Annotated in this window: 43 protein-coding genes, 1 rRNA gene and 3 pseudogenes (1 of these 47 only partly in view); 24 read left to right on the forward strand and 23 right to left on the reverse strand. The window is 48.4% G+C overall.

The genetic code is table 11. From position 1 onward, the window contains the following. Positions 1-42: 42 nt before the first annotated feature. The 3 genes from BACSA_RS13095 to BACSA_RS13105 form a co-directional block, all read right to left on the reverse strand. Positions 43-2,481, reverse strand: coding sequence for a glycoside hydrolase family 2 protein (locus BACSA_RS13095; RefSeq protein ID WP_013618514.1), 2,439 nt, complete (start codon positions 2,479-2,481; stop codon positions 43-45). Positions 2,482-2,692: 211 nt separating this feature from the next. After that, complete coding sequence (locus BACSA_RS13100; RefSeq protein WP_013618515.1) at positions 2,693-6,571, reverse strand: response regulator; 3,879 nt, start codon at positions 6,569-6,571, stop codon at positions 2,693-2,695. Between the two features lie 151 nt (positions 6,572-6,722). Continuing rightward, the gene (locus BACSA_RS13105; RefSeq protein ID WP_013618516.1) at positions 6,723-7,931 is read right to left on the reverse strand and encodes a mechanosensitive ion channel family protein; all 1,209 of its coding nucleotides are present in this window, start codon (positions 7,929-7,931) and stop codon (positions 6,723-6,725) included. Between the two features lie 321 nt (positions 7,932-8,252). Between BACSA_RS13105 and BACSA_RS13110 the strand changes: the two genes are divergently transcribed. From BACSA_RS13110 to BACSA_RS13130, 5 genes are all read left to right on the forward strand, one after another. Beyond that, on the forward strand, positions 8,253-8,783 hold the full coding sequence (locus tag BACSA_RS13110; RefSeq protein WP_013618517.1) for a TlpA family protein disulfide reductase: 531 nt from the start codon (positions 8,253-8,255) through the stop codon (positions 8,781-8,783). 150 nt (positions 8,784-8,933) lie between these two features. Continuing rightward, complete coding sequence (locus tag BACSA_RS13115) at positions 8,934-9,821, forward strand: electron transfer flavoprotein subunit beta/FixA family protein (RefSeq protein ID WP_013618518.1); 888 nt, start codon at positions 8,934-8,936, stop codon at positions 9,819-9,821. Positions 9,822-9,825: 4 nt separating this feature from the next. Next, a complete protein-coding gene (locus tag BACSA_RS13120) occupies positions 9,826-10,845 on the forward strand; it encodes an electron transfer flavoprotein subunit alpha/FixB family protein (RefSeq protein WP_013618519.1) in 1,020 nt (339 codons plus the stop codon). Between the two features lie 14 nt (positions 10,846-10,859). Next, positions 10,860-11,684 (forward strand): energy transducer TonB, encoded by an 825-nt coding sequence (locus BACSA_RS18950; protein WP_013618520.1) that lies wholly within the window; start codon positions 10,860-10,862, stop codon positions 11,682-11,684. A 22-nt stretch (positions 11,685-11,706) separates the two neighbouring features. After that, a complete protein-coding gene (locus tag BACSA_RS13130) occupies positions 11,707-13,416 on the forward strand; it encodes an acyl-CoA dehydrogenase family protein (RefSeq protein ID WP_013618521.1) in 1,710 nt (569 codons plus the stop codon). 203 nt (positions 13,417-13,619) lie between these two features. Here the strand turns inward: BACSA_RS13130 and BACSA_RS13135 are convergent, their stop codons facing one another. From BACSA_RS13135 to BACSA_RS13150, 4 genes and pseudogenes are all read right to left on the reverse strand, one after another. After that, the gene (locus BACSA_RS13135) at positions 13,620-14,645 is read right to left on the reverse strand and encodes a lysylphosphatidylglycerol synthase transmembrane domain-containing protein (protein ID WP_013618522.1); all 1,026 of its coding nucleotides are present in this window, start codon (positions 14,643-14,645) and stop codon (positions 13,620-13,622) included. After that, a complete protein-coding gene (locus tag BACSA_RS13140) occupies positions 14,642-15,787 on the reverse strand; it encodes a glycosyltransferase (protein WP_013618523.1) in 1,146 nt (381 codons plus the stop codon). Before BACSA_RS13140 ends, BACSA_RS13135 begins: the two co-directional genes overlap by 4 nt. Before the next feature lie 95 nt (positions 15,788-15,882). Then, the gene (locus tag BACSA_RS13145) at positions 15,883-16,245 is read right to left on the reverse strand and encodes a hypothetical protein (protein WP_013618524.1); all 363 of its coding nucleotides are present in this window, start codon (positions 16,243-16,245) and stop codon (positions 15,883-15,885) included. A gap of 3 nt (positions 16,246-16,248) precedes the next feature. Then, a pseudogene (locus BACSA_RS13150) lies at positions 16,249-16,794 on the reverse strand (RNA polymerase sigma factor). 144 nt (positions 16,795-16,938) lie between these two features. Between BACSA_RS13150 and BACSA_RS13155 the strand changes: the two are divergent. Further along, a complete protein-coding gene (locus BACSA_RS13155; RefSeq protein WP_013618525.1) occupies positions 16,939-17,304 on the forward strand; it encodes a DUF6249 domain-containing protein in 366 nt (121 codons plus the stop codon). Positions 17,305-17,372: 68 nt separating this feature from the next. Here BACSA_RS13155 and BACSA_RS13160 read toward each other — a convergent pair whose 3' ends face one another. Beyond that, positions 17,373-18,779, reverse strand: a complete 1,407-nt coding sequence (locus BACSA_RS13160; RefSeq protein WP_013618526.1) for a glycoside hydrolase family 28 protein — start codon at positions 18,777-18,779, stop codon at positions 17,373-17,375. A gap of 249 nt (positions 18,780-19,028) precedes the next feature. Continuing rightward, positions 19,029-19,454, reverse strand: coding sequence for a large-conductance mechanosensitive channel protein MscL (mscL, locus tag BACSA_RS13165; RefSeq protein ID WP_013618527.1), 426 nt, complete (start codon positions 19,452-19,454; stop codon positions 19,029-19,031). Between the two features lie 242 nt (positions 19,455-19,696). Between mscL and BACSA_RS18955 the strand changes: the two genes are divergently transcribed. The 6 genes and pseudogenes from BACSA_RS18955 to BACSA_RS13190 all read left to right on the forward strand — a co-directional run bounded on the left by BACSA_RS18955 (position 19,697) and on the right by BACSA_RS13190 (position 28,251). Further along, positions 19,697-21,052: a TonB family protein gene (locus BACSA_RS18955; protein ID WP_144005225.1), complete on the forward strand. Its 1,356-nt coding sequence runs from the start codon at positions 19,697-19,699 to the stop codon at positions 21,050-21,052. A gap of 168 nt (positions 21,053-21,220) precedes the next feature. Then, entirely contained in the window at positions 21,221-22,816 is a 1,596-nt protein-coding gene (locus tag BACSA_RS13175; protein WP_013618529.1) for a pectate lyase, read from the forward strand. A 13-nt stretch (positions 22,817-22,829) separates the two neighbouring features. After that, positions 22,830-24,287 (forward strand): pectate lyase, encoded by a 1,458-nt coding sequence (locus BACSA_RS13180; protein ID WP_013618530.1) that lies wholly within the window; start codon positions 22,830-22,832, stop codon positions 24,285-24,287. Positions 24,288-24,354: 67 nt separating this feature from the next. Then, a pseudogene (gene pelA / locus BACSA_RS20645) lies at positions 24,355-25,347 on the forward strand (pectate lyase); the annotation flags it as partial. A gap of 9 nt (positions 25,348-25,356) precedes the next feature. Continuing rightward, positions 25,357-26,508, forward strand: a complete 1,152-nt coding sequence (locus tag BACSA_RS20650; RefSeq protein ID WP_041584412.1) for a dienelactone hydrolase family protein — start codon at positions 25,357-25,359, stop codon at positions 26,506-26,508. An 18-nt stretch (positions 26,509-26,526) separates the two neighbouring features. Next, positions 26,527-28,251 (forward strand): pectinesterase family protein, encoded by a 1,725-nt coding sequence (locus BACSA_RS13190; protein WP_013618532.1) that lies wholly within the window; start codon positions 26,527-26,529, stop codon positions 28,249-28,251. A 332-nt stretch (positions 28,252-28,583) separates the two neighbouring features. Here the strand turns inward: BACSA_RS13190 and BACSA_RS13195 are convergent, their stop codons facing one another. The 7 genes and pseudogenes from BACSA_RS13195 to BACSA_RS13220 all read right to left on the reverse strand — a co-directional run bounded on the left by BACSA_RS13195 (position 28,584) and on the right by BACSA_RS13220 (position 36,062). After that, a complete protein-coding gene (locus BACSA_RS13195; RefSeq protein ID WP_013618533.1) occupies positions 28,584-30,149 on the reverse strand; it encodes an ATP-binding protein in 1,566 nt (521 codons plus the stop codon). 116 nt (positions 30,150-30,265) lie between these two features. After that, complete coding sequence (locus tag BACSA_RS13200; RefSeq protein ID WP_013618534.1) at positions 30,266-31,852, reverse strand: ATP-binding protein; 1,587 nt, start codon at positions 31,850-31,852, stop codon at positions 30,266-30,268. Between the two features lie 77 nt (positions 31,853-31,929). Then, on the reverse strand, positions 31,930-32,088 hold the full coding sequence (locus BACSA_RS20255; protein WP_169311457.1) for a hypothetical protein: 159 nt from the start codon (positions 32,086-32,088) through the stop codon (positions 31,930-31,932). Between the two features lie 35 nt (positions 32,089-32,123). After that, positions 32,124-32,972: pseudogene (locus BACSA_RS13205) on the reverse strand (cysteine peptidase family C39 domain-containing protein); the annotation flags it as partial. Positions 32,973-32,985: 13 nt separating this feature from the next. Continuing rightward, entirely contained in the window at positions 32,986-33,747 is a 762-nt protein-coding gene (locus tag BACSA_RS13210; RefSeq protein WP_013618537.1) for an outer membrane beta-barrel family protein, read from the reverse strand. 319 nt (positions 33,748-34,066) lie between these two features. After that, a complete protein-coding gene (locus BACSA_RS18960; protein ID WP_013618539.1) occupies positions 34,067-34,636 on the reverse strand; it encodes a hypothetical protein in 570 nt (189 codons plus the stop codon). A 19-nt stretch (positions 34,637-34,655) separates the two neighbouring features. Next, positions 34,656-36,062 carry a glycoside hydrolase family 140 protein gene (locus BACSA_RS13220; RefSeq protein WP_013618540.1) on the reverse strand — a complete coding sequence of 469 codons (1,407 nt, stop codon included), beginning with the start codon at positions 36,060-36,062 and terminating at the stop codon, positions 34,656-34,658. Positions 36,063-36,358: 296 nt separating this feature from the next. Here BACSA_RS13220 and BACSA_RS13225 point away from each other — a divergent pair, with 296 nt between their 5' ends. The 8 genes from BACSA_RS13225 to glf all read left to right on the forward strand — a co-directional run bounded on the left by BACSA_RS13225 (position 36,359) and on the right by glf (position 46,237). Then, entirely contained in the window at positions 36,359-37,819 is a 1,461-nt protein-coding gene (locus BACSA_RS13225) for a rhamnulokinase (protein WP_013618541.1), read from the forward strand. A gap of 121 nt (positions 37,820-37,940) precedes the next feature. Next, positions 37,941-39,200, forward strand: a complete 1,260-nt coding sequence (locus BACSA_RS13230; RefSeq protein ID WP_174490731.1) for an L-rhamnose isomerase — start codon at positions 37,941-37,943, stop codon at positions 39,198-39,200. Positions 39,201-39,411: 211 nt separating this feature from the next. Beyond that, positions 39,412-40,446 (forward strand): L-rhamnose/proton symporter RhaT, encoded by a 1,035-nt coding sequence (gene rhaT / locus BACSA_RS13235; protein WP_013618543.1) that lies wholly within the window; start codon positions 39,412-39,414, stop codon positions 40,444-40,446. A 216-nt stretch (positions 40,447-40,662) separates the two neighbouring features. Continuing rightward, positions 40,663-41,472, forward strand: a complete 810-nt coding sequence (gene rhaD / locus BACSA_RS13240; RefSeq protein WP_013618544.1) for a rhamnulose-1-phosphate aldolase — start codon at positions 40,663-40,665, stop codon at positions 41,470-41,472. A gap of 97 nt (positions 41,473-41,569) precedes the next feature. Beyond that, on the forward strand, positions 41,570-42,724 hold the full coding sequence (gene fucO, locus BACSA_RS13245; RefSeq protein ID WP_013618545.1) for a lactaldehyde reductase: 1,155 nt from the start codon (positions 41,570-41,572) through the stop codon (positions 42,722-42,724). Positions 42,725-42,808: 84 nt separating this feature from the next. Further along, entirely contained in the window at positions 42,809-43,720 is a 912-nt protein-coding gene (locus BACSA_RS13250; RefSeq protein ID WP_013618546.1) for an AraC family transcriptional regulator, read from the forward strand. Positions 43,721-43,758: 38 nt separating this feature from the next. After that, positions 43,759-45,051 carry a tRNA lysidine(34) synthetase TilS gene (gene tilS, locus BACSA_RS13255; protein WP_013618547.1) on the forward strand — a complete coding sequence of 431 codons (1,293 nt, stop codon included), beginning with the start codon at positions 43,759-43,761 and terminating at the stop codon, positions 45,049-45,051. A 52-nt stretch (positions 45,052-45,103) separates the two neighbouring features. Beyond that, on the forward strand, positions 45,104-46,237 hold the full coding sequence (gene glf, locus BACSA_RS13260; RefSeq protein ID WP_013618548.1) for a UDP-galactopyranose mutase: 1,134 nt from the start codon (positions 45,104-45,106) through the stop codon (positions 46,235-46,237). Positions 46,238-46,454: 217 nt separating this feature from the next. Here glf and BACSA_RS13265 read toward each other — a convergent pair whose 3' ends face one another. From BACSA_RS13265 to BACSA_RS13290, 6 genes are all read right to left on the reverse strand, one after another. Then, positions 46,455-47,186, reverse strand: a complete 732-nt coding sequence (locus BACSA_RS13265) for a LytR/AlgR family response regulator transcription factor (protein ID WP_013618549.1) — start codon at positions 47,184-47,186, stop codon at positions 46,455-46,457. 12 nt (positions 47,187-47,198) lie between these two features. Further along, positions 47,199-48,257: a sensor histidine kinase gene (locus tag BACSA_RS13270; protein WP_013618550.1), complete on the reverse strand. Its 1,059-nt coding sequence runs from the start codon at positions 48,255-48,257 to the stop codon at positions 47,199-47,201. A 167-nt stretch (positions 48,258-48,424) separates the two neighbouring features. Continuing rightward, the gene (locus BACSA_RS13275; RefSeq protein WP_013618551.1) at positions 48,425-49,645 is read right to left on the reverse strand and encodes an ABC transporter permease; all 1,221 of its coding nucleotides are present in this window, start codon (positions 49,643-49,645) and stop codon (positions 48,425-48,427) included. Between the two features lie 129 nt (positions 49,646-49,774). Further along, positions 49,775-50,527: an ABC transporter ATP-binding protein gene (locus tag BACSA_RS13280; RefSeq protein ID WP_013618552.1), complete on the reverse strand. Its 753-nt coding sequence runs from the start codon at positions 50,525-50,527 to the stop codon at positions 49,775-49,777. A 16-nt stretch (positions 50,528-50,543) separates the two neighbouring features. Next, positions 50,544-51,770: an efflux RND transporter periplasmic adaptor subunit gene (locus BACSA_RS13285; RefSeq protein WP_013618553.1), complete on the reverse strand. Its 1,227-nt coding sequence runs from the start codon at positions 51,768-51,770 to the stop codon at positions 50,544-50,546. 12 nt (positions 51,771-51,782) lie between these two features. Further along, a complete protein-coding gene (locus BACSA_RS13290) occupies positions 51,783-53,135 on the reverse strand; it encodes a TolC family protein (RefSeq protein WP_013618554.1) in 1,353 nt (450 codons plus the stop codon). A 303-nt stretch (positions 53,136-53,438) separates the two neighbouring features. On the opposite strand from BACSA_RS13290, the gene BACSA_RS13295 reads away from it, so the two are divergent. Genes BACSA_RS13295 through cydB form a run of 3 tightly spaced genes read left to right on the forward strand, consistent with a single transcriptional unit; the run spans position 53,439 to position 56,384 of the window. Then, positions 53,439-53,672: a DUF4492 domain-containing protein gene (locus tag BACSA_RS13295; RefSeq protein WP_041584034.1), complete on the forward strand. Its 234-nt coding sequence runs from the start codon at positions 53,439-53,441 to the stop codon at positions 53,670-53,672. 14 nt (positions 53,673-53,686) lie between these two features. Next, entirely contained in the window at positions 53,687-55,195 is a 1,509-nt protein-coding gene (locus tag BACSA_RS13300) for a cytochrome ubiquinol oxidase subunit I (RefSeq protein ID WP_013618556.1), read from the forward strand. Between the two features lie 37 nt (positions 55,196-55,232). Further along, positions 55,233-56,384, forward strand: a complete 1,152-nt coding sequence (cydB, locus tag BACSA_RS13305; protein WP_013618557.1) for a cytochrome d ubiquinol oxidase subunit II — start codon at positions 55,233-55,235, stop codon at positions 56,382-56,384. Between the two features lie 49 nt (positions 56,385-56,433). Here cydB and BACSA_RS20260 read toward each other — a convergent pair whose 3' ends face one another. Continuing rightward, positions 56,434-56,637 (reverse strand): hypothetical protein, encoded by a 204-nt coding sequence (locus tag BACSA_RS20260; protein WP_169311458.1) that lies wholly within the window; start codon positions 56,635-56,637, stop codon positions 56,434-56,436. Between the two features lie 811 nt (positions 56,638-57,448). Here BACSA_RS20260 and BACSA_RS13315 point away from each other — a divergent pair. Next, positions 57,449-57,671, forward strand: a 16S ribosomal RNA gene (locus BACSA_RS13315) (it continues 1,309 nt past the right edge of the window).

The raw sequence follows: 57,671 nt of genomic DNA on the forward strand, positions 1-57,671 counted from the left end.
GCGATAAATTGTCTGATAAAATAAAAATTACAAATACCAACATTACTTACATTTGGTTTCAAGAAGCAGTTTGATGCTTTTCATGCCGGGTACCGATGCCTTTATTTTTACCTTCCCCCCATTTCGGGTAGCTCGGAGAATCAGCAATGCACCACCCCGATAAAGCGAAGTCACCGCCGCCTCCAAATTACGGTTCGTGAAATGGTCGCCATTATCAAGCGCCAACACGTTGGCTTCTCCTTCTACATCTATCGTCAGATCACCTTCATAATTTTCAACCGGCCGTCCCTTGTTGTCTACAGCCGTAAACCGGATAAACTGTAAATCCATACCGTCGGCACACCAACTGCCGTTATCTTCTACCTCGGCTTTCAGGCGTACGGCTTTGCCCGGGGATTGCAGCTCGTGGCGTGCTACTTCCTTGCCGTTATTCTTAGCTACCGCAACTACATTGCCCGGCTGCCAGCTGACACCTTCCCACAAAAACTTGTTCTGGGCTTTATCATCCTGCCGGTTGTTCCGCTTTACTCCAAGGCTTTTCCCATTCTGGAACAATTCCACTTCATCACAATTGGAGGATACTTCCAACGTAATGCTGTCTCCCTTCTCGGGCCTCCAATAGAAATGGCTCATCTCGGCACGGCCCGACAGGATGTCGTTCCAGATTATGCTTTTCTGCTTGCTTTCAAGTACTCCGATATGCACCTGCGGCTCGTCTACAAAACAAGAGCGGACAAGCCATGCCCGGGGATAAGGTTTCAGCGTATGGTCAAAGAAAGAATAGTTCCATCCTTTCTTAGGCCAACCGTCACTTTCTCCCCAATACTCTATCGCTCCCCAGTAGCAAAGCCCTATGGTAGAAGCTCTGTCCATACGCAGATAAGGAGTAATCAGGTCGTTGACGCTCGCTTCGCTCTGGAAGATGATCAGATTGGGGTCGTACGCCTTATAGCGACGGTAATCGGCGTATTCATAATTGTAAGAGGCTATTTGCGTAATGCATGAAAGCTCGGGAGGAATGATGTTGGAAGGCTCACGGAATCCCGAGTCGGCACGGCGTATGCCATTGGCACGGGCAGGATACATGGCTGCGGTCGAGGGACGGGTCTTGTCGTAACGCTTCAAGTAGGTATCGAGAATGCGGAACGTCGTCACTCCCCAGTCGCCGGTCATATACCCCGATGCATTTTCACGATGCTGCATTTCGTTGCCGAGACTCCACAGAATGATACAAGGATGATTGCGGTCACGCTTCACCCATTCGGTAAGCAACTGCGGCCATACATACATAAACGATTCACGTCCACCCCAGCAATTGCCGTCGTTGCTCCATTTATCCACCAGTTCATCAACGACCAGAAAACCCATTTCATCGCACAGGTCATAAAAAACATCCGGATAAGGATTATGAGAACAACGCACGGCATTGAAACCAAATGCCTTCAGCTGCCTGAGCTGCCTTTCAATGGCGGTGCGATAAGTGGCCACTCCCACTCCCCCAAAATCGGTATGGTTGGCTATACCCTGCAAGAACACTTTCTTTCCGTTAAGCCGGAAACCGAAATCAGGGCTGTATTCTATTGTACGAAAGCCAAAGCGTTCACTTATCCTGTCAGTAGGCTTCCCATCAACATACATGACCACTTCACAAGTATAAAGATTCGACTTCTGATCACCTGATTCGGGAGAAACCACCTTCCACAAGCGAGGGGATGTAACCGTCATCGGGTCCAGATCCACTTCATAAAGATGCAGACGGGATTTAGCCGGTGCGGAGGTCATCTTTGATGAAGTGACCTTTTTCCCGCCGGCATCAAATATGTTAGCCTGAAATTCAACCTTTCCTTTCTGAAGAAGAGCACCTGGAAGCTCCGCCTGAACACGTACAATCCAATTGTCGTCCCTTGCTTTTTCTGCTACTACATATACCCCGTGCCGGGACATCGACATCGTGTCTTTCACTATTATACGCACATCGCGGTTAATGCCTCCGCCCGTATACCAGCGGGAACCTTCGGGAACGCCGGTATTCGTATAGACAGCCAGCAAGTTATCTTCTCCATATTTCATTTTTTGAGTCACGTCACAATCGAAACCGCAATAACCGTATTCAGTAGAACCTATTTTCTCACCGTTCAGATACACATCCCCGTAATACATCATGCCTTCGAAATCAACCACCACCTGCCTGCCGCGCCAAGCCTCATCGGGACGGAATGTCTTCCGGAACCATGCGCCCGACATTTCCTTAAAACCACGTGCCGCACGCGCCTCTTTCTTCCAAGGCATATTCAACTGATAATCGTAAGGAAGGTCGAGTAAACGCCACGACTTGTCATCCGTTTCAGGCTTTTCACCGCCTGCCACTTCACCCAAATGGAACCTCCAGTCAAAATTCAGAAGAATAGAATCTCTTTCTGCCGCAACTGCCTTAAAGCCTGCGAGCAACAGGAACAAGAATACAAAAGAACATTTTTTCATTGCCGAATCAGTTATTTGTTAAAGATATTGTTAATTGCCTGCAAAAATAACGAACCGGCTTATTTCCATTTTTACGGAAATGTCCGTATAGTTACAAAATTGTACAGCCCGCCGATTATCGTACAGTTACATATACATTTTGAATCAAAAGACATATAAATTATTCGCATTCCAAACTTCTAAAGCATTCCTTCCTTGCGCCCGATGACCATCATTCAGCTTGGTTGCCCTGCTGCTTATAGTGCAACGGAGAGACGCCGTAATAAGACTTAAAGACCGTAGTCAGATATTGAGGTGTTCCGAATCCGACCCTATAACTCACTTCAGCAACCGTAATATGATCGTCACGCAACAACAAGGCGGCTTGTTCTATACGTATTTTCCGGATATACTCCTTAGGCGAACAGCCTGCAAGGGCATTTACCCTCTGGTAAAACTTTGTACGCCCATACCCCATGGCTTTCGCCAGACGATCGACATTCAAATCAGTTTCGCTCAAATGCTCCTTTATATACGCATCAAGCTTAAGCATAAACTCACGGTCACGCTCTTCGATGATAAGTTCCGGCATTTTTACTTTCTGCTCCACTTCCACCTGCGAATAGCTCACCTTCAACTGTTCGTGCCTTTGCAAGATGCTGACGCACTGAACAACCAATTCGCGTGTAGAAAAAGGTTTCGCCATATACACGTCCGCTCCCGATGATATGCCCTTAATACGCCCTTCCATGCCATCAACGGCGGTCAGCATAATCACCGGCAAATACTTATAAGCACTGTGGCGTATGTGCCTCAGCAAGCCAATACCATCAAGATTAGGCATCACACAATCTGTTACTACCAAATCGGGCAACTGGTCATGAAGCATAGCGACCGCTTCTTTTCCGTCATTCGCTGTACGGACATGGAAATAATCACTTAATTCAGCCGCAAGAAAATCCTGAGTATCACGGTCATCTTCTACAACCAGCACAGTATAGCCGTTAAGGAATGTGCCATTTACGGCAACCGGATGTTTGGAAAGGACATCACCATCAGCGGTTTTGCCATCAATAAGCGGCGACTGATACATGAACTCTTCAGGTTTATATACCGATTTATCTAAAGGAAGAGTCAGCACAAATGTCGCGCCCGAAGGCTGGTTTTCAGTATCATGGAATGTCAGGGTTCCATGATGTGTCTGTACAAGTTCAGCGGTAAGGTTTAGCCCGATGCCCATCGAATCACCATTCATCATGGAATGATTGAAACGCTTGAACAAATCAGCACGCTTCTCCTGCGGCACACCAATGCCATTATCCGCCACTTCCACCACCAGATTTTGCATCTCCAGCCTGACAGCCAACGTAATCTTTCCTCCGACAGGCGTATATTTGAAAGCATTGCTTAACAGATTGTACGCGATTTTATCAACATATCCTTTATCGATATACATATCACAATGCGTCAGAGAACATATAAACTCGTAATGGATATCCCGGCTTTCCGCCTTATCGCAAAACGCCTGCCAAATAGCATACAAGAAAGGAATGGCATCCGTCTTCTCCAAACGCAATTCCAAACAATTGTTCTCCATTCGCCGGAACTCCATTAACTGGTCAATCAGACGACGCAACCTCTCTACGTTACGGCGCATGATAGCAGCAGAAGGAAGCAATGACTCAGGCATATTGCCACTATTGAGCAATTTATCTATCGAGGCATGAATCAACGTAAGCGGGGTACGGAACTCGTGAGATATGTTCGTAAAGAATTTCAGCCGGTATTCTGTTGACATTTTTTCGGCCTGTGCCTTTTCCCGGAGAGCCAGGGCACGTTGCCGGTTGTAATAAACGACACAGCAAACGGTCATGACTATTACAAACAGCAGCAACCGGAACCACCAAGCCGCATACCAAGGGGCTGCAATATGTATACTGACAATGCGCTCTGAAACCTTTCCTGAAGGAGTGGAGGCACGTACCCTAAATACATAGCTGCCCGAAGGAAGATTACGGTAAGATGCAAAATTCAGATTGTCGCTGACATACCATTGATTGTCATAACCTTCGAGCATATAACTGTAGCGGGTCGTATGACGATAAGACAGGTCTGAAAAATAAATCGAAAAAGAAGTTTCATGACTCCGCAGATTCAAGTCGGAAACCTGTTTCCATCTGCCCCCTTCTTCACCGTTTGACAAATCAGGATATATTGTGTTCCCGTTTACCTCGATATCGGTTATAACCAATCTGCCACAATCATTCTGAACGAGCATATTCTCTTCATTCACAATGACAATGCCGTCACACGTACCGAAAGCCATACGTCCGCCGCTAAGTTCAGCTGCACAATTGTTTTGATAAATGTTCCGCAAATAACGAGTTTCAAATCGCAGACAGGCGACCGGCTCGCCACCCCGCCGATAATAATACAGTCCATTTTCTGTCCCAATCCATATATTATCGCGACCGTCACATGCCAGCACCTGAATCTTGTTGTTCACAAGCTGGCTGTTTTCAATGCGATAAAAAACAGGACCATTCAGATGCGCTTCCGCCGAATTTTCCGCATAGAAAAGACCTTCGCTTGCCGTACCAATCCAAACCCGATGCTGCCGGTCCTCAACAAGGCTGTTTACACGATTACCGCCCATGGATTTGCCACCGAAGGAATATACTTTATATGCTTGTGGATTGACCACCAACGAATCCGGATTGAAAACAATGACACCTATAGTCGTAGCAACCCATATATTATTTAAATAATCTGACATCATACAACGTACACCGAACTTTCCGGTTTCTTGGAAGAAATGACGGAATGTATAGGAAACCCTTCCTTTTTCACCGACAACCGGCACAGCCAAATCGAACAGGCTATCAGAACCTCCCACCCAAATACGGTTACAATGGTCATAGATTGCCGTGACAATCCGGTCGGAACCTATTGAACGGCTGTCGGATGCATCATGACGATAACACATTCCGTTCAAGAACAAGCCATTGTTGCGCGTTCCTATCCACGTCACACTGTCCGGAGTAATTCCGGCAGTCAGGTATTCAAGTCCTTCCGGAAAATCTTTACCAAGACTAGCAAGCTGTGTACTGTCGGTTAAAGCACATATCCTGCCACCATCATTTGCCACCAGTATCCTGCCATCACAAAGTTTGGACAGAACTTTTATTTCATTCGAATTTATAAGGTCGCCAGACAATCCCATATTGACTATCCGGCACTTTGCTTCTTCACTTTCAAGCCTCGCTATGCCACTCCGATTGAATGCAAGCCATATAGCCCCGTCCTCCGACATCGTCATACTGACAATAAAATTGCTTGTCATAAATGACGGAGAGTTTTCGGACGTAAAATGTTCCGAAACTTCCGTATCAAGATTATAGATGAAAAAGCCATTGCCATTAGTCGATATCCACACTAATCCATCCGGAGTGGTTATGACATTTATTTTGTAATCCTGATGCAGCCGCATCATATCATCTGAGACTACTTTCAATGAAAAACTTTCCGTTTGTCTTCCTGCCCGAATATAATGAATTTTTCCCGTCAAAGGATTATATTTAATCTGATTGCCACAATTGTCTGAAAACTGATTCGGAGCGGTTGCCCGTGCTATCATCTTCATAGCCATTTCTGACGTACAAGGTTCAAACAGGTAAGTACCGGTGTTGAATAATACAAATTGCCAACCGCTACAACGGATAAGCAACTTACCGTTTCCGACATTCTCAATGCTTTCAATATGATTGTTTGGCAACAACTCCCCATTACCTTCTGTAGCCCGCACATAATGAAAATACCGATAACCATCATACCTGTATAGTCCGTACAATGACCCAAACCACATATAGCCTTCATCATCTTGAACGATGCAACGGATATTATTATCCGGTAATCCGTTTTCAAACGTAATCTTCTTACCAACAATATCGAACCGGGCACTGACTGGAAGTGAAAACATCGCCAATAAAGCAAATAAGGAAAGCCTGCCACAAACGCCAGCCAATAAATCTAAAAATACAGTCATGGCAAGCGAGAAGAAATACTTCACGCCCCCGTATTCTGATGTCTTATATGTTTTAGCCCCTGCCATGATTTCATTCCATTAAACTATATGCTTTTCGATTATCATGTTATCAGCATTGCAAATTTATGAAAATAAGTTTCACAATCCATAAACTTGTACAATCTTATAACAAAACGGACATTATCATAACAGGGAATGATTAGGGTTAACCCTTATATTATGCTTCTTTTTTAGTTTCCTTAAGAAACCGTGCCAAATCGTTTCCCGACGGATGCTGGTACACACGTAAGCCAAACCGGGGCAGCACGGCAATGAAATGATTGAAGACCTCGTTCTGAATGCCTTCATAGGCAAGCCACTCCGTTGTCTGCGTGAAACAATAGAACTCCAGCGGAAGCCCCTCGGGAGTGGGCTGCATCTGGCGCACCATAATCATCATATCCTGATGAATACGGGGATGCGCATGCAGGTATTCCAGCGCATATCTCCGGAACACTTCCAGGTTCACCACCGGTTCTGCCCCTTCTTCGGGCATGCCGATCCACCCTTTTTCTGCAAAAGCCTCCATTTCATCACCGGTGCAGAAGCGGATGGTGGTCATATCGATATTGAGCGAACGCTTGATGCGCCTTCCTCCCGTCTCCCACATCCCGCGCCAGTTCTGGAACGAATCGCTCACCAAGGCATACGGGGGAATGGTGGTGATGGTCTTGTCGAAGTTCTGCACCTTCACCGTGGTGAGCGACACTTCTTTCACAAACCCGTCGGCACCGTATTTCGCCATCGTGACCCAGTCGCCCGGACGCAGCATGTCGTTCGCCGAGAGCTGTACGCCAGCCACCAGCCCGAGGATGCTGTCTTTGAATATCAGCATCAGCACTGCCGCCGAAGCACCCAGTCCGGCAAGTATGGTAGCGGCATTCTGGTCGATGAGGATGCTGATTATCAGAATCAGGCCTACACAAAAAGCAAGAATGCTCACCATCTGGTAAATTCCTTTCAGCGGGCGGTAACGCAAGGTTTCATGCTCGTTCGAAATTTCATAAAGCGACTTCAAGAATGCGTTGACCAGCATCAGCGTTGTGACCACCAGGTAAATAAGGCATGCTTTCAACAGGATGGTAAGCACGTAGGGATAGCCATCGAAAGCGAAAGGCAGCAGCAGGTAAAAGATGATAGGCGGAATCATCCGGGAGAAACTGTGCAGCATGTCATCGTTGAACAGGTAATCGTCCCATTTCGCCTTCGTCTTTGCCGTCAGCTTGCGCACCGCCGGAATCAGCGCATGACGGAATAACTTCGTCACGATGTACGAAACCAGCAATATAGCCAATATCAATATCACACGTGTCGTCCAGTCCAGATTCGACTTGTCGATGCCCATTTCCATCAAGACACGGGCGATTTCTTCATCTATATGTTCCATATAAGTTTTTGAGTTTTTAAGTTCTTGCTTTACAGATATGCTTGTCACGCCGGATTTGCAATCCGGCGTAATTAAAGAATCGGATTTTTAATCCGAAACCGTTTGCCGATGCGGATTGCAAATCCGCGAATCCAATTACGCTGGATTACAAATCCAGCGTGACAAGATCCAGCGTGACAAGCAAGAAGCTGGCGTATTCGGGCGTATGCGATACGCCCCTACATGGGCTTCTGTAAGTTTTTGCTTTTAACGAGGCAAATATACGAAGCTTTTTTCATATATTTATCCACGAAAAGACGTATAACCTGTTAAGATTCGCTTATGACACACATTTATTACTGCATTTTATGGGGAATCTGCCTCATCCTGGCCGGCTGTATCCGCGACGATGCGGCATACGGCGAGGCGGGCATTGTGACGGGCGACACGCTGCCTGAATTTCAGGTAGAATTGGACAACGGCTCCATGCTTGCCACTTCCGACCTTCAAGGCAAGGTGTCAGTACTGGTATTCTTCCATACCGGATGCCCTGATTGCCAACAGGAGCTTCCGGTCATCCAGCAACTGTACGACTTGTACCGGGCCAACGATTCAGTCGCCATCTATTGCATCAGCCGTGAAGAGGCGGCGGAGGAAATCGAAGCTTATTGGCAAGCCCATGGCCTGACCCTCCCCTATTCGGCGCAAGAAAGCCGGAGCGTGTACAACCTGTTTTCGGGGCAAGGCATCCCGCGGGTGTACGTATCCGACAAGAGCCTGCAAGTCTACAGCACGTATTCGGACAACCCGATAGCCGGACTGGATGAGCTTACGGAAGACGTGGAGGCATTAAGGATGAAAAACAAAGAATGAACATCCGCATTTCCCCAAACCGGTAGGGGATAATTGGAATATTCTATTAAATTAATCGTTAATAGTGAACAGTTCATGGTGAAAAAACGAATGGTTTCATTAACTTTGCCGACAACTAATTAAATTACTAATACCAAAATAAATAATCAAATGAGTTTGAAAATTGTAGTTTTGGCAAAACAAGTACCCGACACGCGTTGCGTAGGGAAAGATGCCATGAATGCCGACGGCACCATCAACCGTGCGGCGCTTCCGGCGATATTCAACCCGGAAGACCTGAATGCCCTTGAACAGGCACTCCGACTGAAAGACACGCATCCCGGTTCTACCGTCACCATCCTGACCATGGGGCCCGGACGTGCAGCCGAAATCATCCGCGAAGGCTTATACAGAGGAGCCGACAACGGATACTTATTGACCGACCGTGCTTTTGCCGGCGCCGACACGCTTGCCACTTCGTATGCCCTTGCCACTGCTATCCGCAAGATTGGCGAGTATGACCTTATCATCGGCGGACGGCAGGCCATCGACGGCGATACGGCGCAGGTAGGCCCGCAAGTGGCAGAGAAGTTAGGATTGCCGCAGGTCACTTACGTAGAAGAAATCGAAGAGGTAAGCGGCAAGGCTATCCGTGTGAAACGCCACATCGACGGAGGCGTGGAAACCGTGGAAGCCCCGCTCCCCATCGTATTGACCGTAAACGGAAGCGCGGCGCCCTGTCGCCCGCGTAACGCCAAACTGGTGATGAAATACAAACGCGCCTTAGGCGGACAGGAAAAAGCAGCCCTGACCAAAGACGGAGCAGCCCTTCCCTATGCAGACCAGTACGAGAAACATCCTTACCTGAACATCACCGAATGGAGCGTGGCAGACGTGAACGGCGACACGAAACAATGCGGCCTGTCGGGGTCTCCCACGAAGGTGAAGAAGATTGAGAACATCATCTTCCAGGCAAAGGAAAGCAAGACCCTGACGGGAAGCGACGCGGATGTAGAAAACCTGATTGTTGAACTGTTGGCTAACCATACTATCGGATAAGACTATGAATAATGTATTTGTATATTGTGAGATGGACGGCACGCATGTTGCCGACGTCAGCCTCGAACTGTTAACGAAAGGCCGTAAACTGGCGAACGAATTAGGATGCCAACTGGAAGCCATCTGTGCGGGAAGCGGACTTGACAGTGTAGAAAAGCAAGTGCTCCCCTACGGCGCAGACCGTGTGCACGTATTCGATGCACCGGGATTGTACCCTTACACTTCCCTGCCCCATACCTCTATCTTGGTGAACCTTTTCAAAGAAGAAAAGCCTCAAATCTGCCTGATGGGCGCTACGGTCATCGGACGCGACTTGGGCCCGCGCGTATCTTCTGCCCTGACCAGCGGACTGACCGCCGACTGTACCCAGCTGGAGATAGGCGACCACGAAGACAAGAAGAATGGTGTCACCTATAAGAACCTGTTGTACCAAATCCGTCCGGCATTCGGAGGAAACATCGTTGCCACCATCGTCAACCCCGAACACCGTCCGCAGATGGCTACGGTGCGTGAGGGCGTGATGAAGAAAGAAATCCTCGACGAGAATTATCAGGGTGAAGTCATCCGCCACGATGTAGCGAAGTTCGTCCCCGAAACCGACTATGTGGTAAAGGTCATCGACCGCCACGTGGAAAAGGCGAAACACAACCTGAAAGGCTCGCCCATCGTTGTAGCCGGCGGTTACGGCATGGGAAGCAAGGAAGGCTTCGACATGCTTTTCGAGCTGGCTAAAGAACTGCACGCCGAAGTGGGCGCTAGCCGTGCAGCCGTAGACGCAGGTTTCTGCGACCACGACCGCCAGATAGGCCAGACCGGCGTAACGGTTCATCCGAAACTCTACATTGCCTGCGGCATCTCCGGACAAATCCAGCACATCGCCGGCATGCAGGACGCAGGCATCATCATCTCGGTGAACAGCGACCCGAACGCGCCAATCAACACAATTGCTGATTATGTGATTAACGGGACGGTGGAAGAGGTCATTCCGAAGATGATTAAGTATTATAAGAAAAATAGCAAATAAAATCTGAGGAGACAATGAGAAACATAGGTATATTCGGAATGCTTTTCTTCTTTGCCCTTTCCGCCTTTTCGCAAGACACCATCTATTTGGACAAACAAAAGAGATGGATTGATGATAAGGATAAAGCACATCAATACTGCATTCGGAAAGAACTTGGAAAGAACGACATCGAAGTGACCTTTTATAATATGGGAGACACCTTGCTACGCGTCCAGCATTATGCCGCTTTTACCAAAGAGCCCAAAGGGCGCATCTTGCACGGAGAATCTGTCCTGTATTATGCGAATGGCCAGCCTTCCGAAATATACCACGACCAGAACGGGAAAAGACACGGTAAATACCAGCGTTTCTATGAAGACGGACAACTGAAATACGAATGCCTGTTCATAGAAGGGAAACGAGAACGCAACGTAAAAATGTATTACCCCAATGGGGCACTTTGGCGCATCGAGCAATTCAGCAAAGGCCGTTCTATGGGCGGTCATGTTTTCGATGAATCCGGAAAAGAAGCGGACTTCTATCCTTCTGAACGGAACGGTTTTCCCGGAGGAAGTGTAGCGATGCTGAAATTCATTGCCAAGCATCTTCACTATCCCAAAGAAGCCGTACGGGAAAAAGCGCAAGGCAAGGTAATCATTGAATTAAAATTCGATGAAGAAGGGCATATCAAAAGCTATGAAATCCTTCCGCAAAGCATCGAGCATCCCTTGTTGCGTAAAGAAGCATCCCGTTTGGTCGAAGAAGATATGATGCCCCTGAAATGGGAACGTCCCGTACAATTCGGCGAGTTCCGCAACTCTGTCAAGTTTCCCATTGTATTCAGAATCAGAAAATCTTAACTCCTAAAAAGACAAAAAAACTATGCCAAACTATTATACCGAACATCCTGAATTGCGCTTCCATCTCAACAACCCGATGATGGAGCGTATCTGTCAGTTGAAAGAACGCGATTATAGAGACAAAGACCAGTATGACTACGCGCCGCAAGACTATGCCGACGCGATGGACTCATACGACAAAGTGTTGGAAATCACCGGAGAAATCACCGGAGAAGTGATTGCAGCCAATGCCGAAGGCGTAGACCTGGAAGGTCCGCACCATGCCAACGGACGTGTGGAATATGCTTCAGGAACGAAACAGAACCTTGACGCCATGGTGAAAGCCGGGCTGAACGGCATGACCATGCCACGCCGCTTCGGAGGACTGAACTTCCCGATTACCCCCTACACCATGTGCGCCGAAATCGTGGCACAAGCCGATGCGGGCTTCGGAAACATCTGGTCGTTGCAGGACTGTATCGAGACCCTCTACGAATTCGGGAACGAAGACCAGCACAGCCGTTTCATCCCGCGTATCTGCGCCGGCGAGACCATGTCGATGGACCTGACCGAACCGGATGCCGGAAGCGACCTGCAGAGCGTAATGCTGAAAGCCACTTACGATGAAGCCAACCAGTGCTGGCGCCTGAACGGCGTGAAGCGTTTCATTACGAACGGTGACGCCAACCTGCACTTGGTATTGGCACGCTCGGAAGAAGGCACACACGACGGACGCGGGCTCTCGATGTTCATCTACGACAAGAACGACGGAGGCGTGGACGTGCGCCGCATCGAAAACAAGCTCGGCATCCACGGCTCGCCCACCTGCGAACTAGTGTACAAGAACGCCAAGGCCGAACTTTGCGGCGACCGCAAGTTGGGACTTATCAAATACGTAATGGCGTTGATGAACGGTGCCCGCCTGGGTATCGCCGCCCAATCGGTAGGATTGAGTCAAGCCGCTTACGATGAAGGACTTGCCTACGCTAAAGACCGTAAGCAGTTCGGTAAGGCTATCATCGAATTCCCTGCCGTATACGATATGCTTGCCACGATGAAGGCGAAACTTGATGCCGGACGTGCCTTGCTTTACCAAACTTCACGCTATGTAGACATCTACAAAGCATTGGACGACATCGCCCGCGAGCGTAAGTTGACTCCCGAAGAACGCCAGGAGCAAAAACGTTACGCCAAACTGGCAGATAGCTTCACCCCGCTGGCAAAAGGTATGAACTCGGAATACGCCAACCAGAACGCTTACGACTGCATCCAGATACACGGAGGTTCGGGCTTTATGATGGAATATGCCTGCCAGCGCATCTACCGCGACGCACGTATCACCAGCATCTACGAAGGAACGACCCAGCTCCAGACCGTAGCCGCTATCCGTTACGTGACCAACGGTTCGTATGCCGCTACCTTGCACGAGTACGAAGCCATCCCTTGCGCACCCGAATACCAAGGCTATATGGACCGTCTGAAAGCAATGACCGGAAAACTGGAAGCTTGTACCACCAAGGTGAAAGAAGCGCAAAACCAAGAGCTGCTCGACTTCACCTCACGCCGCCTGTATGAAATGGCAGCCCTCTGCGTGATGAGCCACCTGCTCTTGCAAGACGCGAACAAGGCTCCCGAACTTTTCGCCAAATCACTCGACGTATATGTAAATTATGCCGAAGCCGAAGTGGAAAAGCACTATAGCTTTATCCAGAACTTCCAGGCAGAAGAATTGGAAAACTACCGGAAAGCCTAAAAGCAGATGTATAAAGTTAAATGATATTTATTAGAAACACAGATTTTCGCGGATGAACGCAGATTATTTTAGTTACAATTTTTCGATTGGCGAGATACGGTTTAAAGCAAAATAGTAAATCGTAAATTCTCTAATAGCCAATAAAATAATCTGCGGGAATCCGCGTTAATCTGCATTTCTAAACAGGCTCATTCTTTACGTATTTACCGCTTCTTTCCAAATACCGAATTTACCCAATTGGGCAAAATGCATACGCCGATAATCAAATAAGAATAATAAGTTATGAGCCGCCAAACGAAAGCGGCTATCACCGCCGTTCCTGCAAAAGGGAAAAAATCTCCATAATATACGTTGAACATATATTCGCCGAAACCGCTTCCGCCCGGTGTGGGAGTGACTACCAGCACCATCCAAATAACAAGCTGGCGGGCAAAAGCAAGAAAATGGTCACCCCCTGAAGAGAAAGCGAACAACAAGGCATTCACCACCCAATAGCGGGAACACCACGCCCATGCCGTCACACCGAAGCACTTCAACCAAAAGCCGAACGAACGGCAACTCAATTCACGCGAGCTTGTTATCAAATCCTCGCCCAACTTCACCACTCCCGGTTTCCAGCGGCGCAAGAATGGAAGTGAAAACAAGGCAAGCAGCAGGCGGCTTATCCATTGCGCCTTATGAAACAATGCCACATAAAGTATCAAGGTCCAGACACATACCACCGCCAACACCGCCATAAACACAATCTGCACGCCTGTATCGAACGCCGCATTCCCCATGAAAAGGATATCCATGGGAAACAACAACAACACAACAACGCATGCCAACGAGAGGAAAAATTCATCCAGAAACAAGTTGGCTATCATCACCGCCGTACCTTCACCTCCAGCCAGCCCTTCTTTATGCAAATAAACCGCTATCAGGCTGCTCCCGCCCACTGCCGATGGGGTGGCGGCAGAAGTAAACTCACAAAGCATATTCACCCGGAAGACCTGTTTCCATGAAAGCTTTTTCCCGACCAATATCTTAAAGCGTTGGGTCAATGCCAGATTCTGGCAAACCATGCACAATGCCGCCAATACAATACCTGCCCACATTTGCGCATCGGGCTTAATCGCGACAAAAATCCCAGGGTCGAATTCTTTCCAGAACATTCCGGCAATGACCAACAGCCCCAAGACGATAGGAACAGCTACATAATAAGGATTGAAAAGCGTTTCTTTTTTCATACACGATAGCGCTTGATAATACTTGAATACCGGTCGCTCACCTCGCCCGCAATGTCTTCCCATGAGCGTGCCAGCGTCTCCGAGGCTTGTACACTTACTTTCCCCAGCAAGAGCCTGTCTTGCAATACCTGCGTAATCCTTGCCGCGAAAGCTTCCTGATTGTTTTCCGACAAGAAACCGTTCACTCCATCTCTGACCACGGCAGAAGCCGTAGAGCCTGCTATCAGCACAGAAGGGGTATGAAGCGCCGCCGCTTCACGAACCACCAACGGAGCATTATCATACAAAGAAGGGAACAAGAACAAATCTGCCGCCAGATAATACTTACGCAACTCGTCCCGCTCGGTAATGCAGCCTTGAAACCGGACTTTGCCAGATAAGCCCAGCTTCTCCGACAATTCCTTCAGACTGGAAGCCGCATAACCTGTCCCGATGAAAAACATCTGAAACGGCAAATCCTTCAGCCGGGCAACGGCATGAAGCAGGAATTCCAGATTCTTTTCCCAAATATGCTGCCCCACGTACAGAAATACCGGAGTATCATCGGCGGCGCCTAATTCTTTCCGGAACATCACACGCTCCGCCTCCGAATAGGTACCGGCAAAATCATTGCCGTTGTCCACCACTTCTACTTTCCCCCGATAGCCATACTCGCGTAAAGTGTCTTCTACCGACGCCTGCGGAATCCATACCTCATCCGCATGTTCATAAAAGTTCACAATACGCTTAATTATCAATTCCACAATCAGCTTATTCGGTATCACCCGCTCAAAATCAGCACGATACTTGGAATGGAAAGTAGTCACCAACGGAATATGCTTGGCATGTGCCAAATGCATGGCAAGGCTTCCGGAAGTGAACGGGCAATGCGCATGCAGCAAGACGAAAGGCAAGCCATGGATTTGCTTGGCAAAAGGCAAGTCTATATAAGGGAATCCCATCCGATAAGGCTTGCGCTGAGGTACAGGGATAGAAGCATACCGATAAACGGGATAAGGTGTACAATCGGTATACGACTTCGCCGAAGGAGTGACTACGCACACATCCTCACCCCTCTGATGAAGCCAATATGCATAATTTTGTGTAGTAACAGATACTCCGTCCATAACAGGAGGGAAGCAATCATTAAACAGGCCAATCATACTTGGTTTATCTGTTTTGAATCAACTCATATTAAAAACTGATGCAAAGTTACAATAGTAATCCGGTATTCAAAAACAGATAGCACCCAAAGATATCATTTTTTCATCCGAATAAACCAGATTTTCTTATCTAGCCACCAGTAAAGTACGACAAGACATGCCAGCGAGACGGATGTGGGCAGGAAAAACCGGAATGTCTCGCCCGAAGGAAAAATCTGGCACAAGGTCTGAAACGCCTCGGTAAAGAAAGCGCCATACTCCTTTATTATATAAAAGAGAACGCCCAAGGCAAGGGCACAACATGCCGCCAACACCCACCGCAGGCGATGTTCCTCCTTGCGCTCGCGCCGGAAGGCTTCTTCGCGCACCTGTCGCATCATGCGGTACGTAAAATTACTGGGCAAGCGATAGGCTGGCTGGTCCTTTATCGCTTTCTTAAGTCCTTTATCCGTGGTCATGACTTACTCCTCCTTACTCATTAATATATATAGTTTCTTGCGTATGCGATGCAATTTCACTTTGATATTGCTCACGCTTTGATTCAAGATATGCGCTATTTCCTCGATGCTTTTCTCCTCCTCATAAAAGAGCGTGATAATGGCACGTTCCTCCGGAGCCAGCTTTTCCAATGCCGCCTGAAGCCGTGCGATGCGTTCTTCCGACTCATCGTCCAACGCTTCGTCTATCTCCGTTTCCGAAACCCGTTCCCATTGCTTGTCGTCTATCACCAGCACTTCTTCCTTTTTCTTGCGCAAGGCGGAAAGTGCCGTATTATAAGCGATACGGTAAATTCACGTAGAAAACGTGCTGTCGTTCGAGAACGAGCTTAAATGCTGGAACGCTTTCATAAACGTGTCCTGAGTCAACTCCTCGGCATATTCGGGAGATGATACCATGCGGACAATCAAAGCGAAGACCTGTTGTCCGTAGGCATCGAGGAAATACGAAAATTCTTCGGTCTTCCCCGCTACTATCTGCGCGATTATATGTGACTCGTTCGGTTTCATTCCGTTTCTTTAGACGCAAAAACCGGAAAGAGGTTACAAAATATACGCAAAAATTTTTTCTTGCCGATTCATGTAACCTTTCGGCACTTCCTTGCGTCTAAAGGTGCAAAGGAACGAAATTAATCACTTAAAAACAACAAGAATATGGAAGACATTTTAGTACCTATCGGCGTGCTTGCCATTATTTTCGGCTGCATCTACAAATTATTCGAACTGTTCGTAGGACGCAAAGAACGAATCATGCTGATTGAAAAACTTCAGCCCGAACAATTAAGCCACGGGGTAGCAGGACACCTGAAATTCTCCACGTATTTCACTACCCTGCGCACGGGTTGCCTCATGCTCGGCATCGGTCTCGGACTGGTGGCAGGCTATTGCATCGACCCTCAAACCAGCTATGAGAGTTCTTCGATTATCTATGCCGCCAGCGTCCTGATAGGCGGAGGGCTGGGACTTATCGCCGCTGTCCTCACAGAACTGAAACTGAACAAGAAGAAAGAAGAAGAATGAAAAATGAGGAATGAAGAATGAAGAATCGCCTCGCCTGCATGGGATTCTTCATTCTTCATTCTTTATTCTTAATTTTCAAAGAGCTTCCCGTTGATGTACAGGTTCTTCATCGTAATGTCGCTCACATTCTCGATACGGTTCCCGTTCTCCTTTACATTATTAAAGTGACAATCCTCCAGCGATACGTTGGATACATGCTTGTCATCGTCCAGCCCGATAGCCACGATGCCGTAACGGCTCTTCTCGCAGGTCACGTTCTTCAGGTGAACATTGCGCACCGTCGGGTCAAATCCCCGGTTGCATTGCTCGCGCTCCTCGTATTTCAGGTTGATGCGCAACACCGCCTCGTTGCATTGCCCTACCTTGATATTCCGCACAAATACATTCTCTATCACACCACCCCGGCAGGTGCTGGTCTTGATACGGATGACACGGTCCAGTTGCGGGCTGTCCATCACACAATCTTCTACATACAGGTTGCGGTATCCGCCCGATATCTCGCTTCCGATAACCACGCCTCCATGCCCGTTCTTCATCTCGCAATTCCGCACAACGATGTTCTCGCTCGGGATGTTCCATTTCCGCCCGTCTTCGTTCCGTCCCGATTTAATCGCAATGCAATCGTCTCCCGTATCGAAACGGCAATTCTCTATCAGCACGTTCTTGCACGATTCGGGGTCGCATCCGTCCCCGTTCGGACCGCGGTTGAATATCTTCACGCCCCGTACAATCAGGCTCTCGCAAAACAAGGGATGAATCACCCAGAACGGAGAATTGAGCAACGTCACGTCTTCTATCAGCACGGTATTGCACGAATAGAAATTGATGAGCTGGGGACGAAGCCCGTCTTCGGGAGTCATCACCCGTTCGTAAATCGGGCGTTTCAATTCCGCATAGCCCATCAGACGCTCGCGGCTTCCCAACTTCTGGCTACGCATCCCCTCTTTCCAGCCATAGCGGGGCGCACCGCACATATACCACCAATTCTCGTTCGAGCCCTGCCCGTCAATCACGCCCTTGCCGGTCAAAGCGATATTCGTTTCGCCATACGCATAAATCAACGGATGCGCGTTGTAGCAGTCCAAGCCTTCCCAACGGGTAATGACCGCAGGGAAATACAAGTCCTGGTCGGTAGAGAACTTTAAGACAGCCCCTTCCGATACGTGCAAGTTGACGTTGCTCTTCAAGGTAATCGGACCCGTATAGAATGTCCCTTCGGGAACCAGAACCGTTCCTCCTCCTTCCTGATTGCAAGCCATAATCGCCTGGTTTATCGCTTCGTGGCACGGAGCGTCGGGCGTATCGGGCTTCGCGCCGAAATCCATAATGTTATAAACTCTGCCCGGAAAGCTGGTCTGCTTGATTTGTTGTACAATCTTATCACTCTCGGCAAATGCTTTGTCAAAGTCTACAGGCTCGGATGCCTGCAAGGAAAGGCCTGCCAAAGCCAGCAGGGAAATCAATAGTGTTTTCATAAATAAAGAATAAAATGTATTGGGTTAAGTATGTATATAAAATGAATCGTTATCTCAGCACAGAGGAAGACGTGACAGGAATTTTCCTCTGTACTCTCTGTGGTGAATCCCTGTCACGCTGGATTTGCAATCCAGCGTAATTCTACATGCGGATTTGCAATCCGCATCGTCAGCTAATGGTTCTGGATTACAAATCCGGTTCTTTTATTACGCCGGATTGCAAATCCGGCGTGACGAACAATAAACTAATCATAAATTCTTTTCTTTCAACAAGTCCCGGATTTCGGTCAACAATTGGATATCAGCCGGCGGAGCAGGCGGAGTCTTTGCCTCGGCTTCTTTCTTCCGGGTCAATGCATTGATGCCTTTCACCAGAAAGAATACCGCCAGGGCGATAATCAGGAAATCGAAGACCACCTGGATGAAATTCCCATAATTGAGCGCCACTTCCGGAGAAACCACCTTGTCTCCCTCCGTCACCGCATGCTTTATCACCCATTTCAGGTCGGAAAAGTTCACGCCTCCTACCAACACACCCACGGCAGGCATAATCAAGTCGCCCACCAGCGAGGATACAATCTTTCCGAATGCGCCCCCGATAATGATGCCGACCGCCATATCGACCACATTGCCCCGCATGGCAAATTTCTTAAACTCATTCAATGTCTTTTTCATTGTTTACCCGATTTATATTTCTTCAATTTGAACACAGAGACACGGAGGCGCAGAGAAAAATAAGTTCGATCTTTCATTTTTAACCCTCTATTTATAGAACTCTGTGTCTCCGTACCTCTGTGTTTATAAAAGCGTTTACGCACACAAAGGTAGCAAAATCATACAGAAAGGCAAGAAATAAAGGAAGAAACTTTGAAATGCAAGAGAATACTCGTAGCTTTGCAGCGCTATTTCCCAAAATTATGAACCAGACCCGAATACGACATACCTTCTTATATATGTGGCTCGTATGCCTTTTCCTCCTCACGCCCTTTGCGGCACAAGGAGCAAACACCGAGACCACTTTCCGCATTACCGTTCTCAAGACCAACGGAGAGCCTCAACCCGGAATGATTCTCAAAATATCGAGCCGAAGCCAGGAATACACCGGCGATGCACAAGGCGTCATCACGTTCCGATACGAAATAGAAGATTCGTACACCCGCACGGCATACCTGTATTTCCCCGCCGACCGGGAAAAATCGGTGGCATCCTTTACCCTGGAAGCCGGAAACGCCACGAAAACATTCTACTTGGACAGCCCTCAGGACATTGTCGCATACAAGCAAAGCCAGCAATTGTTCCCGATAGAAGGCTATGTCACAACGGCTTCGGGAGAGCCGATAACGGGTGCCGTGGTCAGCATCCAAGGGACCGGAAGGCAAGTCCTCACCGATGAAATCGGGCTTTTCCAGATTGACGCGGACTACAATCACCCGATACGGGTACGCGCCGACGGAATGGAAAACCAGTCCGTTTCCATCCAAGCCTTCCTTCAAAGCCCCAACGAGCCTTACACCATCGTAATGCAACGCAAAAACACCGGGCGCGTCTATGCCTCGGCAGAACAGATGCCCGAATATCCGGGCGGCATGAAAGCCTTCCAGCAATACCTGAAACGCAACCTGAAATACCCTCCCCAAGCCAAGCGGGACAGCATCGAAGGGGTAGTGGTTATCCAATTCATCGTGGAAAGAAACGGGCGTATCGCCTCGCCCGCCATCGTGCGGGGCCTGGAAGCAAGCATGGACACGGCAGCGCTGAACGCTATCCGGGAAATGCCCCGGTGGATTCCGGCGAAAGACCATGGCATCACCGTGCGGTGCAAATACTCCGTCCCCGTCCAGTTCAAAATAGAACGCCCGAAACCCGTTCAGCCCAAGCCGCTCTTGGCAAGCAAGGACAGTATCCTGCATAAAGACAGCCTCTTGGCAGATTCACTTTTAACGGATTCCGTTGCAAGGGATTCCCTACGCATGAAAAAGCTGACGCCCGACTCGTTGCGGACCGATTCGCTCCGGTTGCGCCCGGACTCTTTGCGTCTTTTGTCCGATTCCATCCGGATGCCGGACGATTCTTTGCGCCTAAAGAAAGACAGCCTCTTGGCACCTGCCGACTCGCTTATCGCGCCCAAAGATTCCCTGGCACAAACTCCGGACACACATGCCGAGCCTCAGAAACCCAAGAAACGGAACATCTTCGTGCGCTTCTTCCGCTGGCTGTTCGGAATCAAGGACAAGCCGGAACAAACCCCTGCCGAAAAGCCCGCCGGGAACTGACGAAAACGCATACGCCTGCATCGGGCGATGCAGCCGTATGTGTTTCCGCACGCAAGCGGACGCGCACGAGGCCTTACCCCGATAATGCCCAAAAAGTAGAAAAGAAAAAACAAAAATTCCTCTTCTTGTTAACCAAAAAGGCGTATATTTGATTCAAAAATATATACCATGAAAATAGCAAGAACATTTGGGATGGCTATCGCCATCAGCTTTTTCCTTTTTACGGCTTGCTCGGATACAGCGCCGAAAGCAGAACCAGACCCACCGGGACAAGAAGAACCGGAGCCAGAACCGGAACCTGATCCGGAGCCGGACGAAGAAGAATTGCCCGACTATCCCGCTCCCGACCGGAGCGTAACCCCCGCCTTTCCTTATGCTTTCGGAGCCGGACGATTTACCTCCGGAGGAGCGGAAGGCAAGGTATATACCGTCACTTCCCTTGCCGATGACGGCTCTACGGGCACCTTGCGTTGGGCATTGAACCAATCGGGCAAGCGTACCATCGTCTTTGCCACGGGCGGACTTATCGAATTAAGCAAAGAGCTTAAAATCAATCATGGAGATGTAACCATTGCCGGACAAACCGCACCGGGAGGAGGCATCTGCCTGAAAGGGCATCCGGTTGTAGTAAATGCAGATAATGTCATCATACGGTTTATCCGTTTCCGCATGGGATCGGACAACCTAACGGAAGCCGAAGCCGACGGAGGTGATGCCGTGTGGGGCAGAGGATGGAAAAACATCGTGATAGACCATTGCTCGATGAGCTGGAGCACCGACGAGTGTGCCTCTTTCTATAACAACGAGAATTTCACCCTGCAATGGTGCATCATCAGCGAAAGCCTTACGCTCTCCGAGCATAGCAAAGGAAGGCATGGGTACGGAGGCATCTGGGGAGGAGAACCTGCCTCGTTCCACCATAACCTGCTGGCACACCATAGCAGCCGTACGCCCCGCCTTTCGGGAAGCCGCACCACAGGCAATCCCGATAAGGAGCAAGTCGACCTGCGGAATAACGTATTCTATAATTGGGGACCGACCAACGGAGGCTATGCGGGCGAAGGAGGCTCGTACAATTTCATCAACAACTATTACAAGCCGGGACCTTCCACCTGTACGAAGAAAGGCATTGTCAACCGCATCTTCCAGCCTAACGGGGATGACGGAAACCAGCAAAACCCGAAAGGCGTATGGGGAATTTTCTACGTAAACGGGAACTATTTCGATGATACCTGCCCCAACTTGCCCGAAAACTACAAAAAACTGATAGCGGAAGTCAATACAGATAACTGGTCGGGCATACATCCCAATGAAAACAATTGCCCCTTGCCCGAAGGAGGCATCGAAGCCATCCGGTCGGGAGAAGCCTTCCTCATCACTCCCGATGCGGACGAATATACCCAACCGGCACAAGATGCTTACGATTGGGTATTGGCTCATGCGGGAGCATCGCTCGTCCGGGATGAGGTAGACGCGCGTATTGTCGATAACGTGCGCCAAGGGAATTATACCGCCGAGGGAAGCAACGGAAGTTCGAATGGATTGATAGACCGTGCCGAAGACGTAGGCGGATGGCCCGATTACGCACCGGGCACAGCTCCGGCAGACACGGACGGAGACGGCATGCCCGATGCATGGGAAGAAGAACAACACTTGAACCCGAACGATGCTTCGGACGGAGCCAAATACAACCTCAGCCCCTATTATACCAACTTGGAGGTTTACCTGAATAGCTTAGTAGAAGATTTATATCCTAACCCTTAATACCTTATTATATATGAACCTGAAAAGAGAACTCGGAACAGCCGCCTGCCTGATTGCGCTCTCGTTATGCGCCTTACCGGTATCAGCATCCACCGACCGCGTACCGGCATTCCCCGGAGCCGACGGTGCGGGGAAATATACTACCGGCGGAAGAGGCGGGAAAGTATATACCGTCAATTCCTTGAAAGACGACGGGTCGGAAGGCACGTTGCGCTGGGCAATCCGCAAGAAAGGGCCGCGCACCATCGTATTTGCCGTAAGCGGCATCATCGAACTGCAATCCCCGCTCTATATCAATAACGGAGACCTGACCATTGCCGGACAGACCGCTCCGGGCGACGGCATCTGCCTGAAAAACTATACGCTGGGAATCAAGGCAGACAACGTCATCATCCGCTTCATCCGTTCACGCATGGGAGCGGACATCAAGCAAAAAGGGAACGATGCCATGAACGGATTCAATAACCACCGGGACATCATCATCGACCATTGCTCGATGAGCTGGAGCACGGATGAATGTGCCACGTTCTACGATAACCGGAACTTCACGATGCAATGGTGCATCGCCAGCGAAAGCCTGCTCAACTCCATCCACGAAAAAGGCAAGCACGGCTATGGAGGCATCTGGGGAGGACAGCCCGCCTCGTTCCACCACAATCTGCTGGCACATCACTCCAACCGCACGCCCCGCCTGTGCGGAAGCCGCTATACAGGCAAGCCCGAAGAAGAGCGGGTGGAATTGTTCAACAATGTCATCTACAATTACGGAAGCGCCGGAGCATACGCGGGCGAAGGAGGTTCGTATAATTTCCTGAACAATTACTATAAGCCCGGTCCGTACACCGCTACGGTCGCTTCGTATAAAAGGCTGTTTACCGCCTATTCCGATGACGGGAAGAACAACAATCCCCAAGGCACGCACGGCGTGTTCTACCTGAGCGGGAACTACATGGATGGCTCATGCGCCAAGCTGAGCGAAAAGCAACGGAAAGACATGCAGAAGGTAAACAAGGACAATGCCGCAGGGCTGATATTGAAAGACAAGGCTGCGGACAAAGCTGCCTACCTGTCTGAAAAACCTTTCGACATTGCCGAACATACAACCCTCCAAGAGGCGGGCGAAGCCTATGAAGCCGTATTGCAATACGCCGGAGCGTCTTTCAAGCGGGATGCATACGACCAACGCATCGCGGACGAGACCCGAAAAGGGACTTATACGTACGAAGGAAGCCACGGAAGCACAAACGGAATGATAGACCAGCCTGCGGACGTAGGCGGATGGCAAACCTATCAATCGGCTCCCGCCCCACTGGATAGCGATGCCGACGGAATGCCCGATGCCTGGGAGAAAGAACACGGACTGAACCCGAACGATGCATCGGACGCATCCGCATACGGTTTAGATACCGGTTATACCAACCTAGAAATGTACCTGAACGGGCTGGTAAACCATTTGTACCCCAAACTATAAACGACCCTATACCATGAAAAAGAACAGACTCGCCCTGCTTGTTTTGGGATTGGGCATGACAGGCTTTATGAACGCACAAACAATCCCCTCCCTCGAAGGAGTAGCGGACGGCATCCATCACTGGAACCTGGAACATCCCGAACGCACGTACGCACGCTATGCTCCGGAACAATACAAGGAAATAGCGGATAACTTCATCGCATACCAGAACGAAGACGGAGGATGGCCCAAGAACATCGATTGGCTTGCCATACTTCCCACCGATTCGGTCTATCAGGCATTAAAAGAACGGTATAAGCGCAGTACGCTCGATAACCGGAACACGTATTCGCAAATCAACTACCTGGCACAAGTCTATACAAAGACAAAAGACTCCCGCTATAAGGCATCCGTACTTAAAGGGCTGGATTACCTGCTGAAAATCCAAAAGAAGAACGGCGGATGGCGAGGCTGGGACGTAGACGCCATCACCTATAATGATGAAGTGACCACCGGTGTACTGGAACTTTTCCTGCACATCAATGAAGGCGACATCAACTATACATGGCTGGACGATGCCATGAAGAAAAGAATCTACCAGGCGTTGCAAAAGGGCATCGACATCATCCTGCGCACCCAATACGTGCAAAACGGAACAAAAACCGTATGGGGACAACAGCATGATAACGAGACTTTACTCCCCGTGCAGGCCCGCACATTCGAACTTCCCTCCTTGGTATCTACTGAAAGCTGCAGCGTATTAAAGTTCTTAATGGAGATTCCGCATCCTTCCGCACAGGTGATAGAAGCGGTAAAAGCGGGAGTGGCATGGCTGGAGAAATCTGCCATTCAAGGCATCCGGATTGAAAAGGTTGAAATCAAACCCGACCAAATCATCAATGCGGAATATCCCTACGACCTGAAAGTGGTGAAAGACAAGAAAGCCCCGCGCATCTGGGCACGCTTCTACGAGCTGGATACCAACAAGCCCTTTATGGCAAGACGGGACGGGACCAAAGTCTACCAGTTATCCGATGTAGACCCCGAACGCCGTACAGGCTACGACTGGTACACATACGCGCCCGAAGCTATCTTGAAACACTATCCGCAATGGCTGGCTATCGTAGAAGCGGAGCAGGCTTATGCCGGATACGAGGTACTGAACAACATGCCGGCTTTCTATCAACAATTGAAGCAAAGCCTGACCTATCCGCTGGCATGGGGAAATGCACCCGAAAAGGATTTCAACCGCTGGCGCGCCCAAGCACGCGAGAAATTATTGGAATGCATGCAGCCCGCTCCGCCTCAGGCGGATTTCGACATGAAGGTCATCGAAAGCGAACAGCGGGAAGGCTATACCGCACAGAAGATTGTGTTCAATGTATCCGGATATTCCCGTGTGCCGGCATACCTCCTTGTGCCGGAAGGCAAAGGCCCTTTCCCAGCCGTACTTCTCTTGCATGACCACGGCGCACACTTCACCATCGGAAAAGAAAAGATGGTGCGCCCGTTCAATGTATCAGAGACCGTCATGCAAGATGCAGACGACTGGGCTGTACGGTGTTATGACGGACAATATGTCGGCGATTTCCTTGCCCGGAACGGCTATGTCGTATTAGCCGTGGATGCCTTGTTCTGGGGCGAACGGGGCAGAAAAGAATATGCCGACTACGATGCCCAGCAGGCGTTGTCCGCCAACCTTCTGCAAATGGGCATGTCCTTCGGAAGCCTCATCGCATGGGACGATATACGCAGTGCCGAATTCCTCAGTTCGCTTCCCAATGTGGACAAAGAGAAAGTAGGCACCATGGGATTCTCGATGGGAGCGCACCGTGCATGGATGACGATGGCGGCTACAGATGCGGTAAAAGCCGGAGCCGCCGTATGCTGGATGAACACCACCGATAGCCTGATGACCCTGACCAATAACCAGAACAAAGGAGGTTCGGCATACAGCATGATTATTCCGGACATACGGAGATACATGGACTATCCCCATGTGGCAAGCATCGCCTGCCCGAAACCGATGTTGTTTACGAACGGTACCAAAGACAAGCTTTTCCCGATAGAAGGGGTCAAATCGGCATACGAAACCATGCGCCAAGTATGGGAAAGCCAAGATGCCGGCGAACATTTCCAAACGAAGATATACGACCTGCCCCACTTCTGCAGCAAGGAAATCCAGCAGGCGATATTGGATTTTTTCAACAAAGAATTTCACGTCGGAAATATAAACAAGTAAAAATAGAAAGAGAGACTCATGAAAAAGATTCATTTGTTTTGTGTAATGCTGGCAGTTCTGTTCCTGTCGGCATTCAAGTCCGATCGGGTTATCACCATATTCATGATCGGCGACTCTACCATGGCAAATAAGACGCTGGATGCCGGCAATCTCGAAAGAGGCTGGGGACATGTATTGGGAGGCTATTTCACCGAAGATGTCCGGGTAGACAATCATGCCTTGAACGGCAGAAGTTCGAAAAGCTTTATTGACGAAGGACATTGGGATGAAGTGGTCAGCAAAATCAAGCCGGGCGACTACGTATTCATCCAGTTCGGGCACAATGACGAAAAGCCCAAACCCGACCGGCACACCGACCCGGGCACGACGTTCGATGAAAATCTCCGCAAGTTCGTACGCGAGACACGCGAAAAGGGAGGAATCCCCGTCTTGTTCAATTCCGTAGTACGCCGCAATTTCGGGGAAAATCCCAATGCCATAGCCGCTGATGACTTCCGTCCCGAGAAAGCAGATGCGGTGGAAGAAGGCGATACGTTGATTGACACACACGGGAAATACCTCGATTCTCCCCGCAACGTAGCAAAAGAAATGGATGTGGCATTCATCGACCTGAACAAAGCGACCAAAGAACTGGTAGAATCAATGGGCGTGGAAGGTTCGAAGAAACTCTTCATGTGGGTTCCTGCCGGAGTATCGCCCGCATGCCCCAAAGGCCGTCAGGACAATACACACTTTAATATTTACGGAGCACGTCAGGTTGCCAAACTTGCCGTGCAAGCCATCGAAAAACAAATCCCCGAACTGGGCAAATACGTGCGTTATTACGACTTCGTAGTGGCTAAAGACGGAAGCGGGGATTTCTTTACCGTGCAAGAAGCCATCAATGCCGTTCCGGATTTCCGCAAGAACAAACGTACCACGATTTTAGTACGGAAGGGAGAATACAAGGAGCGGGTCATCATTCCGGAATGCAAAATCAACATTTCCCTGATAGGTGAAGAAGGTGCCGTAATCACCGATGACAATTATGCTTCGAAGAAAAACATCTTCGGCGATGAAATGTCTACTTCCGGTTCGTCTACGGTCTACATCTATGCCCCCGACTTCTATGCCGAGAACATCACATTTGCCAACACAGCCGGACGGGTAGGTCAAGCCGTAGCCTGCTTTGTAGACGGCGACCGTGCCTATTTCAAGAATTGCCGTTTCCTGGGCAATCAGGATACGCTCTATACATACGGAAAAGAGAGCCGCCAATATTATGAGAATTGCTACATCGAAGGCACGGTAGATTTCATCTTCGGCTGGAGCACCGCTTTATTTAAAGACTGCGAGATACGCAGCCTGGGCAATGGTTATGTAACGGCTCCCTCTACCGATCAGGGAAAACCTTATGGCTATGTATTCTGGAATTGCCGGCTGACCGCCGATGCCGAAGCGGACAAAGTATATCTTTCCCGTCCGTGGCGCCCATACGCGCAAGCTGTCTATATCCAATGCGAATTAGGCAAGCACATCGTGCCCGAAGGCTGGAACAACTGGGGCAAGGCATCGAACGAGAAAACCGCTTTCTATGCCGAATACCAAAGCACCGGCGAAGGCGCCAATCCTGCCGCACGTGCTCCCTACAGCCACCAGTTGACCGATATCAGCAAATATCAGCCCGAAAAGGTTCTGGCAGGCAATGACGGATGGAATCCCATCCAAAACGGAAATGCCCTGCTGACGAATATCAAACGATAAACCTTATTCAGCACAGAGCGCACACAAAGTACGGCTCATATTATAGTAAAACAAAACTGGTTTGCGAAAAATGGAATAGAACACAGAGACACAAAGGCACAGAGTTTTATTTATTTGAGAGAACAGAGTTCACAGATCAAAAGTCTGACTCTGTGACCTTTGCCTTCTCTATATTCTCCGTGTCTCTGCGTCTCTGTGTTCAATATAAACCTGTCACGCCCGTCACGCTGGATTTGTAATCCAGCGTAATTATACGTGCAGATTTGCAATCCGCATCATCAACTAATGGTTCCGGATTACAAATCCGGCGTAATAGAAGATATTCATTTAGCTTATTGAATGGTCCAGTCTTTCAGCGTATGCCGTTCACTGTCAAAATTAACTCCTACCTTCACAACGGGCAATCCGCACAGGGCGAAGCGTTCATCATAATGTTTCAAATCAATTTGCTGCATGGCTTCGGCTGCGCTCTTGTTAAGTTTCACTTCTATAATATATAAGGTATGGGCGGTACGCATCACCACGTCTACCCTTCCTGTTGCGGTATGTACTTCCACATCCACATAATAGCCCATCAGGCTGAAGATGATGTAGAGTACCTGCTGGTAATGTCCTTCGTAGTCGGTATTGTCGGTATAGGGAACGGTAGAGAGGAAAACCTGCAATACCTGCAAGGCTCCGTCCATATCGTTGCGCGACAAGTGCCGTGCCATTTCCCTCAGTGTCCGGTTGCTTTTCCGCGTGTCTTCGGCTATGTAAGACGGAACCAGACTGCTCATCAGTCCCAAACGTACCTCCTTATTGGGCAAATCGAGGATATAAGAACCGAATTCCGTATCCTTTCCCTTAATCGTAAGATAGCCTGCCTGATAAAGTAAAGGCATATAGTTGGTCGCACGTTCTATGGGCACGTCAAAGTCTTCCAATGCTACTTCTTCTCTTCCTATTTCAGTAGGCGGAGTATGATATTTTTTCAGCATCTCTATCAGATAAGTAGGCGTTCCGCTTCCGAACCAATAGGCATTCAGTTCTCCCTTTCCGAATGCGTTCATCAGGCTGAAAGGATTATAGATATCAGGCGAGGGCCATGTAAAGTGATAGCCGTCATAATAGCTTTTCAGCTTATCCAACAGATTTTCTTTTGTCGTATCCAGCTTGTCCGCAAACACATCCAAGTCTGCATCCATCTGCGTGCGCATTTCGTCTTCGGTTATGCCGCAAATAGCGGCGTATCCGTTATCCATACTGATGTTATCAATATTGTTCAGCTCACTGAAGATACTGAGCTGCGAGAACTTGGTGATGCCTGTCAGGAAGACATAGCGCAGATAAGGGTCGCATGCCTTGAGGGGACTGTAGAAGTTGCGCATCACGTTCCGCAGGGCAGGCAGATCCCGGTCTTCGTGCACCACGTCCAAGACCGGCGCATCGTATTCGTCTATCAATACGACCACCTGCCTGCCGTATTTGGCATACGCGTCCATAATCAGGTTCGTCAGCCGGATATTCGTATCTTGCGCTTCACGCGATGCAATCCCCAACCTGATTTCATTGTTCTGAAGCGAATTGTGCAGGTAGCGCGTGAGTGCCTCTTTGTCCATGTGCTTTCCCAAGCTCATGTCGAAATGCAGCACGGGATATTGTGTCCATTCCGTTTCCAGCCTTTCGATGGCAAGCCCTTCGAACAACTCCTTCCGCCCTTCGAAATAAGCATGAAGCGTACTTGTCAGCAACGACTTGCCGAACCGTCTGGGACGGCTCAGGAACATATATTTGCTATTGTCATTCGCCATTCGGTAGACATACGCTGTCTTGTCGATATACAGGTAGCCTTTCGTCCTTAGTTCCGAAAAGGTCTGAATCCCTACGGGATATTTCTTTAATGCGGGCTGGTTCATACGGTTCATACATTTTACATTTCCACAAAAATACGTAATTTCATTGACCTATCCTACTTTTGAAAAGAAATCCTTTTTATCAACATGGTCAGTTCAGTCTGTGTGGCAGGAAATTGTCATAAGAGTGAACCGTTTATGCCATTGTCAATCGTCCATTCCCGAATCGTATGTCGTTCACTGTCAAAATTGACTCCTACCTTTACAACGGGCAATCCGCACAGGGCGAAGCGTTCGTCATAATGTTTCAAATCGATTTGCTGCATGGCTTCGGCTGCGCTCTTGTTTAGTTTCACTTCTATAATATATAAGGTATGGGCGGTGCGCATCACCACGTCTACCCTTCCTGTAGCAGTATGCACTTCCACATCCACATAATAGCCCATCAGGCTGAAGATGATGTAGAGTACCTGCTGGTAATGTCCTTCGTAGTCGGTATTGTCAGTATAGGGAACGGTAGACAGGAATGTCTGCAAAAAATGCAAGGCTTCATCCATATTGTCATTGTGCAATTGTTCTGCCATTAAGCCCAATAAAGTTCCTACCGGTTCTGTATCGGGCACATAGTTCTGTATCAAGTTGCTCATCAGCCCTAAGCGTACTTCCCGGTTAGGGATATCAAGGGTGTAAAGCTGTGCAAAAGCCGCATAATCCTTGATGGTAAGGTAACCGCTTTGATACAGCAGTGGGGTTACATTGGTCATCCGCTCAATAGGGACATCAAAATTTTCCTGTCTTACTTTCCGGCCTCCAATTTGCTGGGGAGCAACCTGATATTTACGCAGCATCTCTATCAGATAAGTAGGCGTTCCGCTTCCGAACCAATAGGAATTCAACTCCCCTTCACCGAATGCATTCATCAGGCTGTAGGGATTATAGATGTCGGGCGAGGGCCATGTAAAGTGATAGCCGTCATAATAGCTTTTCAGCTTATCCAACAGATTTTCTTTTGTCGTATCCAGCTTGTCCGCGAACACATCCAAGTCTGCATCCATCTGCGTGCGCATCTCTTCTTCGGTTATGCCGCAGATGGCTGCATACTCTTTTGTCATGCTTATGTTTTGGATGTTGTTCAGTTCGCTGAAGATACTGAGTTGCGAGAACTTGGTGATGCCCGTCAGGAAGACATAGCGCAGGTAAGGGTCGCATGCCTTGAGGGGACTGTAGAAGTTGCGCATCACGTTCCGCAGGGCAGGCAGGTCCCGGTCTTCGTGCACCACGTCCAAGACCGGCGCATCGTATTCGTCTATCAATACAACCACCTGCCTGCCGTATTTGGCATACGCATCCATAATCAGGTTCGTCAGCCGGATATTCGTATCTTGCGCTTCACGCGCCGCAATCCCCAACCTGATTTCATTGTTCTGAAGCAAATTGTGCAAGTAGCGCGTAAGTGCATCTTTGTCCATGTGCTTTCCCAAGCTCATGTCGAAATGCAGCACGGGATATTGCGTCCATTCCGTTTCCAGCTTTTCGACGGCAAGCCCTTCGAACAACTCCTTCCGCCCTTCGAAATAAGCATGAAGCGTACTTGTCAGCAACGACTTGCCAAACCGTCTGGGACGGCTCAGGAACATATACACGGAATTAGTATGTGTCATGCGGTATACATACTCCGTCTTATCAATATACAAATAGTCTCCTTCTCTTATTTTAGAGAATGTCTGAATCCCTACGGGATATTTCTTTAATGCGGGCTGGTTCATACGACTCATACATTTTGCGTTTCCACAAAAGTAAGCATTTCCGTTGACTTTTTCTTTTCTTTCGGGAAGAAATTGGCTTATAAACAACCGAGCATATGCCGCAAGATACTTTCCCCTTCCCCATAAGGATAAGGCACGGCACATACGATGACAAGCAGCGTGCATACGATGACGAGCAGTACGATGATGTTCCAGCGTACCAATACCGGAGGAATGGTGCCGATGATGCGCCGCACCTTCTCCGAGCGAAGTTCAATACCAGCGTCTAGTTGGTAAGAAACGACTGCACCCGACTATGGTCACTCATGCGCTGCAACAGGTCGCCCATCAGTTTCGTGTCGAAGAACGGCATGGGCAGCTTCAGCAGTTTGATGAAGAAGGCGCTCACCAGCGAGATGTTGATGCGCATGGAGATATGCAGCAGCCAACGGCGGATAAAGTCGGTCGAGGTGCGCCCGATGACAATCATCAGCTCGCCCAGCAGTATCAGCCAAATTAACCGGATATCTTGGTGCTTGATGCCCAAGTCAACGATCGCTTGCGTAAGGAAAGGCAGGATGAGCTGCAGCAGGCTCCCTACGAGCAGCCCCAAGGCAATCTGCACGAAGTACCGGCGGTATTGTTTCAGGTATCCCATCAGGAAGCGGAACGAGTGTATGCCTTCCGCCTCATCTCCTTTCGGCCTGCCGAACTCCGGGGTAGGCTCCAGAAACATGGCGACTCCTTTTTCCTCCCCTTGCGAGGTGGTGCTTATCCAGTGACTCTTGAATTCTTCCTTAGTATATCTGATTTTCCCTTTGCCCGGGTCGGCGATGTAGAAGTTTTTCCCTCTCCTTATTTTATATAATACCACGAAATGGTTCTGGTTCCAGTGGAGGATGCAAGGAAGAGGGGCTTTGGCTAATTGTCCGATAGTCATGCGGCCGCAAGTTGTATTCAAGCCCAACTTACAAGCCGCTTCACTGATTCCCAATAAGGACACGCCTTCCGTAGTTGCAAAACAACGGTCGGCAAGCTGCTCCAACGTGTATTCTTTATGATAATAGCTGCATATCATCTGCAGGCAAGCTATGCCGCACTGCATGGAGTCGTGCTGAAAACGGAAAGGGAATTTCCTCATAAACATCTCCTCCTCAAAGCCTTGCCTTTTCGGCTGCACCGGAACCGCTTCCCTGGTATTTCTTCACTTTCGACGAATTGAATTTATAACTCAATGTCAGGATGACAATCCTCGATTCGTCATGGTTGGTCTGATGGATAAACGTATTGGTATTGTAGAATTTGGCTTTTAGGTGATACGTGTCAAAGATATCCCTCACCTTCAGGTTTACGTCCAGGCTTCCGTTAAAGAACGAACGGTACAGGCTTGCGTCCAACCTCCAGAAAGAAAAGAGCTCCGCATGCTCGTAGCTTCCCCTGCTTTGGTAATTGAAATCCAAACCGAAGACAAATCCGGCGGGCAGCTGGAAGGAATTGTTGAATGTGGTCAGGAAAACAGGATTATCGAATTTCTTCTCATGCCCATTGTATATGTCTGAAAACCATTGTGTGGTTAGTCCTAAAGACAATACCGGCTTCCAGATACCGAATGTCGGCGAGAGGCTCGCGAGTGCATTCATGCGGTGAATCTTGTCGAAGTTCCTGTTAGTTATATACATGATTTTTCCGTTGCCCTCATAAGGCTCGTTAATCGTCATGATGGCATCTTTTTCGTGTTCGTAAGCTAAGTTGAAATACAGCCACTTCCACGAAGCGGACAAGTCAAGGCTTTGCCTTTTCGACGGTTTCAGGAAAGGATTTCCTCCTTGATATGAGTACCGGTTGTTATAGGTAACATTACCGTCCAACTGGCCATAGTCCGGACGTGTCTGTCTTTTCCTGATTTTACTAGACACTTTTTCTTTTGATAAACTAATTCAGTAGACACTTCCTTCACTTGTGGTACTGTATAAGTAGCCACTCTCCTGAAAGCTGTGCTTTTTTAGTTGCCGGATACCCCGGACATGCAGAGCCCGGCCTTGTTGTTTGGCAAAACCGGATGCCCTTCGACAGGGCATTCGATTTTTGGTCAGGTACTCCGGCATACGCTTTCGCCCTGCCCTGTCGTCTGGCTTTGCAATGATACGTCATTATTTTCATTTTTGGACGCTTTGGGGGCATATTTTTTCTTCTTCCACATCTTTGTTTTTTATTGGATTTTTTGACTGGTTCGTTTTACTTTCCCAAAGGGTAGCTCAATTCTTTATAAGCGGTGGCGGGGATGATTTTCACTTCTTCTCCGCATAAAAGGAACAGGGCGTTGCCCACTTTTCCTATTTGTTTGCCGGTTAATGTTTCGTTATTTTGATACCGGACGGTAATGTCTTTTTTCTGGGGTACGGCATTGTAAGTGTATACGCCATAAAAATAGGCTCCATAAAATATATAGGCGGTAATGACAAAGATATAGCTGGCGGGCTTATACCAGCTTCTTTCGGCCCATTTAAAAGTCCATTTCTTATAGGACTTTGGAAAATGTTTTTTCCAAAGCTTGTCCATTTTCATGGTGAAGAGAACCAGCAGCATTGAGCCGAAGATGAAAAGCAGGATGTGCATGTCTTCGAATGGAGAAATCAGGAAGTCGAAGACCGATGCGTATTGGAAGATGTTCAGTCCGAACATTTCGAATCTGAAGTAATTGAAAATCATGCCGATGATGACCATAATGAGGTAACCTATCGGCAGGAAACGGGAGAGTTCTCCCGTTACCCGTTCATAGGTATTCTTTTGCGTTTCGTTTTCCATTGTTTTGCAAGTGCATATTTTATTTCATATATTCCGCCTCCGCGTCTGTTACAATCAGCACTCGGTCGGCTCCCTGCATGTAGGGGGCATCGTACTGGAAGTCGGTGACGCGGTTTTCGAACTCGCCGATGTATTCGGTGGTTCCGTCTGTGGGGCGGAACCACCATGCTTTTTTCTTGTTTCCCTTGATTCGGGTCAGGTCGATTTGCATGGGGCGTGCGCTGTAGTTGTACACCAGCAGGTAGTCGTCTCCGCGGGTGGCGATGAGGCGGTCGTAGCGTTCGCCGTTCGTCCCGGCTATGACGCTTTGGTCGGGGACGCGTTCGAAATAGGGGAAGCGTAGCATCAGCTCCTTCAGGTATTTCATTTGGTTGAAGCCGGGAGCGTCCAGTGCCTCCATCCATGTCTTATCGGCTCCGTAGGCAGGGGCATAGCCGGGGCGGTAGAACTGCATGATGGAATTGTGGCCGTAGGTGTGTCCGCACGAGCCGGCAAAGACCGACCAGTAGGCGTAGCGGCGCACGTCGTTTGCCGTCCAGCGGGGTTGGGCAGGGTCGTGCAGTCCGTGCGGGATGTCTTCGTAGCTGGGCTCGGCATCGAGCACGGGCTTCAGCGGACGGCAGGCAAGGCTGGCTTCTACGTACCGCCAGTTGTCTTCCGCCACGTTGCTGTCCGCCAGGTTGTCGCCGTCTCCCTTGCGCTGGCCGTATCGCCGGTGCCCGCTCTGGAACATGTTGAAGTCGAGCCACGGGGCATCGTTGAACCATGTGGCGGACATTGTTCGTCCGAAGGGGTGGAAGGTCATCAAGTGGTTCTTGTCGATGGCACGGATGCTCGTTGCCAACGCTTCCCATACTTCGGTCTTGACATCACCCCGCGTGTCTCCTCCGATAATCCATACGATGTTGGGGCAATCTTTATAGCGGTTGGCAAGGAAGGTACCGTATTGTTTGGCTTCTTCTTCGTTCATAAAGCCGCTTCGCACCAGTCCGCCCCAGATGCAGACCATACCTATATAAATGCCTTTGCTTTCGGCGGCGCGGACGATGTAGTCCATGTGGTCCCAGTATCCGTACGTGCCTTCACGGTCGATGCGGCTGAAGTCGAATCCGTCGGGCATGGACGCTTGCCCGTAGGCGTTGGTGGCGGGCACGCCGTTGACGGTCTGCACTTGCACCACGTTGTAGCCTGCCTGCCGGCAACGCTCCAGGTAGAACGACACTTCATCGCGGTTGAGCCGTTCGGGCATCAGCCAGCCCGTGTCGCCCAGCCAGAAGAAAGGCGTCCCGTTTTCGTGCATCAGGTAACGTCCGTTATCGGACACTTTCAGTTTCCCGTTTTCCCAGGGGAGTTGCGTCGGGCAAGCAGTAGATGCCAGCAGGCAGCTTGCGGCGGCGAAGAGGAGTTTCCGTAAAAATGTTTTCATGGTCTTAAATGATAAAAAGTTATTGTTTTACTTTATTGAACGCAAAGACGCAAAGGCGCAGAGGAATAATTTTAAGAGAAGGCAAAAGGCACGGAGCCAAATGAGCTCTGCGCCTTTGCGTCTCTGCGTTCAATAATATTTATCCGGCGGTAAAGATAAGTAAATTTGCGAATACCTGCTGAATAACATGCCAAAATGTTTATGTTTTCGGTCAAAATGTGCATGATAGCGTATGAATATTTCGCTTATCTTTGCGAACAAAAGAAAATTTGGTAACATTAAACTCGGAACAGGCTATGACAAAATGCTTTTTCGCCGTCGACCTCGGGGCTACCAGCGGGCGTACGATAATAGGCTCTTTCACTCAGGAAGGACTGGTAACAGAAGAAATGAACCGTTTCCCCAATCATATCATCGAGACAGGAGGACACTTCTACTGGGATATCTACGAACTTTACCGGAACATTCTGGAGGGGCTGAAACGGGCTGCGGCGCGTGAGGACATCGAAATCACCTCGATCGGCATCGATACGTGGGGCGTGGATTTCGTGTGCGTGGGCAAGGACGGAAGCCAGCTCCGCCAGCCTTATTCGTACCGCGACCCGCATACCGAGGGCGCTCCCGAGAAGTATTTCAGCCGGGTGCCGCGCAGCCGGGTGTACGGGCTGACCGGCATCCAGGTGATGAACTTCAATTCCATATTCCAGCTCGACACGATGCTCCGCCACAAGGACAGCGCGCTGGAAGCGGCTGATAAGCTGCTCTTTATCCCCGACGCGCTGAGCTATATGCTCACGGGCGAGATGGTGTGCGAATATACCATTGCCTCTACCGCCCAGCTGGTGAACGCGAAGACGCGCCGCCTGGAGCCCGAGCTGCTGAAAAGCCTGATGCTGGACGAAGACAACTTCGGCCGCTTTGTCTATCCGGGCGAGACCGTGGGCACGCTTACCGAAGAGGTGCAGCGCATCACCGGGCTGGGAGCCGTGCCCGTGATTGCCGTAGCCGGACACGATACGGCATCGGCGGTGGCTGCGGTTCCTGCGCAAAACAAGAACTTCGCTTACCTGAGCAGCGGCACGTGGTCGCTGATGGGGGTGGAGACCGATGCGCCGGTCATCAACGCCGATACCGAAGCTTTGAACTTTACGAACGAAGGCGGAGTGAACGGTACCATCCGTCTGCTGAAGAATATCTGCGGCATGTGGCTCTTGGAGCGTTGCCGTGCCGGATGGGGCGAGACTTCCTATCCCGAACTGATAGCCGAGGCGAATGCCAGCGAACCGTTCCGCAACCTGATTGCGCCCGATGACCCTGTCTTCGCCAACCCTGCGGATATGGAAGAAGCCATCAAGGCGTATTGCACGGCACACAAGCAGCCTGCCATCGAGACGCGCGGGCAAATCGTGCGCTGCATCTTCGAGAGCCTTGCCTTGCGCTACCGCCAGGTGCTGGAAAACCTTCAGACGCTTTCGCCCAATCCGATAGAAGTGTTGCACGTCATCGGCGGAGGAAGCCGCAACGAACTGCTCAACCAGTGGACGGCAAATGCCATCGGCATCCCCGTGGTTGCGGGCCCGTCGGAAGCTACTGCCGTGGGCAATATCATGATTCAGGCGCTGGCTGCCGGAAAAGCTACCGACATCCAGCTGATGCGCCGCTTCGTGAGCCAGGCGATTCCGCTCAAGACCTTCCAGCCCCAGCACAAAGAGGTATGGGACGCCGCTTATTTGCAGTTTAAGACGGTGACGCAATAATATAAAATAGGAGTTAAGCCAATAGTTTTGTTGGTGGAAGCATTGGTGAAGGTATCGGCTTAACTCCTTAACTTCATAACTCCTTTGAATCAACTTATTCATTAACATAAAAAACAATACTATTATGAAAGAAGAACTCGTAAACAAAGCGTATGAAATCGCGAAAGAACGCTATGCGGCTGTAGGCGTAGACGTGGAAAAAGTAATGGAAACCATGCAGGACTTCCACCTGTCGCTGCACTGCTGGCAGGCAGACGATGTCATCGGATTCGAAACCGGAGCAGGCTCGCTGACCGGAGGTATCCAGACCACCGGAAATTATCCCGGACGTGCACGCAACATCGACGAGCTGCGCCAGGATATCCTGAAAGCCGCTTCGTACATTCCCGGTACTCACCGCTTGAACCTGCACGAAATCTACGGTGACTTCCAGGGTGAACCCGTAGACCGCGACCAGGTAGAGCCCCGTCATTTCCAAAGCTGGATGGACTGGGGAAAAGAACACAACATGAAGCTCGACTTCAACTCTACTTCCTTCTCGCACCCGAAAAGCGGAAGCCTGACATTGGCTAATCCCGACGAAAGCATCCGTCAGTTCTGGATTGAGCACACCAAGCGTTGCCGTGCCGTGGCGGAAGCGATGGGCGAGGCACAGGGCGACCCCTGTATCATGAACGTATGGGTGCACGACGGAAGCAAGGACATCACCGTGAACCGTATGAAATACCGCGAACTGCTGAAGGATTCGCTCGACCAGATTTTCGCTACCGAATACAAGAACATGAAAGACTGCATCGAATCGAAAGTGTTCGGCATCGGGCTGGAAAGCTATACCGTAGGCTCGAACGACTTCTACATCGGCTATGGCGTATCGCACAACAAGATGATTACGTTGGATACCGGTCACTTCCACCCGACCGAGAGCGTAGCCGACAAGGTTTCGTCGCTCCTGCTCTACGTGCCCGAACTGATGTTGCACGTGAGCCGTCCTATCCGTTGGGACTCGGACCACGTGACCATTATGGACGACCCGACACTGGAACTCTTCCAGGAAATCGTGCGTTGCGGCGCGCTCGACCGCGTGCACTATGGCCTCGATTATTTCGATGCCAGCATCAACCGCATCGGCGCGTACGTTGTGGGTAGCCGTGCGGCACAGAAATGCATGCTCCGCGCACTTCTCGAACCGCTTGCGCAGCTTCGCCAGTACGAAGCAAACGGCCAGCTGTTCGAACGCCTCGCCCTGCTGGAAGAAGCCAAAGCGTTGCCTTGGAACGCCGTATGGGACATGTTCTGCCTGAAGAACAACGTGCCGGTAGGCGAAGATTTCATTGCCGAGGTAGAAAAATACGAGGCAGACGTGACATCGAAACGCGGTTAAGGCCTCTCCGGATCTCGGATAGCACCAATCCTGCAGGATAAGTGCCATCGGAGGCTCGGATAGTGCCAATCCTGCAGGATAAGTGCTGTCGGAGGCTCGGATAGTGCCAATCCTGCGGGATAAGTGCTGTCGGAGGCTCGGATAGCGTCAATCCTGCAGGATAAGTGCTGTCGGAGAATCTTATTGATTATTCTAAAAAACGATTCAGATAATGGATATAGTAATCGGACTATTGATTATTGCTATCGGCGCGTTCTGCCAGTCGAGCTGTTACGTGCCGATTAATCGGATAAAAGACTGGAGCTGGGAGTCGTACTGGCTGGTTCAGGGCGTGTTTGCCTGGCTGGTTTTCCCGCTGCTGGGTGCGTTGCTGGCTGTTCCTGCGGGACACAGCCTTTTTGAGTTGTTTGCCGGTGCAAGCGGGCTGGATGTGGCAATGACCATCCTTTTCGGTGTGCTGTGGGGCGTGGGCGGACTGACTTTCGGGCTTTCGATGCGCTACCTTGGCGTGGCGCTGGGACAAAGCATCTCGCTGGGCACGTGCGCCGGTCTGGGCACCATTCTGGCTCCGGTGATACTGAACGTCTTCTATCCCGAGGCGCATCATCTGGAGAAGCTGACGGCTTCGGTCATTATCGGTGTAGTGGTGACGCTTGTGGGCATTGCCATCATCGGCGTGGCGGGCAACATGAAGTCGCAGAGCCTGAGCGAAGAGGAGAAAAAGGCGGCGGTGAAGGACTTCAATTTCCCGAAAGGCATCGCCATCGCCCTGCTGGCAGGGTTTATGAGCGGTTGCTTCAATGTGGGGCTGGAGTTCGGCTCGTCTATCCACTTCGAGGAGTCGGCGGATATGTTCAAGACGCTTCCGGCAACGTTCCTCGTCACGCTGGGCGGTTTTGTGACGAATGCCGTGTATTGTTTCTTCCAGAACGGGAAGAACCGCACGTGGGGAGACTATCGTAAAGGCAATGTATGGACGAATAACCTCGTCTTCTGTGCCCTGGCTGGCGTGTTGTGGTATAGCCAGTTCTTCGGGCTGGCACTCGGCAAGGGCTTCCTCACTTCGTCGCCCGTGCTGATGACTTTCGCCTTCTGCATCCTGATGGCGCTCAACGTGGTGTTCTCGAACGTATGGGGCATCATCCTGAAGGAATGGAAAGGCTGCTCGCCGAAGACCATTACGGTATTGGTCATCGGTCTGGCGGTGCTCATCGTGTCATCGTTCCTGCCTCAGTTGCTGGGGTGATTTTTATATTATAGGAAACGCAGATTAACGCGGATTCACGCAGATTATTTTATAAGTTTTCAATCTGAGAAATTCAGCATTAACTTGTGTTCCCCTAAACATAAACTTATAAGTTATAGAAACACTGATTAGTGTGGGTTATTCATTAATTTCTAATCTGCGAAAATCTGCGTTAATCCGCGTTTCCCAAAAACATAAACTTACAAACTCATAATTATGGAATCAATATTGAACAACCGTCCGGCACTGGCTGCCGAGATTGGTAAAGTAGCAGAAGTCGCAGGCTATCTGTGGCAGAAAGGCTGGGCTGAACGCAACGGCGGAAACATCACCATCAACATCACCGAATACGTGGACGATGCCATCCGCACGATGCCCGCTATCAGCGAAGTGAAACAAATCGGTGCGGTACTTCCCCAATTGAAGGGATGTTATTTCTATTGCAAAGGCACGCAGAAACGGATGCGCGACCTGGCACGCGACCCGATGGCAAACGGCTCGGTTATCCGCATTCTGGACGATTGTGCCAGCTATGTCATCATCGCCGACCAGCCGGTGATGCCTACTTCTGAGTTGCCTTCGCACCTGAGTGTGCACAACTACCTGCTTTCGAAGGGTATGAACTACAAGGCATCGCTCCACACTCACCCCATCGAACTGGTGGCGTTGACCCATAACCAGAAGTTTATGCAGAAGGATGTCGCTTCCAACCTCTTGTGGAGCATGATCCCGGAGACGAAGGCATTCTGTCCGCGCGGCTTGGGAATGGTTCCCTACAAATTGCCCAGCTCGGTGGAACTGGCTGAGGCGACCATCAAGGAACTGGATGACTACGATGTGGTGATGTGGGAAAAGCACGGCGTGTTTGCCGTAGATACCGACATCATGGCGGCGTTCGACCAGGTGGATGTGCTCAACAAATCGGCACTGATTTACATCGCGGCGAAGAACATGGGCTTCGAACCCGAAGGCATGAGCCAGGAGCAGATGAAGGAAATGTCAGTGGCTTTCAATTTGCCGAAATGATGAGTTTTTCACCACAGATTACGCAGATTAAATAATTAATTTTCTAATCTGTGTAATCTGTGGTGAGATAAAAATAACCTTTAAACAAAACAGAACTATGTACAGAATGATTTTGAACGAAACCTCGTATTTCGGTGCGGGATGCCGCGAAAGCATTGGCACGGAAGCGCAGCGCAGAGGTTTCAAGAAAGCGTTTTTCGTGACCGACAACGATTTGATTCGTTTTCACGTAGCAGATAAAGTGATTGAAGTGTTCGACAAGAACAACATCCCTTACGAAGTGTATAGCGACGTGAAGGCAAATCCCACCATCGCCAACGTGCAGCACGGCGTGGAGGCTTATAAAGCTTCGGGAGCCGATTTCATCGTAGCATTGGGCGGAGGCTCGGCGATTGATACCGCCAAAGGCATCGGTATCGTGGTGAATAATCCCGAATTTGCCGATGTGCGTTCGTTGGAAGGGGTTGCCGATACCCGCCATAAAGCGGTTCCGACTTTTGCATTGCCTACTACGGCAGGTACGGGAGCCGAAGTGACCATCAACTATGTCATCATCGACGAGCAGGCTCAAAAGAAAATGGTATGTGTCGACCCGAATGACATCCCGTGTGTAGCGATTGTCGACCCCGAATTGATGTATTCCATGCCCAAAGGCTTGACCGCCGCTACGGGTATGGATGCCCTGACCCACGCCATCGAAAGCTACATTACGCCGGGTGCGTGGCTGATGTCGGATATGTTCGAACTGAAGGCTATCGAAATGATTGCCGGGAACCTGAAGGCTGCGGTAGATAATGGCAACGACCCGGTGGCGCGTGAAGCAATGTCGCAGGCACAATATATCGCCGGTATGGGGTTCAGCAACGTAGGGCTGGGCATCGTACACTCGATGGCTCATCCGCTGGGTGCGCATTATGACACACCTCACGGCGTGGCAAACGCATTGCTCTTGCCTTATGTGATGGAGTATAATGCCGAATCGCCGGCGGCTCCCAAGTATATCCATATCGCCAAGGCAATGGGAGTGGATACGGAAGGCATGACCGAGGCAGAAGGAGTGAAAGCAGCCATCGAGGCGGTGCGTGCCCTCTCGCTCAGCATCAACATCCCGCAGAAGCTGCACGAAATCGGTGTGCGCGAGGAAGACCTGCACCAGTTGGCAATCGATGCCTTCAACGATGTCTGCACCGGAGGCAATCCGCGTCCCACTTCGATAGAAGACATCGAAGCCCTGTATCGCAAGGCATATTGATATCTTTTTATATAAAATGGAGGAGGCCCGTTGTGGTCTCCTTTTTAATTTGTATATTTGCCATAATCCGTAAAATCCACACGTATGGCAAAATTATACAATGATACAGGCATGGAACTGAAGTACTTGATTGTGAACGACAGAGACCGGAGCTTCGGGCTTTCAATCAATACGGTAGGTTATCAATCGATTCGTCCTAATTCTCCTTATCCGGTGCGGAATCATCCTACAGGATATTTTTTTAATGCCCAAAAAGGACGTGTCTTGCGTGAATATCAGTTGCTTTACATTACAAAAGGAGAGGGCACCTTCGCGTCGGACAATACGCTGGAGCGTAATATCGGAAAGGGGAATCTGATTGTGCTTTTCCCGGGCCAGTGGCATACGTACGGACCTAATAATGAAACGGGGTGGAATGAATATTACATAGGTTTTGAGGGAAGTGTAGCAGACCAGCTTGTTAGAAACACGTTTCTTGCCCGGGATAATCAGGTGTTGGATATCGGGCTGAATGAAGAACTGACTTTTCTTTTTTCGAGGGCATTGGAAATTGCGGAAGAAGATAAAACGGGAGCCCAACAATACTTGGCTGGAATCTTGTTGCACATGATTGGCTTGGTGCTGTCTGTTTCGAAAAATAATATATTTGAAAGGGATAATGTAATGGGGAAGATGGAACAGGCTAAAATCATCATGAGTGAGAATGTATATGGCGAGATTGACCCTGAGCAGTTGGCGGCTCGGATGAACATCAGCTATTCTTGGTTTCGGAAAGCGTTTAAGGAATATACGGGTTATGCGCCTGCCAAGTATTTTCAGGAATTGAAATTAAGGAAAGCCAAGCAATTGCTGGTAGGGTCTACACATTCGGTGAAAGAGATTTGTTATATGTTGGGCTATGCGTCGACGGAGCATTTTTCGAATTTATTCAAAAAGAATACAGGGTTGACACCGGTCAAATACCGCTCTTTCGGTCGGGATATGAAATCCGAATAGCTTTTTCTTATCATATTGGCATATAAATATTGTATCTTATGTTTTATCAGAAAGTAATCCGGTATATCCACGAGAAAGAGTTGTTTACGAAAGATGATAAAATCGTGGTGGCATTGAGCGGGGGAGCCGACTCAGTAGCTTTATTGCGCGTTTTGTTGCAGGGAGGATATACGTGCGTAGCGGCTCATTGTAATTTTCATTTGCGTGGGAAAGAATCTGATAGGGATGCTGCTTTTGTGCAAACATTGTGTACGAAGTTGCAGGTGCCTCTGCATATACATGATTTTGATACGAAATCTTATGCGGAAGCGCATCGGGTTTCCGTGGAAATGGCTGCCAGGGAATTGCGTTATGCCTGGTTCGAAGAAGTGCGTAAGCAAGAGCGTGCGCAAGTCATCGGAGTTGCCCATCATCGGGACGATAGTGTGGAAACTTTTTTGTTGAATTTGGTGCGTGGTACAGGCATTCAAGGATTGAAAGGGATTGTGCCGAAGAATGGGGCAATCGTCCGTCCTTTATTAGATGTAGACAGGACGGACATTTTGGCTTTCTTGGCGTCTATAGGGCAGGATTATGTCATGGACAGCACCAATCAGAGAGACGAGTTTACCCGTAATAAGCTCCGTTTGAACGTGCTTCCTTTGTTGAGGGAAATTAACCCTTCGGTAAGTGAAACGATAGCAGAGACGGCACGGAGGCTTTTTGAAGTAGATGCGGTATATCGTGTGGCGATTACGGAAGCTTGCCGGAGAGTGAAAGAAGGTGAAGACCGGATTGATATAGCCCGCTTGCGTATGGAAACGGCTCCGCAAGCGGTCTTGTTCGAATTGCTTTATCCTTTGGGTTTCAATGCGTCACAATTGCAGGATATTTTCCGTAGCCTTGATGCGGAATCGGGACGGTTGTTTTATTCTTCCGGATACGCGGTGCTGCGTGACCGGGATAGCTTGATTATAAGGAAGCGTGAAGGAGAATCCCCGGCTTGGATATTGCATCAGGAAACAAAAGAGGTGAAGGAAGGCTTTCAGGTACCGCACGATGTGCATGTCGCTTGTCTGGACGCTTCGAAAGTGACCGGACCGCTGGTGCTCCGTAAATGGCAGGCAGGTGATAAATTCGTTCCTTTCGGAATGCGTGGCTTTAAGAAAGTGCGTGATTATTTGCGTGACAGGAAATTTTCCCGTTTCGATAAAGAAAACCAGTATGTAGTGTGTGCGGGAGAGGATATTGTCTGGCTGGTAAATGAGCGTACGGATAATCGTTTCCGTGTAACGGAGCGTACACGGAAGGTGATTATGCTCCGCATAGAGAAAGAAGGCTTGCAGGGGTGAAAAATATCTTTTATCTTTGACCATAGGATTTTTAATTGAAAAAAGTATCGATATGCATTCAAAACCGTATGATTATCTGATTGTGGGCGCCGGGCTTTTCGGCTCTGTATTTGCCTACAAAGCGAAGCTGGGAAATAAGAAGTGTCTTGTTGTAGACCGACGTTCTCAGGTGGGTGGAAACCTTTATTGTGAAAATCAGGAAGGGATTCATGTACATAAATATGGGGCGCATATTTTCCATACATCCAATAAGGAGGTATGGGATTTTGTAAATTCGATTGTGGAGTTCAACCGTTATACCAATTCGCCCGTTGCCAATTACAAGGGGAAATTATATAACTTGCCTTTCAACATGAATACCTTCTATCAGATGTGGGGCGTGACGACTCCTGCCGAGGCAAAGGCCAAATTGGACGAGCAAAGGGCGGAAGCTGTGGCTCGGATGAAGGAACAGGGTATTTCTGAACCGCGTAATTTGGAAGAACAGGCACAGGTATTGATTGGAAAGGATATTTATGAGGCATTGATAAAAGGATATACCGAGAAGCAATGGGGGCGGAGATGTGCAGAGCTTCCGGCTTTTATCATCAAGCGTCTTCCGGTACGGATGGTGTTCGACAATAATTATTTCAACGATAAATACCAAGGAATCCCTATCGGCGGATATAATGTGCTGATAGAGCGTTTGCTGGAGGGAGTGGATACCCGGTTGGAATGTGATTTCTTCGCGCATCGGGAAGAGTTGGAACCGTTGGCTGATAAAATCGTCTTTACCGGAGCGATAGATGAATTTTACGGTTATCAGTATGGCAAATTGGAGTACCGTACCGTCCGGTTTGAAACCGAAACGTTGGATATGCCCAATTATCAGGGGAATGCCGTGGTAAACTATACCGAGCGGGAAGTTCCTTATACACGTGTCATTGAGCACAAGCATTTCGAAATGTTCGGAGCCGAGGTAGAGCAATGTCCGAAGACGGTTATCTCGAAAGAATATAGTTCGGAGTGGTCGGAAGGAAGCGAGCCTTATTATCCGGTGAATGATGAAAAGAACAATTGTCTTTATCTTAAATATAAAGCATTGGCTGATATGGAGCCGAATGTGATTTTCGGAGGAAGATTGGCTGAATACAAGTATTATGATATGCATCATATTGTAGAAAAAGCCTTGAATTATTTCAAGTGAAACCCATAAAAAAAGATACTCCAGCCATTCTCTAATGGTTGGAGTATCACAACACAAAAACTAAACTAGACTTAACTAAACTATTCAATAAGAAGTTTCACAACTTCTGTTGTTATTATGTACAAGCAAATATAAGCCTTATATTTAGAAGTGACAAACGTATTGCAGAAAAAACGACTTTTTGCTTAGCTAAAAATAGTTAAATTCGAGAATAACTTTAAACAATATGTTCGTTAACATAATTTTGAAGCTCTTGCTTATAGCTGTCGGAGACCGGTATATAATCTTTTCCGAATACAATGCGTCCCTTGTCGATAATTTTTATCTTTTGTTTTTGTACGATAAACGAGCGGTGTATGCGGATAAACCGCTCGGCCGGAAGTTTTTCTTCCATAGACCGCATGCTGATTAAAGACAGGATGGGTTTTTCGATTCCCTCTAAATGAATTTTGATGTAATCTTTCAGTCCCTCAATGTACAGTATCTTGTCGAGTTCGATTTGTATCAGCTTGTAGTCACTTTTTACGTAAATGTATTTTTCCATGTTTTCTGCGGGTTGCGGAGAAGAATGGCTTTCTGCTTTTTGCTGGAGTTCGAACCAATGAATTGCCTTGTTGACGGCTTCCATAAAATCGGTGTAACTGATTGGCTTTAAAAGATAGTCTAAGGCGTTGACACGGTATCCGTCTATGGCATATTGGTTGAATGCGGTGGTAAAGACGATGCGGGTGTTCTCGGTCACCATGCGCGAAAACTCCAGCCCGTTCAGTTCGGGCATTTGAATGTCTAGAAATAAGAGGTCGGCAGGATGTTCGGGCAAGTACTTCATTGCCAGTACGGCACTTGAATAGCTTCCGCAGAGTGTTAATGCCGGTGTCTTTTTTACGTAACTTTCCAGTAGCCCTAATGCCAAGGGCTCGTCATCGATGATAGCGCAACGTAGATTCATATTGTCGTTTTTTTAGTGTGAATGGTGTAAGTTGATGTGAATGGAAGAAATATATTCCTTTCCGTCCGCTGAAAGGTTTTGTTTCCATTGATAATTTCCCGGGTAAATCAGTTCCAGGCGTTTGCTTACCTGTTCCAGTCCGATGCCTGACCCGCTTTTGTCGGTGCGGGTTTTAGGGTGGTTGCTGTTCCGTATGTTGCAGCATATTTGTTCTTCGGTTTCGGTTATGGCAATGCGGATAAAGCTGGGTTCGGTTGGTGAAATCCCATGTTTGAATGCGTTTTCGATTAATGAAATAAAGATAAGCGGTGCGATGGGAGTCTGGCTGTTCGGCTTGATGTCGAACGAGGTTTCTATGCTGACTTGCGGAGAAACACGGATGCGCATCAGTTCGATGTAATTTTTAATGAAATCAATTTCTTTTATTAGCGGCACAAACATTTGCTGGTTATCGTAGAGGACATACCGCAATAGTTTGCTTAACTCTTGCACGGCTTGTTGGGCTTTTTCGGTATCGAATGCAATCAGGGCGTAGATATTGTTCAGTGTGTTGAGAAGGAAATGTGGGTTCATTTGGTTGCGGAGGTTCTTCAGTTCGGCTTCGGTACGGCTCTTTACGGCTTCCCGCCGTTCTGCCTCGGCCTTGTTCCAGCGGATACTCATGCGGATAGCTACACTAAGTCCTGTAGAGAATATCAGGCCCGACATGTCGCGTAAGTAGAAGATGAATTGGGGAGGCAGGGGGCGGTTGAAGTCAGGGGGCGGAGGGCTGAGCAGGTTGTTCAGGTAGCGCAGGCAGAAAGTCATGCAGATAATTACAATGAAGTTGGCGAGCAAGAACCGTTTGGTATGCCCATGGAACAGGATATAAGGGATGAAGATGAAATAATTCAGGTAGAAAATGAAGAATGAGGATGCCGGGAAAAGGCTGTGATGCAAGAAAGCGTCCCAGTCAATCGTTCCGTTGGTGCGTTGCACGAAAAAAAGAGGGAATGCGAAAAACAGTCCCCAGCAGATGATGTGTATCAAGGCTTCCAATGAATGGCGGTGAATGTCGGTCGTTTGTTTCATAGCGTGTAAAGTAATTGATGTGCAAAGATACAGGTAATTTTTGAAAAATCCGGCTGCAGGGAGCAAGCTCCTGAATGCAGCCGGATTAAAGAAACCAAAGTTATGAAGAACAAAGTTATTTTAGCAGAACTTTCACAAGCTCCGGACTAAAATCAAACGTAGTGCTTTTATTCGTAGCGCAGGGCTTCAATCGGGTCAAGGTCGGCGGCTTTCTTTGCCGGATACCAGCCGAAAAAGACTCCTGTCAGCGTACATACGGCAAAAGATAGCAGGACGCTCCACGGCTGGATAAAGACCGGCCAGTGTGCCACGGCTTTGATGACAAAGCTGGCTCCGCATCCCAATATGACCCCGATCAGTCCTCCCGTGATGCTGATAAGAATGGATTCTATCAGGAATTGCGAGAGTATATCGATGCCTCGTGCTCCTACCGACATGCGCAATCCGATTTCGCGGGTGCGCTCGGTGACCGAAACATACATGATGTTCATGATTCCGATGCCTCCTACGACGAGCGAAATACCTGCAATGCAGGCGAGCAAAGTTGTCATAAGGTCGGTCGTCGTATTCAGCATCGAACTTAATTCTTGCTGGGTGCGGATGGTGAAGTCATCTTCATCGCTTGCCTTCAGCTTATGCTCGCGTCGCAAGATGGTCGTGATTTCGTCTACCGCTTCCTCTGTCATGTCTTCGGTCAATGCCGATGCAAATATACCACTTAAATAGGTTTGCGCCAACAAACGTTTCATAACAGTTGTATAAGGAGCTAAAACAATGTCGTCTTGGTCTTGCCCCATGGAGTTATATCCTTTTGATTTCAACACTCCGATGACCCGGAGCGGAATCTTGTTGCATCGGATGATTTTTCCGATAGGGTCGGTCCCGTCAGGGAAAAGGTTGTCGACAATGGTTTTTCCGATTACGCATACTTTTGCGGCGGTGCGGATATCGTTGTCACTGAACTTTTCTCCTTGTTCCACCGTAAGCTGGCGGATTTCCAGGTAATCATTGCTGCATCCGGTCACCGATGAAGGATAGTTGTTTGAGCCTGCAATGAGTTGTCCGGATGAAGATACATTGGGGCTGATAGCGGCAAGGTAAATGCATTCCTCATGCAGCTTTTCGTAGTTTTCCAGTTTCAATGTCTGCATGGAAGAGGGGTCTTGGCGCACTCCGCCTCGCATTTCGGCTCCCGGATGAATCATAATCATGTTGGAACCCATTTCCGAAATCTGTTGCTGGATGCTTCGTTTAGACCCTTGTCCGATGGCAAGCATGGCGATGACCGAAGCTACGCCGATGATGATTCCCAACATGGTGAGAAAGGCGCGCAGCTTGTTGTTTGCCAAAGCGCGAAGTGCTATTTTAAATAGGTTTGTTCCGTTCATTTCTATTATTTCTTTGTATAGGTGATTCTTAAATGCCGAATCATCTGGTTTCCTAAAGAAGGTAGAATTATCCTCTTTTTTTCTGTTTCTTTTTAATAAAGTGTGCCCGGTTGTGCCGCCGTTCTGTTTTTATGAGTCATCTTCATCGTTTTTAGGCAATGTCGCAAGTGTTTCGGCTGCCGACAAGATTTCCGGATTCACTTTGTCTTCTATCACATGCCCGTCGCGGAGCCGGATGTTCCGGCTGCTGTATTGGGCAAGGTCGGGATTGTGGGTGACAAAAATGATGGTGCGTCCTTCAGCATGCAGCTTTTGGAACAGTACCAAAATCTCAAAAGAGGTCCGTGTGTCAAGGTTTCCGGTAGCTTCATCTGCTAAGATGACGGCAGGGTCGTTTACTAAGGCACGGGCAATAGCTACACGTTGCATTTGGCCTCCCGACATTTGGTTGGACTTGTGTTCCAATCGGTCGCCCAACCCTACTGCAATGAGTGCCTGAACGGCTCTTTTACGTCGTTCAGCAGCGCTGACTGCAGGGTTATACATCAGCGGAAGCTCAACGTTGGCTACGGCAGTGGTTTTAGGAAGAAGGTTGTAATTCTGAAATACAAAACCAATCTTACGGTTGCGCAAGATAGCGCGTTGCGATTTGCTCATGGTGCGCACCGATACGCCATCCAGATAATATTCTCCGCTGGTTGGGGTATCAAGGCAGCCCAATGTGTTGAGCAATGTGGATTTCCCGGAGCCGGAGGTGCCCATGATGGTCACGAATTCTCCTTCGCTGATGGTGAATGAGATGCCTCGCAATGCGTGTACCACTTCATTACCTACGATGAAATTCCGCTTGATATTCTGTAGCTCGATAACCGTTTTGCTCATATCCGTACAATACCTTTTATTTCTTGTCTTTATTTTTGTTTTCTCCCGGAGGTCCCGGCATGAAAGGGCTTCGTTCGCCTTGTGCTTCGCTTTCGGACATTTCCGGAATAGTGTTCGCTACTACGGCTTCGGTCACTACGGCAGTCCCCTCGCTGATGCCTTCCATGATTTCGGTCTTGGAACCGTCGCTGATTCCGGTTTTTACCGGATGGGCAGTAAATACATCGTTCTCTAATGTCCAGACTTTGTGAGGGCTGTCGCAATCTTTTATTTCCCGTCCGCCTGCAATTTCCTTACTGGGAGTAAAGCGCAGGGCTTTTGCCGGAACGGTCAGTACATTATCATGTATTAATGTGTAAATGGTTACATTGGCAGTCAGGCGAGGCTTTAGTTTTAAGTCCGGATTGTCGGCGGTGATGACCACTTCATAAGTGACTACTGTGCTTTCACTGCTTGAGGTGGAGCTGCTGCTCGAACTGCTGTTGACGCTTCCTAAACGGACTTGTCTTACTTCCCCTTCGAATACATCATCGGGGTAGGCATCTACCGTAAACGTAACCTTTGCTCCGTCAGTAACTCCTGCAATATCAGCTTCGTCCACATCGGCTACTACTTGCATTTGGGTCAGGTCGGCTGCAATGGTGAAGAGGGTCGGAGTTTCAAATCCGGACGCTACGGTTTGCCCTTCCTCTACATCTTTGCTGGTTACGATTCCGTCAATCGGCGAAGTGATGGTGGCATACGACAGGTTTCGTTCGGCTTTCGAAAGTTCTGCCTGGCTTTGTTCGTACGTGCTTTTTGCACGCTGGTAATCGTAAGTCGATTGTTCGTAATCCGTATCGCTGATTAATTGCTTTTCGTGTAGTGTTCTGTTCCGTTCGTATAACTTCTTTTGGTATTCGTATTCCGCTTTTGCGCCGTTATAGGTGGCTTGTGCCGATTGCAAGTCGCTTAATAAGGTGACTTTATCCATTTCGGCAATAACCTCTCCTTGTTTGACAATGGAGTTATAGTCCACATAAATTTTATCGATAATGCCGGAGACCTGCGTACCGACTTCCACTTCGGTTACAGGCTCAATGGTTCCTGTGGCTGTAATGGAATTGCTTACACTCCCTGTTTGTGCCTTTTCTGTAGCAAAGTCCACTTTGTTCTTGGCTTTAGCTCCACCGAATATCCAGCATCCTGCAATAATCATTACAACGATGACCGTAATGATAATTATCGTTTTCTTGTTTTTCATCTTGTTGCTTGTTTATAATTCAATATTGTTTCCTGCGTAAAAATTCAATAAGGTACGGCTTAAGATAGCCATGTATTTTGCTTGCACTAATTCTTGTTTGGCACTTAACAGATTGTTCTTTTCGGTAAGCAGCTCGACCGTATTTTTCATGCCTAAATTGAATTGTTCGTTTACCATGTCAAAACTGGTTTGGCTGCTTTTGACTTTGGTTTCGGCTGCGGCATATTGTTGTTGGGCATTTAAGGCATCCAGCCATAAGCCTTCAATCGTGCTATATAGCTCTTTTTGTTTGTTTATCAGGTCTAATTGGCTTGTATTGTATTGAAGCCGCGCTTTTTGTACGTTGCTTTTGTTTTGCCTGTTGTCGAATATCGGAATGCTCAGGTTGATGCTTATCATGTTGTTCCAACCGTATTTCATTTGTTGTGCCCAGTTGTTGGTGCTGGCATTATTGGTCATGCTCGAGCTGGATGCGGACAGGCTGATGGTAGGGTAATAGCCTGCTTTAGCGGCTGATATGCCTAATTTGGCGTTTTCAATGCTCAGCTTCCCGCTTTGGATTTCAGGGCGTATGGAGAGTGCCGTCTGATAAATGTCTGTTTGATTGGGCAATAATCGCATGATGTCTTCATATTCAAGCTGAGGAAGCACCAAATCCATTTCTTCTGTGCCGTCTAATTCTAACAATTGTTTTAATTGTAATTTGTAATCCCGTAAGGAACTTTCGGCAGAAACTACTTGGTATTTGTCGTTGCTCACCTGTGCTTCCAGTTGGGCAAGGTCGGCTTTCGAGATGCTTCCTTCCTTGAACAGTTCTTCTCCTCTTTTATAAGTGGCTTCGCTGACCTCCAACGTCCCTTTGTTTATGGAGATGGATTCATCGGCATATAGGATTTGGATAAAAAGCTGCGCGATTTGCTCTTGAAGCGTATTCTCGGTTTCCGAAACGCTTAGTTGGGCGATGGCTTTGTTTGTCTTTTGCTGCTTTAACGTGTTTAATCGTTTTCCTCCGTTCCATAAAGTCCATGCGGCATTCACGCTATAACTCCCGTTATAGGTGGTCCGGCTGTCACTGCTGATGATTTCCGTGCCGCTTACTGTTGAGCTTTGTTCTTGATAGGGACGGTTGACTACGTTGTGTCCTGTACTGAACGACAGGGTTGGGAAAAGGCTGGCGCGGGCGTCTTTGATGTCTATTTCACTTTCTTGAAGCGAGATTTTGTCTTGTTGCAATTGAATGTTTTTTTCAAGTGCATAGTTGATACAATCTTCTAACGTCCATTGCGCCCTTTCTTGCTTGTCTTGTGCGTAGAATGGGGCAATGGCCGATAAAACAGCAAACATACAAATGATTCGTAATTTCATATATTATTCGTTTAGTTTTACATCACAAAAGTATGAATCAGCTTAGAAAGTTTCAAAAGATTTAGATTAATGGATAAATTTTGCAGATAAAGGCTTGCTTTTTACCGATAAAAGGTTTTCCTTTGTGATTGTTTAGATACCCGCATTCCGCCAGTTAATATGTTTGCAAAACGAAGATATATTCATAGGCAATTCCAGTTAACTGCTGCAGCCTGAGAAGATAACTGAGACGGCAAAGTAAGTATATCTTCGTTTGGCACGCCGCTATTTAGGCTGATTGAGGGGCGTTTATAAAGCTAAATTATGATTAAAACACAGATGTTCCTCAGTATATGGAAGTTCTACTTGGACGGCTTTCGTTCGATGACTATCGGACGGACGCTGTGGATTCTTATTTTAATAAAGCTTTTTATCATGTTCGTTATATTGAAAGTGTTTTTCTTTCCTGATTTCTTGAAAGGAAAGACTGCGGAAGAGAAGCAAAATTATGTAGGAAACGAGTTGATAATCCGTTCTGCAAATTCATTAACTAAATAAATAATTAGAAACGTATGTTGGAAAGTATTGACACCTCGATGATTGACTGGTCGAGAGCACAATTTGCTTTAACAGCCATGTATCATTGGCTGTTTGTGCCGCTGACGTTAGGGCTTGCGGTAATTATGGGATTGATGGAAACCTTGTATGTGATATCGGGAAATGAGTTTTGGAAACGGACTGCCAAGTTTTGGATGAAATTGTTTGGCATTAATTTTGCCGTAGGGGTAGCTACAGGGTTGATTCTTGAATTCCAATTTGGTACGAATTGGAGCAATTATTCTTGGTTCGTGGGAGATATCTTCGGGGCTCCTTTGGCAATCGAGGGCATTCTTGCCTTTTTCATGGAAGCGACTTTTGTGGCAGTGATGTTTTTTGGTTGGAATAAGGTGAGCAAGAAGTTCCATTTGGCATCGACCTGGCTTACCGGATTAGGAGCCACTATCTCGGCTTGGTGGATTCTGGTGGCTAATTCATGGATGCAATATCCTGTAGGCATGGCATTCAATCCGGATACCGTGCGTAATGAAATGACCGATTTTATGGCTGTAGCTTTCTCGCCGGTGGCGGTGATGAAGTTTTTGCATACTGTGCTCAGCAGCTGGATGTTGGGAGCCGTATTTGTTATTGGGGTAAGTGCCTGGTTCCTATTGCGTAAACGTGAAAAGGAACTTGCGGTTGGAAGCATGAAGATTGCTGCGGGTGTAGGTCTGTTTGCTTCTTTGGTGACGGCTATGACGGGGGATAAGTCTGCATATCAAGTGGCGCAATGCCAGCCTATGAAACTGGCGGCGATGGAGGCATTGTATGATGGAGGGACAAGCGAACCTTTGACTGTAGTGGGAGACATTAAGATACCGAAGATGCTTTCTTATTTGGCGACTCATGACTTTGAAGGCTATGTGCCGGGCATCAATAATATCTTGTTAGGGGGATACATGCTTCCGGATGGCACAACGGCATTGTCTGCCGCAGAAAAAATAACAAAAGGGAAAGAAGCGATAGCGGCGTTGGCTGATTATCGCGAAGCGAAGCAGGCTGGGAAGCAGGCGGAAATGGATAATGCTCGTGAAATACTGGAAGCGAATATGCCGTATTTCGGATATGGGTATATTGAGGATTCTAATTCGTTGGTTCCCAATGTTTGGCTTTTGTTCTGGGCTTTCCGTGTAATGGTGGGATTAGGGATGTATTTCATTGCGTTCTTTGCTTTAGTCCTCTTCTTGTCTTGGAAACGTAAATTGTCGAAATTCACTTGGTTGCATTATGTGTCTTTGGTGAGCATTCCTTTAGCTTATATTGCCGGACAGGCTGGCTGGATTGTAGCGGAAGTAGGACGCCAGCCTTGGACTATTCAAGATTTGCTTCCGGTAAATGCGGCTATCTCGCATCTGGAAACAGGTTCCGTTGTGACAACCTTCTTTATCTTTTTGATTCTTTTTACCGTGTTGTTATTGGCTGAGATAGGCATTATGCTGAAAGCGATTCAGAAAGGTCCTGAAAAAGGCTTGAATGTGAAGTGAGAGAGAATTATTGTTTTTATTTTTAATTGTTTACATGATGGATTCTACATATTTGTTCTTGCAAAATTATTGGTGGTTCTTGGTTTCCTTATTAGGCGCTTTACTGGTATTCCTGCTCTTTGTGCAAGGAGGAAATTCATTGTTGTTCCGTTTAGGCAGAACAGACGAAGAACGTACCTTATTGGTTAATTCTACGGGGCGTAAATGGGAGTTTACCTTTACGACGTTAGTTACTTTTGGAGGAGCATTTTTCGCTTCTTTCCCCTTGTTTTATAGTACGAGTTTTGGAGGGGCATATTGGTTATGGATGATTATTTTGTTCAGTTTTGTATTGCAGGCTGTGTCTTATGAGTTCCAATCTAAACTTGGCAATCTTTTGGGAAAGCGTGTATATCAATATTTTTTGGTCATTAACGGTGTCTTGGGACCGGTTTTGTTAGGTGCGGCGGTGGCTACATTCTTTAATGGTTCAAATTTTATTGTGGACAAAGCGAACATGTCCGAGGGGATAATGCCGGTTATCAGCCGTTGGGCAAACGGATGGCATGGGCTGGATGCGTTTGCTGACCCGTGGAATATCATGTTAGGGCTGGCGGTTTTCTTCTTGGCACGCTTGTTGGGAAATTTGTATTTCATCAATAATATTCGGAACGAAGGGCTTGTTGCTCGTTGCAGGCGTCAATTGATAACGGATGCGGTGCCTTTCCTGATTTTCTTTTTGGCATTCGTCATACGTACGTTGCTGAAAGATGGGTATGCGGTCAATCCGGATACGCAAATTATTGTGATGGAACCGTTTAAGTATTTTCACAATTTGGTGGAAATGCCTTTATTGCTGGTATTGTTCTTGGTAGGAGTCGCCTGCGTTTTGTTTGGACTGGTGAAAAGTATTATTTCTTCTGTTTATACAAAAGGCATTTGGTTTGCAGGTGTAGGGACGGTATTGACCGTGTTGGTTTTGTTGCTGATGGTAGGGTATAACCATACGGCTTATTATCCTTCTACGTCCGATTTGCAAAGTTCATTGACCTTAGCGAATAGCTGTTCCAGTCAGTTTACATTGAAAACGATGGCTTATGTTTCTATCTTGGTGCCGTTTGTTTTAGCTTATATTATTTATGCATGGAGAGCAATCGACCGTAAGCCAATAACAACAGAGGAATTGGAAAAAGACGGACATGCTTATTGATGCGTGAAATGTTTGTGGAAAAGGTCTGGGCGGTTGAGGTTAAAATCGTTCAGGCCTTTTTTATAGGCATAATGAGTACAGAGTAAGAAGCTGTTTTGAATTTCTCCAAAAAGTTTTTCTTGGCTTGATGTATCCGTTTTCGTGTGTGCTTTGGGCGATTTTTTGGTCCTTTCCGCTCCTGTTCTTCGTCAGATAGCCCGCTATCTTCCTCATCACAGAAGCGGAAATGCCTCAAAAACTCATCCCAAATCATCGCACGATAAATTCAAAACAGCTTCTTAACCCTGTGCATGAATAGCAAAAATACGAGTCAACCCATACTACGAATAAGACTTAAAGTAGTCAACCTTTTCTGCAAAGCTACACTCGTGCCTGGTTTAGTAATACTGAAACTGTAGTTTTCATCCATTGAAACTTTAGTTTCAGCACATTGAAACTAAAGTTTCAGTATATATAAACCATGGTGAAACTGTTTTCCCTCCCGCGGTGCGGCAGGCTTTGGCTCCTTGCGGATGCATTCCCTTCACCCGCCTTGTGCGTTCTTCCTGCCCTTTTCTTCCCTCCCTGCCTTTTCCCCTTGACTGCCGTATGTTTTACAGCATACGGCCTTCCTCGCGCGCGCATATAATATATATAAGGAGTACGGGCATTCCTCCTTCCCGTTCCCGCCGCTTCTTTTTTAGCTTTTAATTCACTGTATATCATGCGCTTCTGCATTATTCATTGATTTTCCCGTCAAAAAAACTCCCTCATCGCTTGCAGGTCCGGAATAAAGCCGTACCTTTGCACCCGCTTTCGGAAAGGAACTCCCTTGAACGCGAGACGGTCAGGAAGCCTCCTTGAAAAAAGTCCCGCAAAAATTTGGCGGTTTGAAAAATCCGCCTTATCTTTGCAAACGGTTTCCCTCTTTTGCGGGAGCCGCTGAAAACAGAAGCGTTCAATGAAATGTTTTGGATGAGACGAAGGAAAAGAAGCGGTGCTATTACCGCCTGTCCATCTTGATGGTTCCAGGCGGCAGATAGGATGGGTCCTGACAGAAGATAATTATAAGAAAAAGATATTCTACAATGAAGAGTTTGATCCTGGCTCAGGATGAACGCTAGCTACAGGCTTAACACATGCAAGTCGCGGGGCAGCGGGGGTCTAGCTTGCTAGGCTTGCCGGCGACCGGCGCACGGGTGAGTAACGCGTATCCGACCTTCCGCACACTCCGGGCCAGCCTTCCGAAAGGAAGATTAATCCCGGATGGTATGGCGTGGCTGCATGGCAGCGCCATTAAAGGAGCGA

This window comes from Phocaeicola salanitronis DSM 18170, from assembly GCF_000190575.1.
Classification (GTDB): domain Bacteria; phylum Bacteroidota; class Bacteroidia; order Bacteroidales; family Bacteroidaceae; genus Phocaeicola; species Phocaeicola salanitronis.

Coding starts and splice junctions, on each gene's coding strand:
- BACSA_RS13095 (WP_013618514.1), bottom strand. CDS start 2,481: ATGAAAAAATGTTCTTTTGTATTCTTGTTCCTGTTGCTCGCAGGCTTT.
- BACSA_RS13100 (WP_013618515.1), bottom strand. CDS start 6,571: ATGGCAGGGGCTAAAACATATAAGACATCAGAATACGGGGGCGTGAAG.
- BACSA_RS13105 (WP_013618516.1), bottom strand. CDS start 7,931: ATGGAACATATAGATGAAGAAATCGCCCGTGTCTTGATGGAAATGGGC.
- BACSA_RS13110 (WP_013618517.1), top strand. CDS start 8,253: ATGACACACATTTATTACTGCATTTTATGGGGAATCTGCCTCATCCTG.
- BACSA_RS13115 (WP_013618518.1), top strand. CDS start 8,934: ATGAGTTTGAAAATTGTAGTTTTGGCAAAACAAGTACCCGACACGCGT.
- BACSA_RS13120 (WP_013618519.1), top strand. CDS start 9,826: ATGAATAATGTATTTGTATATTGTGAGATGGACGGCACGCATGTTGCC.
- BACSA_RS18950 (WP_013618520.1), top strand. CDS start 10,860: ATGAGAAACATAGGTATATTCGGAATGCTTTTCTTCTTTGCCCTTTCC.
- BACSA_RS13130 (WP_013618521.1), top strand. CDS start 11,707: ATGCCAAACTATTATACCGAACATCCTGAATTGCGCTTCCATCTCAAC.
- BACSA_RS13135 (WP_013618522.1), bottom strand. CDS start 14,645: ATGAAAAAAGAAACGCTTTTCAATCCTTATTATGTAGCTGTTCCTATC.
- BACSA_RS13140 (WP_013618523.1), bottom strand. CDS start 15,787: ATGATTGGCCTGTTTAATGATTGCTTCCCTCCTGTTATGGACGGAGTA.
- BACSA_RS13145 (WP_013618524.1), bottom strand. CDS start 16,245: ATGACCACGGATAAAGGACTTAAGAAAGCGATAAAGGACCAGCCAGCC.
- BACSA_RS13155 (WP_013618525.1), top strand. CDS start 16,939: ATGGAAGACATTTTAGTACCTATCGGCGTGCTTGCCATTATTTTCGGC.
- BACSA_RS13160 (WP_013618526.1), bottom strand. CDS start 18,779: ATGAAAACACTATTGATTTCCCTGCTGGCTTTGGCAGGCCTTTCCTTG.
- mscL (WP_013618527.1), bottom strand. CDS start 19,454: ATGAAAAAGACATTGAATGAGTTTAAGAAATTTGCCATGCGGGGCAAT.
- BACSA_RS18955 (WP_144005225.1), top strand. CDS start 19,697: ATGAACCAGACCCGAATACGACATACCTTCTTATATATGTGGCTCGTA.
- BACSA_RS13175 (WP_013618529.1), top strand. CDS start 21,221: ATGAAAATAGCAAGAACATTTGGGATGGCTATCGCCATCAGCTTTTTC.
- BACSA_RS13180 (WP_013618530.1), top strand. CDS start 22,830: ATGAACCTGAAAAGAGAACTCGGAACAGCCGCCTGCCTGATTGCGCTC.
- BACSA_RS13190 (WP_013618532.1), top strand. CDS start 26,527: ATGAAAAAGATTCATTTGTTTTGTGTAATGCTGGCAGTTCTGTTCCTG.
- BACSA_RS13195 (WP_013618533.1), bottom strand. CDS start 30,149: ATGAACCAGCCCGCATTAAAGAAATATCCCGTAGGGATTCAGACCTTT.
- BACSA_RS13200 (WP_013618534.1), bottom strand. CDS start 31,852: ATGAACCAGCCCGCATTAAAGAAATATCCCGTAGGGATTCAGACATTC.
- BACSA_RS18960 (WP_013618539.1), bottom strand. CDS start 34,636: ATGGAAAACGAAACGCAAAAGAATACCTATGAACGGGTAACGGGAGAA.
- BACSA_RS13220 (WP_013618540.1), bottom strand. CDS start 36,062: ATGAAAACATTTTTACGGAAACTCCTCTTCGCCGCCGCAAGCTGCCTG.
- BACSA_RS13225 (WP_013618541.1), top strand. CDS start 36,359: ATGACAAAATGCTTTTTCGCCGTCGACCTCGGGGCTACCAGCGGGCGT.
- rhaT (WP_013618543.1), top strand. CDS start 39,412: ATGGATATAGTAATCGGACTATTGATTATTGCTATCGGCGCGTTCTGC.
- rhaD (WP_013618544.1), top strand. CDS start 40,663: ATGGAATCAATATTGAACAACCGTCCGGCACTGGCTGCCGAGATTGGT.
- fucO (WP_013618545.1), top strand. CDS start 41,570: ATGTACAGAATGATTTTGAACGAAACCTCGTATTTCGGTGCGGGATGC.
- BACSA_RS13250 (WP_013618546.1), top strand. CDS start 42,809: ATGGCAAAATTATACAATGATACAGGCATGGAACTGAAGTACTTGATT.
- tilS (WP_013618547.1), top strand. CDS start 43,759: ATGTTTTATCAGAAAGTAATCCGGTATATCCACGAGAAAGAGTTGTTT.
- glf (WP_013618548.1), top strand. CDS start 45,104: ATGCATTCAAAACCGTATGATTATCTGATTGTGGGCGCCGGGCTTTTC.
- BACSA_RS13265 (WP_013618549.1), bottom strand. CDS start 47,186: ATGAATCTACGTTGCGCTATCATCGATGACGAGCCCTTGGCATTAGGG.
- BACSA_RS13270 (WP_013618550.1), bottom strand. CDS start 48,257: ATGAAACAAACGACCGACATTCACCGCCATTCATTGGAAGCCTTGATA.
- BACSA_RS13275 (WP_013618551.1), bottom strand. CDS start 49,645: ATGAACGGAACAAACCTATTTAAAATAGCACTTCGCGCTTTGGCAAAC.
- BACSA_RS13280 (WP_013618552.1), bottom strand. CDS start 50,527: ATGAGCAAAACGGTTATCGAGCTACAGAATATCAAGCGGAATTTCATC.
- BACSA_RS13285 (WP_013618553.1), bottom strand. CDS start 51,770: ATGAAAAACAAGAAAACGATAATTATCATTACGGTCATCGTTGTAATG.
- BACSA_RS13290 (WP_013618554.1), bottom strand. CDS start 53,135: ATGAAATTACGAATCATTTGTATGTTTGCTGTTTTATCGGCCATTGCC.
- BACSA_RS13295 (WP_041584034.1), top strand. CDS start 53,439: ATGATTAAAACACAGATGTTCCTCAGTATATGGAAGTTCTACTTGGAC.
- BACSA_RS13300 (WP_013618556.1), top strand. CDS start 53,687: ATGTTGGAAAGTATTGACACCTCGATGATTGACTGGTCGAGAGCACAA.
- cydB (WP_013618557.1), top strand. CDS start 55,233: ATGGATTCTACATATTTGTTCTTGCAAAATTATTGGTGGTTCTTGGTT.
- BACSA_RS20260 (WP_169311458.1), bottom strand. CDS start 56,637: ATGATTTGGGATGAGTTTTTGAGGCATTTCCGCTTCTGTGATGAGGAA.